Source organism: Vibrio sp. ECSMB14106 (assembly GCF_000972265.1).
Classification (GTDB): Bacteria; Pseudomonadota; Gammaproteobacteria; order Enterobacterales; family Vibrionaceae; genus Vibrio; species Vibrio kanaloae.
On sequence record NZ_LAUM01000027.1, the window covers coordinates 1 to 57671 of the forward strand.

Annotated in this window: 52 protein-coding genes, 2 pseudogenes and 1 riboswitch (1 of these 55 running past the window's edge); of the genes and pseudogenes, 39 read left to right on the forward strand and 15 right to left on the reverse strand. The window is 43.0% G+C overall.

Annotated elements, in window-relative coordinates; genetic code table 11:
* Positions 1-328: 328 nt before the first annotated feature.
* The 17 genes and pseudogenes from WR49_RS21725 (at position 329) to WR49_RS16525 (ending at position 19082) form a co-directional block, all read left to right on the forward strand.
* Positions 329-463 (forward strand): hypothetical protein, encoded by a 135-nt coding sequence (locus tag WR49_RS21725; RefSeq protein ID WP_269429479.1) that lies wholly within the window; start codon positions 329-331, stop codon positions 461-463.
* A 293-nt stretch (positions 464-756) separates the two neighbouring features.
* Entirely contained in the window at positions 757-939 is a 183-nt protein-coding gene (locus WR49_RS16445) for a hypothetical protein (protein WP_046224716.1), read from the forward strand.
* Positions 939-1538: a hypothetical protein gene (locus WR49_RS16450; RefSeq protein WP_046224717.1), complete on the forward strand. Its 600-nt coding sequence runs from the start codon at positions 939-941 to the stop codon at positions 1536-1538. Before WR49_RS16445 ends, WR49_RS16450 begins: the two co-directional genes overlap by 1 nt.
* Before the next feature lie 841 nt (positions 1539-2379).
* Positions 2380-3558 (forward strand): site-specific integrase, encoded by a 1179-nt coding sequence (locus tag WR49_RS16455; protein WP_046224718.1) that lies wholly within the window; start codon positions 2380-2382, stop codon positions 3556-3558.
* 76 nt (positions 3559-3634) lie between these two features.
* Positions 3635-4126: a hypothetical protein gene (locus WR49_RS16460; RefSeq protein ID WP_046224719.1), complete on the forward strand. Its 492-nt coding sequence runs from the start codon at positions 3635-3637 to the stop codon at positions 4124-4126.
* 192 nt (positions 4127-4318) lie between these two features.
* Positions 4319-4588 (forward strand): hypothetical protein, encoded by a 270-nt coding sequence (locus tag WR49_RS16465; RefSeq protein ID WP_156155682.1) that lies wholly within the window; start codon positions 4319-4321, stop codon positions 4586-4588.
* An 88-nt stretch (positions 4589-4676) separates the two neighbouring features.
* Entirely contained in the window at positions 4677-4919 is a 243-nt protein-coding gene (locus tag WR49_RS16470; protein ID WP_046224721.1) for a helix-turn-helix transcriptional regulator, read from the forward strand.
* Positions 4912-6153: a VapE domain-containing protein gene (locus WR49_RS16475; protein ID WP_046224722.1), complete on the forward strand. Its 1242-nt coding sequence runs from the start codon at positions 4912-4914 to the stop codon at positions 6151-6153. Before WR49_RS16470 ends, WR49_RS16475 begins: the two co-directional genes overlap by 8 nt.
* A 724-nt stretch (positions 6154-6877) precedes the next feature.
* Positions 6878-8350 (forward strand): group II intron reverse transcriptase/maturase, encoded by a 1473-nt coding sequence (gene ltrA, locus WR49_RS16480; RefSeq protein WP_102360759.1) that lies wholly within the window; start codon positions 6878-6880, stop codon positions 8348-8350.
* 347 nt (positions 8351-8697) lie between these two features.
* Positions 8698-10854 carry an NACHT domain-containing protein gene (locus WR49_RS16485; protein ID WP_046224724.1) on the forward strand — a complete coding sequence of 719 codons (2157 nt, stop codon included), beginning with the start codon at positions 8698-8700 and terminating at the stop codon, positions 10852-10854.
* Complete coding sequence (locus tag WR49_RS16490) at positions 10854-11720, forward strand: RelA/SpoT domain-containing protein (RefSeq protein WP_046224725.1); 867 nt, start codon at positions 10854-10856, stop codon at positions 11718-11720. The genes WR49_RS16485 and WR49_RS16490 overlap by 1 nt, the downstream gene beginning before the upstream one ends.
* 251 nt (positions 11721-11971) lie before the next feature.
* Positions 11972-12610: a hypothetical protein gene (locus tag WR49_RS16495; protein WP_046224726.1), complete on the forward strand. Its 639-nt coding sequence runs from the start codon at positions 11972-11974 to the stop codon at positions 12608-12610.
* A gap of 156 nt (positions 12611-12766) precedes the next feature.
* On the forward strand, positions 12767-13363 hold the full coding sequence (locus WR49_RS16500) for a hypothetical protein (RefSeq protein ID WP_046224727.1): 597 nt from the start codon (positions 12767-12769) through the stop codon (positions 13361-13363).
* Positions 13364-14025: 662 nt separating this feature from the next.
* Positions 14026-14478, forward strand: coding sequence for a hypothetical protein (locus WR49_RS16505; RefSeq protein WP_046224728.1), 453 nt, complete (start codon positions 14026-14028; stop codon positions 14476-14478).
* A gap of 71 nt (positions 14479-14549) precedes the next feature.
* Positions 14550-15729 (forward strand): annotated as a pseudogene (locus tag WR49_RS21120) (IS3-like element ISVisp1 family transposase).
* 1219 nt (positions 15730-16948) lie between these two features.
* Positions 16949-17716 (forward strand): RES family NAD+ phosphorylase, encoded by a 768-nt coding sequence (locus WR49_RS16520; protein ID WP_046224729.1) that lies wholly within the window; start codon positions 16949-16951, stop codon positions 17714-17716.
* Positions 17717-17891: 175 nt separating this feature from the next.
* Positions 17892-19082 (forward strand): HEPN-associated N-terminal domain-containing protein, encoded by a 1191-nt coding sequence (locus WR49_RS16525; RefSeq protein WP_046224730.1) that lies wholly within the window; start codon positions 17892-17894, stop codon positions 19080-19082.
* Between the two features lie 535 nt (positions 19083-19617).
* Here WR49_RS16525 and WR49_RS21515 read toward each other — a convergent pair.
* Positions 19618-20574, reverse strand: a complete 957-nt coding sequence (locus tag WR49_RS21515; RefSeq protein WP_017064050.1) for an IS110 family transposase — start codon at positions 20572-20574, stop codon at positions 19618-19620.
* 340 nt (positions 20575-20914) lie between these two features.
* Between WR49_RS21515 and WR49_RS16540 the strand changes: the two genes are divergently transcribed.
* From WR49_RS16540 to WR49_RS16550, 3 genes are all read left to right on the forward strand, one after another.
* Entirely contained in the window at positions 20915-21217 is a 303-nt protein-coding gene (locus tag WR49_RS16540; protein ID WP_046224732.1) for a hypothetical protein, read from the forward strand.
* 113 nt (positions 21218-21330) lie between these two features.
* Positions 21331-21582, forward strand: a complete 252-nt coding sequence (locus tag WR49_RS16545; protein ID WP_046224733.1) for a TIGR03643 family protein — start codon at positions 21331-21333, stop codon at positions 21580-21582.
* 147 nt (positions 21583-21729) lie between these two features.
* The gene (locus WR49_RS16550; RefSeq protein ID WP_017058475.1) at positions 21730-22071 is read left to right on the forward strand and encodes an SH3 domain-containing protein; all 342 of its coding nucleotides are present in this window, start codon (positions 21730-21732) and stop codon (positions 22069-22071) included.
* Positions 22072-22157: 86 nt separating this feature from the next.
* On the opposite strand, the gene WR49_RS16555 is transcribed toward WR49_RS16550, so the two are convergent.
* Entirely contained in the window at positions 22158-22646 is a 489-nt protein-coding gene (locus tag WR49_RS16555) for an Sbal_3080 family lipoprotein (protein WP_017058474.1), read from the reverse strand.
* 187 nt (positions 22647-22833) lie between these two features.
* Between WR49_RS16555 and WR49_RS16560 the strand changes: the two genes are divergently transcribed.
* Positions 22834-23121, forward strand: a complete 288-nt coding sequence (locus WR49_RS16560) for a hypothetical protein (protein WP_017058473.1) — start codon at positions 22834-22836, stop codon at positions 23119-23121.
* Between the two features lie 198 nt (positions 23122-23319).
* Here the strand turns inward: WR49_RS16560 and WR49_RS16565 are convergent, their stop codons facing one another.
* From WR49_RS16565 to WR49_RS16595, 7 genes are all read right to left on the reverse strand, one after another.
* The gene (locus WR49_RS16565) at positions 23320-24321 is read right to left on the reverse strand and encodes a substrate-binding domain-containing protein (RefSeq protein WP_046224734.1); all 1002 of its coding nucleotides are present in this window, start codon (positions 24319-24321) and stop codon (positions 23320-23322) included.
* A 152-nt stretch (positions 24322-24473) separates the two neighbouring features.
* A complete protein-coding gene (rbsK, locus tag WR49_RS16570; RefSeq protein ID WP_046224735.1) occupies positions 24474-25418 on the reverse strand; it encodes a ribokinase in 945 nt (314 codons plus the stop codon).
* Positions 25419-25614: 196 nt separating this feature from the next.
* On the reverse strand, positions 25615-26493 hold the full coding sequence (gene rbsB, locus WR49_RS16575; protein WP_017058470.1) for a ribose ABC transporter substrate-binding protein RbsB: 879 nt from the start codon (positions 26491-26493) through the stop codon (positions 25615-25617).
* Between the two features lie 159 nt (positions 26494-26652).
* Positions 26653-27645, reverse strand: coding sequence for a ribose ABC transporter permease (gene rbsC, locus WR49_RS16580; RefSeq protein ID WP_046224736.1), 993 nt, complete (start codon positions 27643-27645; stop codon positions 26653-26655).
* A complete protein-coding gene (gene rbsA / locus WR49_RS16585; RefSeq protein WP_046224737.1) occupies positions 27642-29147 on the reverse strand; it encodes a ribose ABC transporter ATP-binding protein RbsA in 1506 nt (501 codons plus the stop codon). Before rbsA ends, rbsC begins: the two co-directional genes overlap by 4 nt.
* A gap of 99 nt (positions 29148-29246) precedes the next feature.
* Positions 29247-29666, reverse strand: a complete 420-nt coding sequence (gene rbsD / locus WR49_RS16590) for a D-ribose pyranase (protein WP_017060853.1) — start codon at positions 29664-29666, stop codon at positions 29247-29249.
* Positions 29667-29880: 214 nt separating this feature from the next.
* Positions 29881-30924: an endonuclease/exonuclease/phosphatase family protein gene (locus WR49_RS16595; RefSeq protein WP_046224738.1), complete on the reverse strand. Its 1044-nt coding sequence runs from the start codon at positions 30922-30924 to the stop codon at positions 29881-29883.
* A 192-nt stretch (positions 30925-31116) separates the two neighbouring features.
* Between WR49_RS16595 and bla the strand changes: the two genes are divergently transcribed.
* From bla to WR49_RS16625, 6 genes are all read left to right on the forward strand, one after another.
* The gene (gene bla / locus WR49_RS16600) at positions 31117-31980 is read left to right on the forward strand and encodes a class A beta-lactamase (RefSeq protein WP_046224739.1); all 864 of its coding nucleotides are present in this window, start codon (positions 31117-31119) and stop codon (positions 31978-31980) included.
* A gap of 234 nt (positions 31981-32214) precedes the next feature.
* Positions 32215-34110, forward strand: coding sequence for an extracellular solute-binding protein (locus tag WR49_RS16605; protein WP_046224740.1), 1896 nt, complete (start codon positions 32215-32217; stop codon positions 34108-34110).
* Between the two features lie 12 nt (positions 34111-34122).
* Entirely contained in the window at positions 34123-35211 is a 1089-nt protein-coding gene (locus WR49_RS16610) for a microcin C ABC transporter permease YejB (RefSeq protein WP_046224741.1), read from the forward strand.
* A gap of 31 nt (positions 35212-35242) precedes the next feature.
* The gene (locus tag WR49_RS16615; RefSeq protein WP_046224742.1) at positions 35243-36265 is read left to right on the forward strand and encodes an ABC transporter permease; all 1023 of its coding nucleotides are present in this window, start codon (positions 35243-35245) and stop codon (positions 36263-36265) included.
* A gap of 9 nt (positions 36266-36274) precedes the next feature.
* Positions 36275-37897, forward strand: a complete 1623-nt coding sequence (gene yejF / locus WR49_RS16620; protein WP_046224743.1) for a microcin C ABC transporter ATP-binding protein YejF — start codon at positions 36275-36277, stop codon at positions 37895-37897.
* Positions 37898-38014: 117 nt separating this feature from the next.
* Entirely contained in the window at positions 38015-38563 is a 549-nt protein-coding gene (locus tag WR49_RS16625; protein WP_046224744.1) for an RNA-binding S4 domain-containing protein, read from the forward strand.
* 231 nt (positions 38564-38794) lie between these two features.
* Here WR49_RS16625 and WR49_RS16630 read toward each other — a convergent pair whose 3' ends face one another.
* The gene (locus tag WR49_RS16630; protein WP_017058460.1) at positions 38795-39685 is read right to left on the reverse strand and encodes a LysR family transcriptional regulator; all 891 of its coding nucleotides are present in this window, start codon (positions 39683-39685) and stop codon (positions 38795-38797) included.
* A 158-nt stretch (positions 39686-39843) separates the two neighbouring features.
* On the opposite strand from WR49_RS16630, the gene WR49_RS16635 reads away from it, so the two are divergent.
* The 7 genes and pseudogenes from WR49_RS16635 (at position 39844) to WR49_RS16665 (ending at position 49307) form a co-directional block, all read left to right on the forward strand.
* Entirely contained in the window at positions 39844-40242 is a 399-nt protein-coding gene (locus WR49_RS16635; RefSeq protein WP_004741170.1) for a RidA family protein, read from the forward strand.
* A gap of 198 nt (positions 40243-40440) precedes the next feature.
* Positions 40441-41901 carry an aldehyde dehydrogenase family protein gene (locus WR49_RS16640; protein ID WP_046224745.1) on the forward strand — a complete coding sequence of 487 codons (1461 nt, stop codon included), beginning with the start codon at positions 40441-40443 and terminating at the stop codon, positions 41899-41901.
* Between the two features lie 168 nt (positions 41902-42069).
* Positions 42070-43065: a membrane dipeptidase gene (locus WR49_RS16645; protein ID WP_046224746.1), complete on the forward strand. Its 996-nt coding sequence runs from the start codon at positions 42070-42072 to the stop codon at positions 43063-43065.
* A 229-nt stretch (positions 43066-43294) separates the two neighbouring features.
* A complete protein-coding gene (locus WR49_RS16650; RefSeq protein ID WP_046224747.1) occupies positions 43295-44902 on the forward strand; it encodes a BCCT family transporter in 1608 nt (535 codons plus the stop codon).
* Between the two features lie 233 nt (positions 44903-45135).
* A pseudogene (locus WR49_RS16655) lies at positions 45136-46940 on the forward strand (hypothetical protein).
* On the forward strand, positions 46937-47674 hold the full coding sequence (locus tag WR49_RS16660; RefSeq protein ID WP_046224749.1) for a DUF3726 domain-containing protein: 738 nt from the start codon (positions 46937-46939) through the stop codon (positions 47672-47674). The pseudogene WR49_RS16655 and the gene WR49_RS16660 overlap by 4 nt, the downstream one beginning before the upstream one ends.
* 340 nt (positions 47675-48014) lie before the next feature.
* A complete protein-coding gene (locus WR49_RS16665) occupies positions 48015-49307 on the forward strand; it encodes an alpha/beta fold hydrolase (protein WP_046224750.1) in 1293 nt (430 codons plus the stop codon).
* Between the two features lie 105 nt (positions 49308-49412).
* Here the strand turns inward: WR49_RS16665 and WR49_RS16670 are convergent, their stop codons facing one another.
* Together WR49_RS16670 and WR49_RS16675 are read right to left on the reverse strand one after the other, a co-directional pair.
* Positions 49413-49595, reverse strand: coding sequence for a hypothetical protein (locus WR49_RS16670; protein WP_017058452.1), 183 nt, complete (start codon positions 49593-49595; stop codon positions 49413-49415).
* A gap of 294 nt (positions 49596-49889) precedes the next feature.
* Complete coding sequence (locus WR49_RS16675; protein WP_017058451.1) at positions 49890-50114, reverse strand: PAS factor family protein; 225 nt, start codon at positions 50112-50114, stop codon at positions 49890-49892.
* Between the two features lie 273 nt (positions 50115-50387).
* On the opposite strand from WR49_RS16675, the gene WR49_RS16680 reads away from it, so the two are divergent.
* From WR49_RS16680 to WR49_RS16690, 3 genes are all read left to right on the forward strand, one after another.
* Positions 50388-51188: a PhzF family phenazine biosynthesis protein gene (locus WR49_RS16680; protein WP_046224751.1), complete on the forward strand. Its 801-nt coding sequence runs from the start codon at positions 50388-50390 to the stop codon at positions 51186-51188.
* 148 nt (positions 51189-51336) lie between these two features.
* A complete protein-coding gene (locus WR49_RS16685) occupies positions 51337-51840 on the forward strand; it encodes a YgjV family protein (protein ID WP_017058449.1) in 504 nt (167 codons plus the stop codon).
* 12 nt (positions 51841-51852) lie between these two features.
* Entirely contained in the window at positions 51853-52317 is a 465-nt protein-coding gene (locus tag WR49_RS16690; protein ID WP_046224752.1) for a GNAT family N-acetyltransferase, read from the forward strand.
* Between the two features lie 254 nt (positions 52318-52571).
* On the opposite strand, the gene WR49_RS16695 is transcribed toward WR49_RS16690, so the two are convergent.
* Positions 52572-53069, reverse strand: coding sequence for a fasciclin domain-containing protein (locus WR49_RS16695; RefSeq protein ID WP_046224753.1), 498 nt, complete (start codon positions 53067-53069; stop codon positions 52572-52574).
* A 511-nt stretch (positions 53070-53580) separates the two neighbouring features.
* Here WR49_RS16695 and WR49_RS16700 point away from each other — a divergent pair.
* Positions 53581-54075 carry a GNAT family N-acetyltransferase gene (locus WR49_RS16700; protein WP_017058446.1) on the forward strand — a complete coding sequence of 165 codons (495 nt, stop codon included), beginning with the start codon at positions 53581-53583 and terminating at the stop codon, positions 54073-54075.
* A gap of 212 nt (positions 54076-54287) precedes the next feature.
* Positions 54288-54387, forward strand: a riboswitch (purine riboswitch).
* A gap of 89 nt (positions 54388-54476) precedes the next feature.
* Positions 54477-55475 (forward strand): adenosine deaminase, encoded by a 999-nt coding sequence (locus WR49_RS16705; protein ID WP_046224754.1) that lies wholly within the window; start codon positions 54477-54479, stop codon positions 55473-55475.
* Positions 55476-55555: 80 nt separating this feature from the next.
* Here WR49_RS16705 and WR49_RS16710 read toward each other — a convergent pair whose 3' ends face one another.
* A complete protein-coding gene (locus WR49_RS16710) occupies positions 55556-56200 on the reverse strand; it encodes a DUF2057 family protein (protein ID WP_082082791.1) in 645 nt (214 codons plus the stop codon).
* A 180-nt stretch (positions 56201-56380) separates the two neighbouring features.
* A protein-coding gene (locus WR49_RS16715; RefSeq protein WP_046224756.1) for an ATP-binding protein crosses the window boundary here: on the reverse strand, positions 56381-57671 show its 3' portion. The gene runs 1130 nt beyond the window's last position; the window shows 1291 of its 2421 coding nt (coding positions 1131-2421); the start codon falls outside the window, past its right edge; it ends in the stop codon at positions 56381-56383.

The following is a 57671-nucleotide window of genomic DNA, read 5'->3' on the forward strand; positions in this document are numbered from 1 at the left end:
AAGTCTGGGTCTCACCTTACCCGATTGGAGTGCTTATTATCCATACAAATCGTTTAAGAGTGACTCCCAAACGCGTGGCATTTTTCGCTTCGCTCAAGTATGGCACACGTTTGTCGCACCTTAACGAGGCGTTAGTTTGCAAAGGGCAGAAAAGCGTTTGTGGTCTAAAAACGTTGTTCTACGCTCTAGCTATTCACCTGTCCGTTTTTTAATCTCACGAACTTTCCGGTGGCACTATGTTGGAAGCGTTTGCGGCGAGTGAGTCACTTACTGGCTCTAACATTGTTGCTAGTTTCTCTGATGCGTTTTCTTTGTCTTGGTGGCTGAGGTGCTTGTAAATAGCTTGGTCGCACTTGGTTGTCAGGTTAGTCGAATGAATCCTTTGCCAGTTAAAGTGCTTCAAACCGTCGTTGTTTGTCGTATGTCGCTTCTTAGCCAAGTGCGTTTTGTTGGTTGGGTTTAAATTCTAAGCTGCTCGTTTTACTTTTGTGTTCAAAGTCAGTAGTTTCAACGCTAATTCAACATCTTGGCGCTAAACCTCTAGTTTCATCGCGGTGGCAAACTAACAAAGCGCTTAAGGCAGATTCGCAACGCGTGGCACTTTTAGTATGCGTTGATTTATGTGTTTAAGGTGTTGTGCGGTGACTTCGTATTACGCTGCTCACTACTTAGCTTAGCGTTAGGTGTACGAAAGTGGCTAAAAATTAGCAATGAAGCTACAATGTACATAAGAAAGTAAAGTATGGAGCCTTTTCTATGTCTATCAAAGAGTTAACAAAAAAAGTTAGGTCAGCCTCGCCGAAGCGAAGCCATGCCGCACGGGTAAGCATGCTTAAAAAAGCTCAGATTATTGATAAGAATGGGTACTACTCTGAACGTTACTTTTCTGAAGAAACTGTAGAAAAGGATAAAGAAGCAGGCAAGGCGATTACGGCGTAATGTACAATAACAAAACCTCATTTGTTTATGGCTTTCATGGAATTGACAAGGGAGCCGCAACCAAAATCTTGCAGCATGAGGATGAATTTAAACACAGTAATAACGATTATGATTGGCTCGGTCAGGGTACTTACTTTTGGGAAAATAACTTTGAGCGAGCGAATCAATACGCTGTAGAAGATAGCCAGCGTAAACATTCCAAAATCAAAGAGCCGTTCGTCCTTGGTACTGTCATTGATTTAGGCAACTGTCTCGACTTACTCGATCAAGAACACTTAGACTTCTTGAAAGTCGCATATGAAGATCTCAAAGAGACTTTAGAAAAAGAAGGTAAGTCACTACCAGTAAACCAAGGGTTTGGTCCCAATGATTTTGATTTCCGCAAGAGAGAGCTTGATTGTGCAGTAATTCGCTGGGCTCACGAGCTGGCAAGAGAGCAAGGCACTCATTTTGACACTGTTAGGGCAGCTTTTTGGGAAGGAAATGAGCTCTACCCTAACGCAGGCTTTAGACAGCAAAATCATATTCAAATTGCAGTTTTAAACCCTAATTGCATTAAAGGTATTTTCATTCCTAGAAATAAAATCGACTATCCCTAGTAAACATAAAACACCTAACAATCTGTTTAAGAGTGATTCGCAACGCTTGGCATTTTTGCTATGCGTTGCGTTTTGTGTTTAAGGTGGTATGCGGAAACATCGGTATTGCGTTGCTCACACCTTAACAGGGCGTTAGTACGGGATTGGAATCAAAGGTAAAAAGTTTCAGTGTTTATTGGTTCCCTTTCCAAGTTTTACACCTGAACTGGCGTGCCTTTCACGTTCTTTCCGGTGGCACTATATGCGGAGTGTTCGCTTTGGCTTCACCGTTTACGGTTTCTAACTTTTTGGCTATTTCTCTGGCGCGGCTTCTTTTGTGTGGTTAGTTTTTTAATCTTAAATTCAATACGTTGGTTTTGTTGTCAAAGTTCGGTGACCGAATCCTTTGCTAATTTGAAATTGGTAAAAAATGGGTAATTTGGCGTATTTTTCTTCTAGCCAGCTTACGTTTTGAGATTGAGTTCTAGTTTGGTAATTGTCCGTTTGGCTTCAGCGTTTTAAGCCAACAGTTTCGTGCTATATTTCAGTATCTTGGTGCAAACCAAAAGGTTTTGAAACAGCGTACTAACAAACAATTTAAGAGTGATTCGGCACGCGTGGCATTTTTACCATGCGTTGGTTTTAATGGTTAAGGTGGTATGCGGAAGCATTGGTATTGCGTGCCTCACACCTTAATTGTGCGATTTGGTAATGTAACGCAATGAACGGCTATGAACTAAAATGATAAATTAACCGAATAAATACAGTAAGATAGATATTATTGGTTGGTTCATGGTTGTTCTCTATAATGCCTCAAGTTACAATTTTTCTGCTACATATTTGCTACACTAAGGATTGTGTCATGGCATTAAAGCAGAAGATCACCAACAGCTCTATCAAGAACCTCACCATTGAAGATAAGCGCCTGAACGATACCGAAGTCAGCGGTTTTCATGCGCGAATCTCCCCAAAAGGAGCGGTGAAGTATTACCTGTACTATCGAATTAACGGTAAGCAGAGAAACTATTTCTTAGGTGCGGCTAATTCATTAACGCCTGCTCAAGCTAGAGATTTAGCCAAAAAGAAATCTGGACAGGTCGCCAGTGGGGAAGACGTACAAGAAAGCCGTCATGAAGCTAAGAAATTAGAAGCACGTGAAGGGCTGACGTTAACCCGTTTTCTTGACGAACATTACCAAGACTATTTGATGGCTTTAAATCCTCGAACGGCTAACCAGTCGTTTAATTCAATTAAGAATACGTTTGCTCACCTAGGAGAAAAACGCCTCACCGATATTACCGCTCGTGACATTCAAGAGTGGTACACCCTCAAACGTAAGCAAGGTCGAGCGCCCGCCACCATGAGCCGTACTTTCATGTCGTTCAAAGCGGCACTCACCAGAGCGGTAGAGTGGGAGTTGTTAGATTCTCACTCTCTCGATAAAGTGAAACTGGTCACTGAGGATAATACTCGCGTTCGTTATCTTTCCAGTGAAGAAGAAAGCGCCTTACTTATTGCCCTTGATGAACGTAACGACAGGCTAAGAGCGTCTGGCAGTGAAAAGCTGTATTCAGACTTTGTTAAGCCGCTAGTTATCACCGCAATGAACACTGGCGGGCGTAAAAGTGAGTTACTGAGCTTATCTTGGGAAGATGTGTCGTTTGAGAATCGTTATCTGACCGTTAAAGCCGAAAATGCTAAGTCAAAGAAGACAAGACGTATCCCGCTCAATGACACCGTATTTAACCTTCTTAGTCAGTGGCGAGCACAAAACCCCAATCAAATTTACGTGTTTACCCCTAATCACCGAGACTCTGCACCTCTGATTCAATACCCTTGGCAGTGCCTACTGAAAGCGGCGGATATCTCTAATTTCCGGTTTCACGATTTGCGCCACCACTTTGCGAGTAAGCTTGTGACGAATGGCGTGGATTTGAATACAGTTCGTGAGCTGCTAGGGCATTCTGATTTGAAGATGACCCTTAGATACGCGCACCTAGCGCCAGAGCATAAAGCCGCAGCTGTGAACCTCATCGGATAGTGAGTGCGTTTTACTATGTCGCCAGCATCAAATCAGTAAGCTAACGATTTACTAGGTTACGAGTACTGATTTATAGATGGACGATAACAGGGATTACATACACTTAAACGAACTGGAAAAGTTAACGTTACTCACAAAGGAACAAGTGTTTGATGCGGTTGAACGTGGGGTGTTTAGGCTTCACGCTAACATTGACTGTCCAGACGCGGCGGCAGTCGATAGCCATAACGTATTGCTCTATAGCTTGCATGTACGGGGCTTTATTGAGTTAACCCAAAAGCAATCTCTGCAAGTCTTAGTGGGTAAATGCCAGTTAACGCGGTTTGAAGCCCTACCAACACTGGCTTACGCTAAACCGAGACTCATTAAACAGGCTTTCCCGAATGCGGTTAAAGGTCAGTTTAATGGCATCCACGAACAGCGTTTAAGCTCCAAGAATATAGCTTTCATCGTGCCAAAACTGGCAGCGGTGTTTCCAGAGCAAGAAAGCATGATGCAGATTGCCAAAGACAAAACCAGTCAGGGGCAGGTATCAAGCCTCGGTGGGCTATTGTCGGCATTCACTTAAATCATCAGTGAAAGTACCAAGCAATTATCGTCCATACCTATAGGCTTACAAGCCAGTGATATCAGGCTTTGCACAAATAATTTAAGCCAGAGCTTTAACCGAACATGGCAAGAGTTAAGCCGTCACGATAGCCGGCTACCTAACCACATTAAGCCAGTAACCAATCCTTCGCCAAGCCAATCAGGGCAGGGCTTGAAGCCACAAATAGAAACCAACCCCGTTAAAATGATTCAGCATCGAATACTCACTCTTTATCCTCAAGCCAAAGCAAGAGAGGTTTGGAACCTGATCCGTGAAGACGTTCGAACGGAGACGTATCAGTTTGATGTGGATGTGATTGTTGATGGGATAGACAACGAAAGGCTATACATCAGTAAACAAATGAACAATGCTAATGAGGGTATGACCTTTAAACGCTTCCAAAATATGCTGTCAGAGGTAAGGAAGGGTATACGAGAATAAATGCTCCCGCCAATCCTCCCGTTTTTCTTCCCGTGAATGATTCTAAGGTTTTCATAGTACCTCCACGAACAATGAAGGTACTTAGAGTATGGAAAACCAAGAACAAAACAAACGCGCTTACACAGAGCAAGAAACTTCGACTTACATCGGCATGAGCCGTTCATTTTTACGTCAAGCTCGCATGGAAGGGCAACGCAAAAACAGAACAGACGCACCACCTTTTATAAAGATTGGTCGCGCGGTTCGTTACCTTAAAGAAGATTTAGACCGTTGGCTCGATAACCACACTAAGCGAGACCACTTATCACAGGAGGAGTGCTTCCATGCTTAAAGAGCCAGAGTTTCCTCATGTGAAATACACCGAATCCGGTAAAACCATTGTGCTGAATACGGCTGATAACTTAAAGGCGTTACTCAAGAGTTCAGGCTATGAAGCCAAACTCAATAAGATGACCCTAGAGCCTGATATTTTCAAAGGTAAGGAGTGCATGGGCTCACCCGATACGGTGAGAAGTGAACTGATTTCAGTGGCGTCTATCCATTCATTACCTAAACCCGCCATTGATGACCATTTTAACGCTGTCGCTCTCGAAAATAGCTATCATCCTATTAAGGGTTGGTTATCCGGTGAGTGGGACGGACAACCAAGAGTGGACGCGGTGTTAGACTGTTTAGGGGCTAAGAATCCACAGCTGGCTAGAATCGTATTGCTACACTGGTTAGTGGGCTGTGTAGCATGTTTGCTTGTGCCTAATTTCAAATCAAAACTTGTTCCTGTGCTGCAAGGCGAACAGTCGTTTAAGAAGACGGCTTTTGTTGAGCGTATTGCTAACGTGATGCCAAGTGCCTTCCTAGAGGGGGCAGAGTTAAACCCCGATAACAAAGACAGCGTCTTATCGGTGATTCGTTCTTGGATAGTTGAATTAGGGGAGCTAGAGCGTTCTACTAAAAACTGCCAAGGCGCACTCAAAGCGTTCGTTACACGCGCTCAAGATACGGTGCGTCCTCCTTATGCGAGAAGTGATATCAAGAAGTCACGACAAACCAACCTGATAGCGACGGTAAACGGCACAGACTTCTTAAAAGATGAAACAGGCAATTCACGTTACGCGGTCATTGAGTTAATAGCTGAAACCAACATGGACAAGCTTAATGAGTTGCTAGGGTGGAATTATCAAGTGACGGGTGAGCTGACACTGGCAAAGCCGGAGAAACTGCGCCAATTCTGGTTAGAAGTGAAACACCAATTCTTAGTACAAAAGCACCCTTGGATGCTTTCACCTGACTCTCAAGCCTTGGTATCAAAAGAATCGGCTAAGTACGTGGATAAAGGCACTTGGTACAACATGCTCAACGACCAACTAGAAACTTGTCATGGCAAAGCTAGGGAGTGGCTCACGACTAAGCAAATCTGTGACTTATTCAAAGTTGATGCATCTAAAGGTAACGTGGTTGGCAAAGCCTTAAACCAACTACACAAAGAAGAAAAACTAGATAAGAAAATGCTCAATGGTTCAAATCAATACTGCTTTCCTACCGTCACTCCCCACACTTCATTTCTGTAAGTTGCTTTTTCTACTCCACTTACTCCACTTGAATCTCAATTAGGTGGGGTAAGTGGGGTAACTATTTGAACATTCATCAATTTGAATACTTGGGATAACTAGTACTAACTGGATTATGAATGTAATGGTTTAACTCGAAAGTGCCCGTGCGACCTGAAGTCGTATGAAGCGTTGTTCACCGCGATAAGAGTGAACCGTCTGTATCACCAGACGCCCCTAGGATCCTGAATAAAGCAGCGGATCTGACAATGTAACGAAACTTGGCCGTCAGGCTTAGTGGGAACAGAATCGTAAGAGGATGCTCCTCCTGAAAACCACAATTCGGGTAAGTGCTAGGGAGTCAATATGATGAACGTATGTGAATCCATTAAAGGTGCGTTATACGATGAAGCAGCGGAAGTGGTTAATACGCTGTGGCCAAAATGGCAATGAGAGTCGGAAAGGAGTTGGGCATTGGCCTTTCGTGATCAGAGTACTCTCCGCACTAGAGTGGGCATCTAAGTTGACATTTTACGTAACATACGGAACAGGGTAAGCCTGTATCACTCCCGATGGGAAAGCCTTTGTGGCCGATAGTGATGCAGGTACAGGAGGTTGGAAAAAGCGAAGGCTGCATTGTAACGATGCAGATACAGACTTGTGTCTGGTCACGAAAGTGAGCCCACTTTCGACTGGTCTCCCGTTGCGAGAGAATTTGAAGAACTTTATTCAAGGAGAAACGCAAATGATGATTTCAAAAGAGATTAGTGCCTCTCCTGACAGCGCTCAATGGCAGCCAATCGACTGGAAAACCGTTGAAGCGCATGTATTAAAGCTCCAGATGCGTATCGCAAAGGCAACTCAAGAAGGTAAACACGGCAAAGTGAAAGCTTTGCAATGGATACTGACTCACTCGCGTTCAGCAAAACTTCTTGCTGTTAAGCGAGTATCTCAAAACAAAGGCAGTAAAACGCCTGGAATAGATGGTGTCATCTGGAATACAGATACACGCTGCATGAAAGCAGTGAATCAATTGAGTCGAAAAGCTTATCAAGCTAGACCGCTCAAGCGTATCTATATCCCCAAAAAGAACGGCAAACTTCGACCTCTGGGTATCCCATGCATGATAGACAGAGCGCAACAAGCGCTTCACCTATTAGCGTTAGAGCCCGTATCGGAATGCCTTGCAGACCCTAACAGTTATGGTTTTCGACCAAAACGTAGTACGACTGATGCTATCGGGCAGTGTTTTATCTGCCTGAGTCAAAAGCGTTCAGCGCAATGGGTTCTTGAAGGGGACATCAAAGCCTGTTTCGACAAAATCGGGCATCAATGGCTGATGGATAATGTTGCCGTTGATAAGCGTATGTTGGGACAATGGCTAAAGTCTGGCTTTATAGACAAAGGGCTGTTCTATGACACCAATGAAGGCACGCCTCAAGGTGGGATTATATCCCCAACCTTGATGTTAATGACGCTCTCTGGTCTCGAACAGCAAATTAAGTCTACCGCTCTCAAAAAGGGAGCAAGAGCCAACTTTATTGGATACGCCGACGATTTCGTCGTCACTTGCGCTTCAAAGGAAGTGCTTGAGAACGATATCAAACCGTTGATTGCTGACTTCTTAGCTGAACGAGGCTTAACACTCTCCGAAGAGAAAACGCACATAACTCACATCAACGATGGCTTTGATTTCCTAGGTTTTAATCATAGGAAGTACAAAGGAAAATTGCTCATTAAGCCGAGTAAGTCCAATACGTTGATGTTCTTAAGTAATCTGCGTGAACTCATCAAAAAGCACGTAACCCTTCCAGTGAATGATCTTATCAAACTGATAAATCCAAAACTCAGGGGATGGTCGAACTATTATCGACACTGCGTGGCTAAACAGGTATTCGGATATGTAGGTCATAAGCTATTCCATACGTTATGGCACTGGGCTAAAAGGCGCCACCCAACAAAGTCTAAAACTTGGATCGCCCTAAAATACTTCATCAACCGAAAAGGCCAGTGGCAGTTTCACGGTTGGCAGAAGATCATGGATATGGATTGCCAGTTTAATCTCTTCCAAATAGCCAAAGTGCCAATAGAAAGGCATGTAAAAATCCGAAGTGCAGCGATACCATTTGACCCTCAATACCAAGAATACTTGGCAAAGAGAAAGCCCAAAAGGTCAGCACGTAACTCTTGGATCGAACCTGCTCCGACTGCTTTATAAGTTGCTGGGTATCAAACGATGCCTTCGTGGAGGCTTGAGCCTAGTGCAGTGAAAGTTGCACGCTGGGTTCTTAGAGGGGCGGCACTTGGTAACAGGTGTCGTCTACTCGACCAAAGTTTGTTTGGGACAACCAACTTTAGGGTATTTATGTCACGCCTTTCAATGTGTTACTTATCTGGAAAACTATCATTAAGGTTTCCAGACCTTATCTCGTGATAAATAAACTTAGTGAGTTCAATTGGGTATGCCTTAGAGACAGTTAGCAATTTTGTACTTAGGCACTCTAATTAGTAAACGAAAATCTGATAGTATTAATCTAACTAAAACTAATAAAAAGAGTTGGTTAGATGGAACTATGCGCTAGTCAGGTTATTGAAAAGTATAGAAAGTATGGCTTTGAGTACAAGAAGCAGTACTCAAATCGCTCATATCTTACATTCACATTTAGGTCAGGTTTCTTTCACAATGCAGAAGTTGTAAAGATCTCGAACGATGTAGAAGATAAAAAGCAGATTGAAAAGAAAATTAAGAGCCTTAATGATCTAGGCATTTCTGCGAAGATTACCGAATACTCCACACTAGATAAGATTGAAGAAGGTCTATTTGCAGGCTTTTTTGACGTTGACTCTTGGCGTAAACGTATAAGAAGTGAATATAAAGAATATGTCGAGTCAGTAATGCTTGCCTATCCTGATCAAGAAAGCGACCTATCTTACGATTATATAAATGCCCCATATACCGTAGTAAATTCCAATGCGGAACCTTCGCCTAAGATTATTGATGATATCGTATCTCGCTTAAGCAATGACACGGCTCAATTGATACTCATAGAGGCACCTGCTGGATTTGGTAAAACATGCACATCATATGAGCTTATAAATACTCTAATTTCAGATAATAGCAACCCTATTCCTTTCTTTACGGAATTTTCACGAGACAGACAAGCTAGAATTTTCAGCCATGTTTTTGTAAGGGAGGTTGATAGAGCATTTAATCAAGTGAATTCAGATATCGTCGAATACGAGCTTAAGAATGGCCGAATTGTAATGGTTTTAGATGGATTTGATGAATTATTGTCTGACACTCAAAAATCTGAATCCACTGAAGATTATGAGAATGCAGAGCCTATGCTCGAAACCATAAGTGAACTGCTAGAAGGGAAGTCTAAAATCGTTATCACATCTAGGAAGTCAGCCATATTTGATGGCGCGACTTTTAGTGAGTGGGTTGAGAGGTTCGACGATAAGTTCAGCTTTGTGCGATATAGAATTGAGCGACCTGATGTTGGTGATTGGCTAGGGGCGGTAAGACAAAGCAAAGTTGAAAACGTAGGATTGAATCTCAAGGAGGTGTCAAATCCAGTTTTATTATCCTACCTTCGGTTCGTAAATGATCACAAATTCCAGGAGTTATGTGACTCACCAGATGAATTGGTGACTAAATACTTCAACAGTATGCTAGAGCGTGAGCAAGAGCGTCAAAATTTACATATTACACCAGAGGGGCAAAGTGCGCTTCTTACGTTGCTGGCAGAGGATATGTGTGAGCGAGACTACACATCAGAGTCGAAAGAAAAGTTAATTGAGTTCTTTAAATCAGAAAAGTGTTCTGGAATTTTGGAGCTTGCAAGAAAATCTTATAAGGCTAGTGAGCGTCCTTCAATTGATTCTCTTAGCAACACTTTGTCTAATCACGCTTTCTTTGACCGCAGTAATCAAGGAGAAGGACGTATTGAGTTCGTCAATGAATTTGTCTTTGGAAACTTTATAGCTGAGAGCGTATTAAAGTGTGATGGTGATTGGATGGCAAGTGACGAAAGATTTGTTGAGCCAGCGGTACTTTCGTATGTTCCAAGGCACACGGATGAGCGACAAAAGCTTTGGTATTTATTAAAGCCTATGAGTGAATTTTTGTCGGCATCTGATAGGTTTAACTATGAGCTGGACATGCTGGATGAGATTAAAGATGGAGATTACGACCAATGCTCACTAATGTCTTTGAACATTCAACAGTACAGACTGTTCAACAATTGCGCTGTAAAGGAAGTATCATTTAGTGACTGTGTTTTCACTGACATCGATTTTGTAGCTGCGAATATGCAAGACGTAACGTTTATTAACTGTAAGTTTTATGGCTGCGAAATTAGCGGGGATCTTCTAAATACAGAGTCTTTTTTATTCTTGAATTGCATTGACAATAATGGGTTTATCAATGATGTCGAAGGATACAAACCAGAAGAAGATGTGGATGAGATTGATGAGTTAACAAGACTAATTCTCGAACGGTATTGGCGTGTAGGCTCTGCACAAATTGATAGATTGCATATTCCTTTGGCAAGTATTTATAAGGTGTGTCAACAACAGGGTTACTCAAAACGCCAAATTACATTGGAAATCAAGCGCATGAAATCCCGAAAAATCCTTGGGGATGCGAATGATGGAGAATATATCGCAATTAATAGGGATAGCATTGTTACTATCAAAGAGATGTTAGGGAGAGTGTGATGAAAACTAAACTCCCGTCTTTAGTCGAAAAAGCTATTGTAGAAGATATAACCCGTACTCTTAATAAGGTTGGGATTATGTATCGTATATTCTCAAGGGCAAAAGATCTCCGCTCACTAACAAGAAAAATAAATTCTAAACCTAAGTATCTGGAGAGGCGCTCCAAAATACAAGATATGATTGGTATTCGTATAGTTTTGTATTTTCCTGATGATATTGAATTAGTCCACAATGCAATGAGTGCTACATATGCTGAAAGACGAAAGGATGCCAGTATAGATGACCTTGACGACAACACATTTAAGCCTGTGCGTTACAACTTAGTGTACGAACTACCGAGTAAGTGCAGCTATGACTTGGACTTTGAAAACTCAGAATGTGTAGATGATACGTTTGAACTTCAAATTAGAACTGTTTTATCTGAGGGGTGGCATGAAGTAGAACATGACTTACGATACAAATATCAAGATGATTGGAATGAGAGTGCTACAGAGTCACGAAAGTTAAACGGTGTGTATGCTTCTTTAGAAACGAATGAATGGACAATGATTCGAATACTTGAAGGTGTAGCATATAAACACTACAAGCAACAGAATTGGGAAGCGATGCTTAGGCAAAAACTTAGGCTAAGAATTCAAGATTTTGAACTAGGTGAAGACATAAATCTGCTCTTTAATACAGATATCGAACTCGCGAAAAAATTCTTCCGTGTCGATAGGGAAGATTTTATCTATCAACTGTACAATAAAGGTTTTGACTATCCGTTGACGTTGAGAAATTTGGTTTGGTTTGCCAATACAGTTTTTATACAAAACGAGAAAATACTTGCAAATACGCCGCCAGAATTTGTCGAGGAGTTCTCTTAAGTACGAATCAGTGATAGAGGTCAATACGACCTCTTTTTATTTTGTTGTGGAGTTGTTCCTAACTCAGAATTGTCCAGATATGTGTTAGAAAGGGCTTGTTTTTGGTTGAAAGAACGTAGAATTTAAAAGCTACATATTTGCTACACCGCTTATGCATTTAAATTTTATTTAATAGTTAAGTTATTGAAATTGTTATCTTTGATTTTATTTTTGATTCGCCTTAATTGGGCGTTATAAAACAAGAGAGATTTATGGAAAAGTCAGATTCGTTTATTGTTGATTTTTGGGCATTTGTATTCAAAATGCTTGGAAAAATTTCATTTTTCAACTTGGTCAGAAGGCTATGCCCTAAAGCTAGAACTGGTCGTTTTTCTGAAATATGGGCTTTAAGTCATGTGTTTTTATCTATAGCGTCTGTGCCTGCTGTTTTATACATCAATAATCAATATATCGGCTTTGCTATAGCTTCTTATGCATTATTAAGGGTTTATGAGGTTGTGATTTATCAAACAAATGTACTTTTGTTTGATGAATATCGAGCGATCAAAGCTGGTAAAGAATACAAGCTGCATGGTTACAGACGAATTGTAATTTTATTGATGCAGAACTATTTCGAGATTATTTTTTGGTTTGCAGCGCAATATATTTTCTTTCAAAACATGTTCGCATTCGCAGTTGATGGATCTCACGAAAGTGTTTTAGGAGCGGTTTACACGAGTTTTGTTGTAATGACTAGCTTCGGATTTTACAACGTGACACCGTTAGGGGTTTTAGCTTACTCACTAGTTATTGGGCAAGCAATGATAGGTTTGTTCATGACATTGTTGAGTTTAGCGCGATTTATTGGTGTTATACCGACACCCAAGTCTATGGATGTTACGGAGCAGTAAATTGTTTTATAACAAAGCATTTAAGACGGATTCTCAACGCTTGGCAATTTCGGTTTAGGTCGGCTTCAGTGCTATATGTGGCAAGGTTTAGGCTTAGGTGGTCGCGTTGTTCACCACTTAATGCGGCGTTAAGTTTTTAAGAGGTAGTATTCAGTAATGCAATTAGATTTCATGTTTTCATTGGAGATGCAACTTATATTCGGGGTTATGTTTCTTTTTTTAGCTATGGGTATTGCATCATTGGTTTCAGGTGAAAACCCATATGCTCTGACAGTATTTTTGGTTGGCTTAGTACTTATTGTTTTGTCTGCTGGTGCTGTCATGTACATAGAAAATATAAAATCGATAGCGGGGGGGTGGGTGGAATCTCAACGAATGTCTAAAGAAGTGTTTGACGACTTTGACCAGAAAAGTACTCTCTTTTTATTCATATTTCCTTTTGTTACAGCGGCTATAGGTACTAACCTTTTAACAGAAGTGATAACGAGAAATTTCAAGTTTGATCAAAGGTTAACTTTAGGCAAGGTACTGTTGGGTTTTGGGGACGGGATTAAGTTTATATTCGGGCTTGCTATTTTACCGATTACAATACCTCTGGTAATTGTTGTTGCAATACTATTTAGTGTCACCGCCACATCAAGGCGTTGGTATCCAAGGTTTGTTAGTATCGTCGGTAAAATCAGTCGTAGAACCGAATTAATTGTGCTGAAAGCGGATATCATCCTGCGCAGCATTTCTAAAGCCAAAACTTAACAAAGCATTTAAGACGGATTCTCAACGCTTGGCGCTTTCAGACTAGGTCAGCTTAAGTGCTAAATGTGGCAAGGTTTAGGCTTGGGGGGTCGCGTTGCTCACCACTTAATGCGGCGTTAGTTTGCAAGGATCAGAAAAGCGTTTGTGGTCTAAAAGCTTTGTTCTGCGTTCTAGCTATTCACCTGTTATTTCCCAAAGACTTTTCATCGAAATAGGCATCTCGCGTAGCCAGTTTTTCGGTTAATAGGCTTTCGTGTTATTCAATTCTTTCGTGTTAGTAAGGTTCACTTCTCAACGTTCTTGCGCGCTGCTTCTTTGGTTTTGAAAGTTAAGCGGGAACATTGAAAGATGGTATTTGTGGTTGTCGGCATCTACGAAAGTCTTCTTAGCCAAGTGCGTTTTGTTAGTTGGGTTTAAATTCTGAGCTGCCCGTTTTACTTTTGCGTTCAAAGCTATTAGTTTTATAGCTAATTCAGAACCTTGGCGCTAAATCTCTGGTTTCATCGCGGTGGCAAACTAACAAAGCGCTTAAGGCAGACTCGCAACGTGTGGCATTTTTAGTATGCGTTGATTTATGTGTTTAAGGTGTTATGCGGTGGCTTCGTATTGCGTTGCTCACTACTTAGCTTAGCGTTATATTTTATTGAAGGACTTAGCTCTAAATGAAAAGTGTGAGTAAATACATTATTCCCATTCTGCTAGGTTGCATGTGCTTTAGTACATTTGCCGAGACTACAAAAAGAGATTTTGAGCAGTTTTTGGAACAAGAGATTTCACTTAGTGCCCTAAAGATAGTTGGTTACAAAGCTGGAGATATGTGGGCAATGATGTTGCAAGCTCATAGAGGTGAAATATCATTAAGTAAAACTGAGGCAGAGGTTCTATTCGCCAAGCTGATTGACCTACATATGTGTTTCCAAAAAATTTATGAAAAACATCCCAACGAGCCAGATGTGGAATCGGCTTATTTCCCCACGTTAGATGATTCAATTTTATTTCGGCAAGCGGGAAACAGTTTATCGAAGATCATCGGTGACGATGACTCTGGTGCTTTGAAATTAGTTCCTGATATTGTCTGTAGTCAGTATCTGTCGCCTGAGGAACTTAAAATATAACAAACGCTTCAAGAGGGACAGTGTAGTTGACCCGATCTAGTGGACACCTTCAATAGTAATTGGAGGTGTTTATGCCAGCTTATAAATCAGGTAAAAAAACTCAACAATATCTTACGGAATTTAAGGTAACTGCTGTCCGACTTTCGCTTCGAGAAGGAGTACAGTTAAAAGCGTGGCGCTATCATTAGATATCCACCCTTATATGCTTTCTAAATGGCGAAAGGACTATAGAGAAGGGGTTATTATGGAAGATAAACGTAAGAAAAGGACTCAGATCCCGAGCCAGAAAACTGAGTCTAGTCGGATTGCAGAGCTCGAACGTCAGAATGAACAACTTAAGCTCGAGAATGACTTGCTAAAAAAGTGGCAACGATTCGTTGCCCAAGAAAATCGACAAAATTCCGATTCATAGCCCATTACAAAACGCGTTATTCCATTGTATTGATGTGCCGTTTTCTATCTGTTTCTAAGTCGGGTTACTACGCATGGCTTGATAGAGAACCAAGCCGCTACGATCAAGAAGAGCAGGCTTTGAAGAAGCGTATAATTAAAGTGTTTACCCAGAGTCGAGAGACTTACGGCAGCCCACGAGTTCATGCAGAACTGAGGCGCCAAGGCGTTTTGGTTAGCCGCAAGCGTGTGGCTCGGATCATGAGAGAGCAAGGGCTAAGAGCACGAAGTTATCGCATTTACATGAAAATGGCCAAGCTACATCGGTTCTATCAATCGATTAAGAATATTAAAAAAGACACACCAAAACCAACGGCAGTTAATCAACAATGGTCTGGAGATCTAACGTATATAAAGCAAGGTAAACGTTGGATGTATCTAGCCGTCGTTATCGACCTTTACTCACGTAAAATCGTCGGTTGGTCGCTTGGTAGTAAGAAGAGTACACGGCTAACGATGAGTTCGTTGAGAATGGCCATTAGAAATCGAAAGCCACAAGAGCGCTTATTGTTTCATACCGACAGAGGCTCTGAGTATCGAGCCCATGAAGTTCAAGCTTTATTATCAAAAAATGGAATTGTCCCAAGTATGAATCGTCCAGGTCATTGCACTGATAATGCGGAGGTGGAGTCATTCTTCCATACGCTCAAAGGCGACATAATTAGGAAAAATAGTTTTAAAAGTGAGAAGCAGCTTAGAGATAAACTTGCCGGTTATATCCAGCATTTTTATAACCGTTATAGACTGCACTCAAGTCTCGGATATCGAACCCCACATGAGTATGAAGTCGTGACGGGTTAAAGAGAATAGGGTGTCCATTTTATCGGGTGAAGATCACTCCCAACGCATGGCATTTTTAGTATGCGTTGATTTATGTGTTTAAGGTGTTATGCGGTGGCTTCGTATTGCGTTGCTCACTACTTAGCTTAGCGTTAGTTTGCAAAGGGCAGAAAAGCGTTTGTGGTCTAAAAGCTTTGTTCTGCGCTCTAGCTATTCACCTGTTATTTCCCAAAGATTTATCATCGAAATAGGCATCTCGCGTAGCCCGTTTTTCGGTTAATTGGCTTCCATGTTACTCATCTCTTTCGTGTTAGTAAGGTTCATTTCTCAATATTCTTGCACGCTGCTTCTTTGGCTTTGAAAGTTAAGGGTGAACATTGAAAGGTGGTATTTGTGGCTGTCGGCATCTACGAAAGTCTTCTTAGCCAAATTTGTTTTGTTGGTTGAGTTTAAATTCTGAGCTGTCCGTTTTACTTTTGTGTTCAAAGCCAGTAGTTTCATAGTCAATTCAACACCTTGGCGCTAAATATCGGGTTTCATCGCGGTGGCAAGCTAACAAAGCGCTTAAGGCAGATTCGCAACGCGTGGCACTTTTAGTATGCGTTGATTTATGTGTTTAAGGTGTTGTGCGGTGACTTCGTATTACGCTGCTCACTACTTAGCTTAGCGTTAGCACTGGGTTGGCATCAAAGACTAAAAGTTTCTGTTTTTATTGGTTTCTTTTCCTCGCTTTACACCTGATCAAATGTGCCTTTCACGTTCGCTCCGGTGGCACTAGATGTGACGTTTTCGCTTTGCTTTCACCGTTTACGGTTTCTAACTTTCGGGCTATTTCTTTGGTGTGGTTTCTTTAGTTTTGGGAAATTATCACCCAAAATGCGTTTCTTTGGCGCGGTAGTTCAATTCTGAAGCCCGTATCCTTTGCTAATTTGAAAGCGGTGAAAAAGGGCAGTTGAGCATGTTTTTCTTCTAGCCAACTTACGTCTTGACGTTTGTTTTTAGTTTGGCAGCTGTCCATTTGGTTTTGGTGTTTTAAACCATAAGTTTCGTGCTATATTTCAATATCTTGGCGTGTGTCAAAGGCTTCGAGGGCAGCGTGCTAACAAACAGTTCAAGTGGGATTCAGCAAGCGTGGCATTTTTGGTATGCGGTAGTTTTGGTGTTGAAGTGCCATGCAGCAGCTTTGGTATTGCGTGCTTCACCCCTTAACTGGGCGTTATGTGTAACTAAAGGATATACAATGAGTTTTGATTCTTGGCGAAGTTTTTTTACATTTAGTTGGGCGGTTAATCGGAAGCAGAGATATATTCTTGACGAAGAATCTCAACGTTTTCTCAATGCAATTATCGAAACGTGCAAAGAGAGAGAATTATCGATACCCAAAGGTGCTACGGTTTGGCGTGCGCAAAATGGACATGCATGGAGACCAATGTATCAAACTGACCCAGAAACTGACGAACAAGTGCACGTGGATAATGTACCTATTCCTTTCCCTCCTTCAAGAATGAAACCCTTAGAGGATAGTGCTTCAGAAGGACGAGCGAACTCTAAAGGAATACCTTACCTTTACGTGGCCACTGATAAAGAAACGGCTATGTCAGAAATAAGGCCTTGGCTCGGTGCTATAGTTTCGCTGGGAGTATTTAAAACAACAAAAGATTTAAAAATATTAGACTTTTCCGTTGAACATGGCGTTAGCAATACTAATTTTCTTTTTTACTTCAATGAGCCGAGCGAAGAAGAGAAGAAAAAAGCAGTTTGGTCGGATATTGATAATGCATTTTCTAAACCGGTAAGAAATTCAGATTCCACATCAGATTATGCAGCAACACAAATCATATCAGAGTTTGTAAAATCTAAGGGTTATGATGGTATTGCATATAAAAGCTCGTTAGCTGATGGGCATAATATCGTTCTCTTTGATCTCGCTTCAGCAGAGGTTTTAGGGTGTCAAATCCATGAGGTATCTAAAGTTCAGTTTGAATTTAAAAGAATAGAAGAACACTAAGAACATAACTTGAGTATTGTTACACATAACAAACGCTTTAAGACGGATTCGCAACGCTCGGCGGTTTTGGTTTGATTTAGCTTTTGTGTTTACGGTGCAATGGTTGAGTATTGTGGTGCGTTGCTCACCACTTAAGCGGGCGTTATACCTATTGGCACATGGGGAGCGAGTAAATATGGGTAGAGCTAAAGAGTTCATGCTGGAACAAGAAGAAAGAGGGTACTACTCTGTGGGTGACAAGTTCTTATGTTCTAGATGCATTGGTGAAGAAGACTTAGGAAGATATGTGCGTGCTCAAGGGGAGCGAGGGGAATGCACATATTGTGGAAATAAAAGACTAAGAATCATTCACTTTGACATGCTTATGGAATTCTTAGTGGATTGTATCAGCGAGGAATATGGTGAGCCTAACAACGTTGGTGTTGCATGGGATAGGGGGTGGTGTGGAGATGTAATGGATTCATACGATCTGTTAGGAGAGCTAAGTATTCCAATAGAAAATATGGATCTTCAAGATGACATTATGTCTTCTTTAAATGTCCAACAATGGTGTAAGAGAGATTTTTACAATTTATCTCCCTCGGAGGCATATTTGCATGGATGGAAATCGTTTGTACATCTAGTGAAGCACAAATCTCGATACTTATTTTACCGTGCTGAAGATGAGAGAGAATTTAATAGTTTCGACGAAATTCCACCTAAATATTTCATGGATTCTTTGAGCAATGTCGTAGACAGCCTAAACTTATATAGGAACATTAAGGTCGGCGAAAAAGTACTTCGTGTAAGAGTTCATGATAAAAAAACCAAACTTAAGTCAGCTAATGATATTGGTTCTCCCCCAGTAGAGCTTGCAGTATATCCCAATAGAATGAGTCCATCCGGAATATCAATGTTCTATGGGGCTTTCGACCGACGCACTGCAATCGCTGAAACCTTTGAGGGACCAAATCAAGCTAAGGTTGCGAGTGTTGGGACTTTTGAAGTTGCTCGAGAGCTTGTCGTGATTGACTTTAGTAAACTACCTCCATACGAAGGGTTGCTGTCAGGATGTGAACGAGATTATCGTCATCAACTATCTTTTGTGTACGATTTTCTATCGGATTTTACAGCTCCAGTGAGAAAAGATGGTCTTGAGCATATTGATTATGTTCCAACACAAGTAGTCAGCGAACATTTTCGATTTATCCATAAGACCAAAGGAGGTAAGAAAGTTGACGGTATTATTTATCCTAGCTCAAAGCATCATAAAAGAAATGCAATAGTTCTATTTTGTGACGACAAAGAATGCGTGGAGCATGATGCAAAGGATGGTCTTTTGAGACTTATAAGTCTCAAAAGAATTAATCCCAATAAATACATATAGGTATAACAATCTGTTTAAGAGTGATTCGCAACGCGTGGCATTTTCATTATGCGTTGGTTTAAGTGATTAAGGTGGTATGCGGGAGCTCCGGTATTGCGTTGTTCACACCTTAACAGGGCGTTATAACTCATGAGCTCGCTCGAAAGTCTAACAAGTGTATTTGATGTTTCTTTAATCGGGTTGTTTCATATGAGCTTGGTTTATCTTTACGAGGCAGTTATGAAGTCTAGACAATGTCCCAAGTGTCGGAAAAATGTTGCATTTAGCTGGTTTTTCTTTAGTTCTCATTGGACGAAGTATCGTTGTATTGAATGTGGGTCGCTGATGAAATGGAGTAGGAGGCGAGCTTATCTAGGAGCAATATCCGGTGGTTTCGCTGGCCCATTTGTCATTTCTACACAATCTCTCATTCCATCTGCGTTTCTTAGAGTCTCTATTGCTATTATTTTCGCAATAGTTTTGGCAGTTTCTGTGAATAAGCAGATTGAGTACATCGACGAAACTGAGTTATAACAAACGACTATGGCGTCAATGATTAATTTTTGGCAGTGTTTTCATCCCACATGGCGCCATCTCTCAGCATAGAGTTAAGAGTCACAACCATCTTTCGAACACACGCGATTATTGCGACTTTCTTAGGCTTTCCGGCAGCTACAAGTCGAGCATAAGTTGCTTTGAATACGGGGTTACATTGCATGGCTGACATCATTGCCATATATAACACTGTGCGTACTTGCGCTCGACCGCCTTGGATCACGCGCTTACCTTTGTAGCGCCCACTTTCGCGTGTTATTGGAGCGACACCAATTAGTGATGCCGCTTGTTTATTTGTGATGTAGCCAAGTTCTGGTACGTTGCTAATTATTGATGCAGCGGCAATGTTTCCTATTCCAGGGACGCTCTGCAATATTGTGTTTTTAGCCTGATATTCAGGGCTATCTTCAATGAGTTTAACGAGCTTTTCTTCTAACTTGGTGATTTGATTTTTTATCGTGGTTAGCATCGGTTTGATAGTCGGATGGAGAGAAGCGGGAAGTATCTGGATTCGGTTCTTTTCCATGGTTTGCATGGATAACAACTGGTTTCGGCGAATGACTAAGTCACTCATTAGGCGTATGTTTTTTGGCTTTATGACAGTAAGAGCTGGTTTGATTGCTTCTCCATAGTGAGCAATCAATTCTGCATCTAAACGATCATTTTTGGCTCTGCGGCCAATAGCACCAGCGAACCGTTTTATGTGGACAGGGTTTGCTCTGACAATAGGTAATTGAGCCTCTGCACATGCAAGAACAAAAGGCATTTCTAATCGGCCTGTTGCTTCAATAACGATTCGTTCAGGACTGTGACTCTTAATCGTTTTGAGTGCTTTTTTGATGCCTTTATCATTGTTCTCTACTGAGAAAAATAGGTCTAGTGGCCTGATGTGGATGTCTAATTGTGTTTTGCCGGTATCAACTCCAACGTTGATGCTTTGATTGATTTTGGTATTCATAATAAGCTAACTCATGCTTGCGTAATGCGGGTTCGAGACCCAGTCGACTATTCGAGGTTTATGCTTGAAGTCCTATGTAGCGTTCATGTTTGTTATCGGTCTCTCGATAGAGGAGCCAGCGTTTAAACGAACTACTACATAGAAAGCTTTAGTTGCAGCTAAAGCCTGGGTCTCACATTACCCGATTGGAGTGCTTATTATCCATACAAGCGTTTAAGACAGATTCGCAACGCTCGGAATTTTCAGCTCAAGTTGAATTTTGTGTTTACGGTGCAATGGGTTAGGCTGGGTGGCAGGCGTCGCTCACTACTTAACGCGGCGTTATGTTTTCGGAGGGAATATGAGTAGTTATAAGAAGCTATTCGAGTGTGTGAGACCTGACTTTATTTGTAATCTCACAGCGACTCGGACCGAAGAACAAGGAGTTCTGAAGCTTACTCTTCGAAGAGAACACGAAAATATTGAACTCTATGGGTTTGAAGGTTTGGCTGATTCAGTTAGTGATTTATTATCGTCTGAACGTATAACAATCTCAGAAGAACTAGGTACTTATAAAGAGTTTGGCACAATACGAATTGAGTGTTGGGTAAAAGAAAGTTACTCAGAGTATTGGTGTGATCGCGCGCATGTAGAACAAGCTTAGTATCAAGTTTGAAGTGCGACTCCTTACCGTTTGGAAGGTTAAGCTATATATTTTGTGAACCATAAGCTAGAAATTAACGTACAAAATGCGACTTTTTAACTTAGGAATACAAAATGACTCTACAAGAAGAAAGAGCATCTAGAATTATTGAAATGGCATGGGAAGATAGAACTCAGTTTGAGGCGATAGAATTACAATTCGGCTTGAATGAAGCTGAGGTTATTCGCTTCATGCGTAGTAAACTGAGAAGCGGCAGTTTTAAATTGTGGCGCTCTCGAGTTTCGGGACGCTTAACCAAACACCAAAAACTGCGAAGCTTTGATATTACAAGATCTTATTGCCCAACTCAGTACAAGCATCGTTAAACTTACACCATACAAAACATTTAAGGCAGACTCCCAACGCTTGGCATTTTCGGTTTGCCTTGAATTTAGTGTTTACGGCACAATGGTTTAGGTTTGGTGGTTGGCGTTGCTCACTACTTAATACAACGTTGATACTTTGGAGGATATATGGAAGTAGTTACTACTCAACAGCATGTCTCAGAATACCCAAATCCGTTTTATTTGAAGCGAGGCGATAAAATAACGCTGGGTGAAATAGATGACGAATTTCCCAATTGGATTTTTATAACCAATGATACTGGTGAGCAAGGCTGGGCCCCAATTCAATATATAGAAAAGGTCGAAAGCAGCTCCTTAGGGGTAATGCTTGAAGATTATGACAATGTTGAGATCGATACCGTCATCGGTGAAAAGCTGACAGTGCTGCATGAACTCAATGAGTGGTATCGAGTTTCGAGATCAACATGCGAAATTGGCTGGGTACCAGTGCGCTCTGTACAACGTATTTAAACGCAAGTCACATAACAATAAATCAATATGACAGGGTTTATATATCAAAATATAAGTAGGCCTCATTTTTATGAGGCCTTCGAATATTACTGGTTTGGCTGGCCGCCAAGACAGATTAACTCGTTTGCTTCTTCTTCAGTTAAATTACTTAATAGCAGATCTAGAGTAATTTCTGTGCGGCGTTGAGCTGAACCAAACTTGTCAAATCCACCACATTTTACCGTGTCAATTTTCACAAGTGCTACGGTTTGCTTGTTGTCTTTTATTTCAACATTTAGAAAGCGCATGTAACTAGCCATATCCCACCACCAATTTGCAGAGTAGGTCAGTTTTGGGTTATCAGTAGTGCTAGAATTAGATTGAGAAATATCGACGACTTCATATTGGAAACCGTACTCATCTAATTTACTTGCAATGATATGTTTAATTGACTCTTTAGTGCGTCCATCATCAATGATCTGGATACTTTTATTTTCTATTTTAGTTGAATCAAGCTGCTGAAGTTCAAGGATGGCATTATTTGCACAGCCAGATATGAGTAGTATTGAAAAAATCAGGACGATTTTATTAAGCATTATAATGGTTCTTAATTATTATTCATATTAACTAAATGTTACCATATGGTATGGTGTTCATAAAATAGTTTTGTTCGTCTTAGAATTAAAATCCATTGCTCGCCCAAGGTTTCTTAAGCTAGCCCATGATACTGGAGCCTAGTACCTTTCTTGGGGGCATTATGTCTATGTACTATGAGGAATAGTTATGATAGTTAGCGAATATGTAGTGAAAAAACCTAATGATAAGGCGCTAAATTTGATTATTGAGCTAGGTTTGCCTGAGCCAGGTTCAACGGGTGACTATCGTTGTAAATTTAGTGTTCTGGCATTGGGTATTGACGAGTATATTTATGGTGTAGATGCCATGCAGTCATATTGTATGGCTCTAAAGCGCTTTAATTTTCTGATAAATGACCTCATCTCGGAAGGTTATAAGTTCTACTATCCTGGCTTTCTTGATATGGAACTAGATATTCTTTCAACGTACTTTTAGGTACAAACATAACAAGAGACCATAGCATCAATAGCTAATTTTTGGCGTTATTCTTATCCTACATTAGACCGTCTTTAAGCATTACACCTTGTGTCATGACCATCTTTCGCATGTAGGTAACTTCAAGACAGCTGGGATACTTACATATCAGCCCGTTGTGAGTCTGTTGATATGCCTTGTTATTTTTTAGCAGGCGAACTAGATTGTTTTTACGCTGCTTCGTTCGACTAATGTTGGTTCGAGTTCCACAACCTGTGGGTAAGCATCAGGAGTTTGTAGTCTGCTTAAAAGGGTATCTACTGCAACTTTGCCTAAACGGTGCTTTGGCTGGTGGATTGTGCTTAACGCGGGTGTCATGTACTTCGACAGGTGGATGTCATCGTAGCCAATGATAGACAGATCATTCGGAATCGATGTGCCATCTTGCGCCGCAGCGTGAATCACGCCCATCGCCATCATATCGTTACTGACGAACAAGGCAGACGGCATTTCGCCACGAGTTTTCAATGTCTGATAAGAGTCAAAACCACCGTCACATTCAAAGTTGGATTCAACAATCCACTTAGGGTTGATCTCTAAATTCGCTTCTTCCATCGCTTGCTTGAAGCCTTGATAACGAGACGAAGCTTGATTGCGGTGCAGTGGACCAGTGATACAACCAATTTGAGAATGGCCGTTATCAATCAGGTGCTTAGTTGCCATGTAGCCACCTTGGTGCGAGTTGTCTTGGATCTTATCGCTCGCAAACAGCATCGGGCCCCAATCCATTACCACAACAGGCAGTTCTGGATAGCGCTCGAATACATCGATATGTTCGCCTTCAAGGGTAGAACACATCAGCATCAAGCCATCGACACGCTTTTGCAGCAAGGTATCGATAGAGGATTTCATGCGTTCGCTATCGCCTTCGGTGTTACACAAGATAAGATTGTAGCCTTTTTCATAGCAACGACGTTCCACACCTTTTACTACTTCACCAAAAAAGGGGTTGGTGGATGTGGTCACTAGCATTCCCAAGGTTTTGGTTTGCTTCATTTTCAAGCTGCGAGCCAATGCAGAAGGCGCATAGTTGAGTTCTTTAGCCGCACTGTTAACACGCTCAGCAATCTCTTCACTGACAAAGCGTGATTTGTTGATCACGTGGCTCACGGTAGAAGTCGAAACCTTTGCGAGCCGTGCGATGTCTTTCATTGTTGCCATAAAAAATCCTTGTGGGAATAACCTTCCACGTTGGGCGATATTCTGCCTGAAAACAGGGGCTTATGCTTGTTATTTGTTGTTACCGAATTTGAAGGCTAACATCCGTTAACCACGGTTTAGCTCAGGAGTTAGGCCTTCAAATAGGTATCAAACTAAGCAGACAGTTGCTCTGCCAAAAACGCATCGGTTTCAGCACGGCTTGGGATAGAGGTTTGAGCACCAAAGCGTGTCACAGAGATAGCAGCTGCAGCGTGGGCAAATTTAATCGCACGCTCAAGTGGCATATCTTCAAGCAAGCCTGTGACTAATGCGCCATTGAAAGTGTCACCAGCGGCAGTTGTGTCTGTTGCTTCAACACGAAAGCCTGCGATTAATTCACCTTCGCTAGCTTTATTGCCTTGACCGCGATGACTCACCCACACGCCTTTCGCGCCTAGCGTGATCATTACCGTTTCAATGCCTTTAGTATGCAGAGCCAACGCAGCTTGATGAGCAGATGCATTGTCTGTCACGGTAATGCCAGTTAGCACTTCAGCTTCGGTTTCGTTTGGTGTAATCACGTCAACACAAGCAAGCAGCGAATCCGATAATGGACGAGCAGGAGCTGGGTTAAGAATCACTTTAGTTCCACTCTCTTTTGCTACTTTTGCTGCGTATTCAATGCCTTCAATTGGCGTTTCAAGCTGAGTCAGTAGGTATTTAGCGCCGCGGATCTTCTCGAGGTGCGGTTCGATTTGATCGCAAGTCAGCTTGTCGTTGGCTTCCGCAGAAAGACAAATGCTGTTTTCACCGGTTGCTGATACTTGGATCATCGCGATGCCTGTCGGCGTGTTGTCTGCAACGATCACGCCGTCGATGTTGATACCATCTTTAGCAAAATCTTGACGAATGTTGATGCCAAATGGGTCGTCACCAACACAGGCGATGAAGCCAATGTCTGCGTTTAATCTTGCTGCTGCTACGGCTTGGTTTGCGCCTTTACCGCCAGGAATGACCTGATAGTTACCGCCAATCAAGGTTTCACCCGGACGAGGGAACGAAGGAACTTGCAGTACGTGGTCAGCGTTAACGCTACCTAAAACAATCAGTTGAGTCATGATACGAGCCTTATGATATATCGTATTTGAAAATGCATAGGTCTTTCTCATGGTGTTCATTGCTAGCCTTGTTAGCGGCTTATGAGAAACAGCGATGCACTATCGGGTTTTGCTTTTGTCTTGAGCCAGTGCGCTAATGAGTTAAGCAAAGCAGGGGATAGGGGACCCTGCTTTATATTGCGTTATCTAGTAACGATTACTTAGCGATGATTTTTAGAGGTACTGGAACGTACTCGTCTACTGTTTCGCCTTTCAGTACTTTGTCTGCCATTTCGATACCTAGAGAACCGATTAAGTCAGGCTGTTGTGCAACCGTTGCGCCAAGTAGGCCGCGGTTAACTGCTGCGATGCCGTCTTCTGTGCCATCAAAGCCAACGATCATCACTTCTTTACCTGAAGCTTGAACGGCGCGAAGTGCACCTAATGCCATTTCATCATTCTGAGCAAATACGGCTTGTACGTCTGGGTTTGCAGCAAGCAAGTTTTCCATTACGTTCAGACCTTTAGTACGGTCGAAATCAGCAGGTTGGCTTGCTAGAAGCTCAAGGTCACTGCCGTTTACTGCGTTCATAAAGCCTTCACCACGTTCACGAGCAGCAGAAGTACCAGCGATACCTTCAAGTTGGATTACCTTTGCTTTTTCGCCCACTTTTTCCATGATGAAGTGGCCTGCCATTTCACCGCCGATTACGTTATCAGAAGCGATGTGGCTCACTACGTCACCACGGCTTGCGCCACGGTCTAGCGTTAGTACAGGGATGTCTGAGCGGTTAGCAATACGAATCGCGTTAGACACAGCGTCTGAATCTGTTGGGTTGATCAGGATTGCCTTAACACCACGAATGGTTAGATCTTCAATGTTCGACAGCTCTTTGCTTGGGTCGTTTTGAGAATCAAGAACGATAAGCTTGTAGCCTAGCTCTTCAGCTTTCGCTTCTGCGCCATCTTTCATGGTTACAAAGAATGGGTTGTTCAATGTAGACAGAACGATTGCCATTGTATCTTGCGCCTGTGCAGACACAGATACTGTTGTAGAAAGAAGAGCAGCAGAAATAAGAGTCGCTAATTTTTTCATGGTGTAAGTCCTTTATGTAGGGTGAGCTAGGAGGTGAGGCCTAGCTCGTTGTTACATTATTTATAGATTTAATGTTTATAGGTTTATTACTGATAGATCTTTTATAACGATGCTTTTTTGTAAATAAAGCAGGGTGTTGCATTGACTCAAACTAGAGTCTTATTTGTTTTTGTTGTCGACCAATACTGCCAGAAGGATAACCACTGCTTTTGCAATCATCTGGTAGTAAGAAGATACGTCTAACAGGTTTAGGGCGTTGTTAAGGAAACCGATAATCAATGCACCAATTAATGTGCCCATGATGCGGCCACGACCGCCGGCTAAGCTTGTGCCGCCAAGAACTACGGCTGCGATGGCGTCTAATTCATAACCCATACCTGCGGTTGGTTGAGCTGATGACAGTCGAGATGCCACGATGATGCCTGCCACTGCTGCTAACAGACCACAGATTGCGTAAACGCCGATTTTTACTTTATCTACGTCGATGCCTGATAGGCGAGTGGCTGATTCGTTGCCACCCAGTGCGTAAACGTAACGACCAAAGCGTGTGTGGTTAAGTAGGTACCACACTGCTGCGAATACCACGACCATGATCCATACTGGAACTGGGATGCCCATTGCGTAGCCTGTACCGAACCAAGCGAATGCGTCCGCTGTGTCAGTGAAGCCCGTTGAAATAGGGCGACCATCTGTGTAAACCATGGTTACGCCGCGCAATAGAGTCATGGTGACTAGTGTTGCGATGAAGGCTTGAACCTTACCCTTGGCGATAATCACACCACTGATAGCACCTAATGCAGCACCTGCGACTAGAGCGGTTGGCACTGCGATCATCACTGGGATTTCCATACCAATCATGCTGGCTGCGAATGCACCACAAAGTGCCAGTACCGAACCAACACTCAAGTCGATACCTGCGGTTAAGATAACCAGCGTCATACCCACTGCGATAATGGCGTTGATAGAGGTTTGGCGCAGAATGTTTAGGATGTTGTCGACAGTAAAGAAATTCGGATTTAGAAAAGAAACGACAACAATCAGGAAGATCAAAGCAATTAATGACTTTTGATCAATCAGCCACTCTTTACTGATTAACGGTTTCTTCTTTGGCGCTTCAGTTTCAGTTGTTTTGCTTATGGTTTTAGTACTCATGCTGCGTCCTCGTTGAGCTTTTTACCGACCGCACACGCCAGTAATAATTCTTGGTTTGCTTCTTTAGCATCAAATTCACCGCTTACACGGCCTTCATGCATCACCATGATGCGGTCACTCATTCCTAATACTTCTGGCATTTCAGATGAGACTAAGATGATGCTCATGCCGTCGGCTTTAAATTTATTAATGAGTTGGTAAATCTCTTTCTTAGCACCGACATCGACACCACGAGTTGGTTCATCGAGAATCAATACTTTTGGTTTAGTCATCAACCCTTTAGCGATAGCCACTTTCTGTTGGTTGCCACCAGAAAGGTTACCAATAATTTGCTCGCGAGTTGGTGTTTTGATGTTGAATAGCTTGATGAAATCATCAACCGCCATCACTTCGTCTTGGTGTTGAATTTGACCACTCTTAGTCAGTAGATCCAGTGAACATAGCGACATGTTCTCTTTCACTGAAAGCCCAAGCACTAAACCATCGCCTTTACGGTCTTCAGAGATGTAAGCAATACCATTGGTAAGACCATCTTTTGGACTCACAGGATTAATGGTTTTGTTTTCCAGGTTGATGACGCCGCGTTCACTTGGAAGGGCACCGTAAATCACTTTCATCAGTTCGGTACGACCCGCACCCATTAGACCAGATACACCCAGGATTTCACCGCGTTTTAGCGTAAAGCTCACGTCGTGAACACCAGAACCCGTCAGGCCAATCACTTCAAGACAGGTTTCACCGTGGCTCTGGCGGATACGTGGATATTGCTCGTCTAGCTTACGGCCAACCATCATTTCGATTAGGCCATCTTCGTCGGTGTCATTTACTTCACACTGACCAATGAACTTACCGTCACGAAGCACTGTGATGTCATCACAAATCTCGAAGATCTCTTTCAAACGGTGAGAGATGTAAACAATGCCACAGCCTTCATCGCGCAGTTCGTTAATCACCTTAAACAGAGACTCAGTTTCAGTATCGGTTAGCGCATCAGTCGGCTCATCCATAATGATGACCTTAGATTCAAACGATAGGGCTTTCGCGATCTCTACCATTTGCTGCTCACCAAGACTTAGCTGGCCTAAAGGTGTTTTTGAGCTGTGTTTTACGTTAAGGCGTTTAAGTAACTTGTCCGCTTCTTGGTACATCTCGTTCCACAAGATGCGACCCATGGTGCCCGTGATTTCACGACCTAAGAAGATGTTCTCGGCAATGGTCAACTCAGGAATTAGATTCAGTTCTTGGTGAATGATGCTAATGCCTGCTTGTTGAGAATCACGCGGCCCTTTAAATGCGGCAGGCTTTCCTTGGTAGGCGATAGTGCCGCCATCCAAGTGATAGATACCCGTCAACACTTTCATGAGTGTTGATTTACCCGCACCGTTTTCACCCATTAACGCCATTACGCGTCCTGGGTAAACGTTGAGGCTTGCCTTATCCAGTGCTTTAACACCAGGGAAAGCTTTCTCAATTGAGCTAAGTTCTAAAATGGCTTGAGTCATGTCGGTTCCTTTACTCGGGGCCAGTTGTATTTGATTGTTCTGTCTATGTATTCTTTTGGTTCAGTGATGACACTGAGCTGTCATTGCGTTTTGCTTGAGCTAAAAGGTTACGCCAGCTTGGAAAATAACATTTGCGTATGGTGTGCATTCACCAGTGCGAATCACCGCGCGGCTTTCATGCGTTCGCTGTTTAAATTCTTCATGAGTGATATAAGTAATCGAAAGCGATTTGCCACAACGTGCTTCTTCTGTCTTGATTAAATCAATCAGCGCTGCGTGGTGCTCTGGGCTTACTTTCGCAAACTCTTCTGCAATCACAACGCCTTCGATTTGAGATTCATCCAGCATGGTTTTTACCGTTTGCTGAAAGCTTGGGACACCGTGAGTCAAAGCAAGATCAATACGAGTTACGTGGTCTGGAATCGGTAAGCCCGCGTCACAAATCGTGATTTCATCTGTGTGGCCAAGAGTCGCCACTAAGTAAGAGAGTTCAGAATTAATTAGAGTACTTTTTTTCATATCACGACCTATCGAAAAATAACGTTTGATGGGTTGAGGACAACTCAAGAAAAGCCATCGAAACGTTTCGATAGTGATAATAATGTGTGATTTATCATTTGCACGTCTGATTGTTTTAGAGTGTGATAACGATCATCGAAACGTTTCGATGGGGCGTCTTTTGGTGATCGTAATCACTATTTATTTGCAGGGTGAATGTGTTGATTTACTTATTTTACGCTTCTCGTGTATGAGCTGTTACAGCAACGATGGCATGGTCCGTACTGAATTGGTCATGCTCGAAGCTTGGATTAATTAGGTGATGGTCTAACACTGTATAGCTAGAGATCTCCATCAAACTCGAGGAGTTCTGACAGTCAAACTCGTTCGACATCAAAATGTAGTCCAGTACAGACCCAGAAGCGCCGTAGTAATGGGTTGGTTTACGCTGTTCAAGCAAGTCTTGTTCATGCAATTGATGATAAATATCCCAGCTGTCTTTTAAGCGGAAGTGGGAAAGCCAATGCTTGCTGTTTTCGTCTCGGTTTATTGCGTAACTCAACAGCCCTTTAAACTCATCGTGGAATAATGGTTTATTAAAGTCACCCATCAACACCACAGGCTGATCGGTTTGGTAGCGATGATTGGTGATGTATTGATGCAGCATCTGAGCTTCAAGGCCGCGTTGAACACTCGATAACCAAGAGCCAAGTTGTTCTTGGTGGAAGTGAGTGAGCGTCTCACTTTGTGGCTTTGCGCCTTGCTGAGCGTTATCCGAATCGACAGGTTCAGTTCTTGGCTCCGTCGGACGCTGTGATTTGAAATGCACAACATAACAGTCGGTTGAACCTAAATGAGGCAACGTAATAGTGGCATGAACAGGTGTTCGGTTGAATGAGAAGTTGTCACTAAGGTTGAACGCTTTCAGTAACTTCGAATCTGGCGTAACAGGCTGCACGTTTTCAATCGGGTAACGGGAAGCGATACCAACGACAGGTGAGGTATATAGGTAATCATCTTCAACGTGTGCGCTATCGACTACTGCAAAGTAAGGGTAGCCAAGTTCATTCATTAACTGCTCTAAAGACTGCGGGCTAAATATCTCTTGAAAGCCAATCACATCACAATCTAATGAACGAATCGTTTCAGCCATCCAGTGCTGTTTCTTCTTCCATTCATCGAAGCTGTAGATGTTCTCAAAATCATAGTAAGCATTCGGTGGTTCGAGGTAGTTCAAAAGATTGAACGTTGCGAATGTTATGTGGTTTGGTTTGTTCAAGGTTGAATCCTATTGAAATCACTCCTTTAAGGATATCTAAAATACGAAGATATTGTTCGGGTTTAGCCACTTATTTTCATTGGCTCTAGATTAGAGAGTCGTTTTCTGCTTAGATTCTCTCCACTCGACGCTTTTAAGGCGTCGCATTTATTTTTATCTGCGATCAATCGATCGTTTTGTAATGGTTAAAGAATGAAAAAATATACTTCCCTTACTCTTATGTCATTGAGTGCTCTCTTCTCTACATCGTCATTGAGTCATTCCCTTGAGGCTTATTCTATTGCGAAAATCGAATCTCGTATCTCGGCGCGCATTGGTGTCGCAGTTTACGATTCCGCGACGGAGCAAATATGGAATTATAAGGGCGACGAACGCTTTCCAATGATGAGTACCTTTAAAACTTTAACGTGTGCGAATCTTCTCTATGACCATGAAAGTGAAGGATTAGATTTAGAGTCAAAAGTTGGGATAGAACCTGATGAGCTTATTGCTTGGTCTCCGATTACTAAATCGTTTGTCGGTAAAGAGATCTCACTCAGAAGCGCATGTGCCGCAACCATGGAAATGAGCGACAACACGGCCGCTAATATAGTGTTACGCAGCACAGGTGGGCCTAACGGGTTAACTGAGTTTTTGCGTTTCATGGGAGACAGAAAAACGCGTCTTGACCATATCGAACCCGATTTGAATCATGCTCGTCCGGGCGATGAGCGTGACACCACGACACCAAACACTATGGTAAAAACGTTAAACGAATTGGTGTATGGCAACGTGCTATCAGAAGAATCTAAAGCTCAGCTAAAGACTTGGATGATGGATAATAAAGTCTCCGATGGGATGATTCGTTCGATTCTGCCTGATGGTTGGAGGATTGCCGATAGGTCAGGGGCGGGTGCTTATGGTTCACGTGCTATTACCGCAATTGTGTGGAGTGAAACTCATGCTCCTTTGATCATTAGTATCTCTCTGACGGAAACCGAATTAACCATTCCAGAGCGTGACACTGTGATCAATGAAATTGGTGAACTTGTTTTTGATGAGTACGGCGTTCAATAGTTAATACCAACAACACTTCGCGCTAGTCACTGATACAGCTTCGGTTCTAGCGCGTTTTATTTCTTTAGACCGGACCAAGTAATTTATAAATAAACGGTAATAGATGGAGTGCTGATGGTTTTATTAGTTATTACATGATGTTAGATTTGAACCTATACTTGCTTTAACGGTGTGCATTTAAAGCCGGTCAATCAAGTTGGATATAGAATTTATAACATTTGAAGGGAGAATCAAATGGGAACAAATTTTCGAAGTAAAGCCTCGCAGCGCACTCAGTTTTTCAGGTTTAATTTGCCGTCATATGCAGTCATACTGCCGCTTATTGTTTTACAACCCTCCGTTACTTACGCTTCTGATACCCAATCAACACCTGCTGTCACCGTTATTGAAACCACACAACTGGTTGGTTTTGGTGAAGCAAAATATTCAGCCGATTTCACTCACTTTGATTACGTTAATCCCGATGCGCCAAAGCAAGGCAAGGTGACTTATGGCAGCATTGGCACTTATGATAGCTTTAATCGATTTGGTTCCCGCGGCGTTCCTGCAAGCTACACGGGTGAAATTTACGATACCTTGATGTTCTCTCCGAGTGACGAGATTGATGCCTACTATCCATTGATTGCTTCAAAGGTTCGCTACGCCAGTGATTTCACTTGGATGGAAGTTGATATAAACCCGAATGCTAAATTCCAAGATGGAAAACCCATTACGGCGCATGACGTTGCCTTCACTTTTGAGAAATTCTCAACAGAAGGTGTGCCTCAATATCGCGTGTATTACAAAGAAATTGAATCAGTAACGGCTGTTTCTGATTCGGTTGTTCGTATTGAGATGAACCAGCCAAACCGCGAGAAGTTGTTTAGCTTTGCCCAAAGCACTCGTGTATTGCCAGAGCATTATTGGAAAGACAAGAAGCTGTCTGAACCTTTAAGTGAGCCGCCTGTAGGGAGTGGCCCTTATAAGATCATCAGCTACAAATCAGGCCAAAGTGTTACCTATGGTTTAGATGAAAACTACTGGGCCGCAGACCTACCAGTTAACGTTGGCCGTAATAACTTCAAGCAGGTGCAATACGATTACTACCGTGACGACACGGTAATGTTGGAAGCGTTCAAAGCAGGGGAGTTCGATCTTCGAACCGAGAACTCGGCTAAGTTCTGGGCCAACTCTTATACGGGCGCGAACTTCGATAAAGGCTACATCATTAAAGAAGAGATCAACCACGAGAAGCCTGAAACGACTCAAGGTTTTGTCTTCAATATTCAATCTCCAGTGTTCTCAGATCCTAAAGTTCGAGAAGCGTTAACCTACGCGATGGACTTTGAATGGATGAACAAGAACATGTTTTATGGTCAGTACAAACGGACTCGTAGTTACTTCCAAAACACTGACTATGAAGCGAAAGGTTTACCAAGCGAAGCTGAAGTCGAGTTGTTGTCTCAATACAAAGATCAGATTCCACCGCGAGTTTTCACCGAAGAATTCCAACCACCCGTCACCGATGGCAGCGGCCGTATTCGTAGCCAAATGCGTACTGCTTTCAAATTGTTGAAAGAAGCAGGTTGGGTACTGAAAGACAAAGTAATGACTAACGCAAAGAGTGGTAAGCCAATGTCTTTTGAGTTATTGATTTACAGCCCGACCACGGAGCGAATTGCAACACCAGTTCAAAAGAATCTCAAGCGCATGGGTATCGAGATGAAGATCCGCACCATAGATACCACTCAGTATATCAAGCGCTTGCGCGATCGTGACTTCGACATGGTGTCTTCATCGTTTTCTGCAAACCCTTACCCTAGCCCAAACTTAATGATCGTTTGGAACTCTAACTACATTGATTCTACTTACAATACTGCAGGTGTGATGGATCCGGTGGTTGACGCGTTAACAGAAAAAATTGCGCGTAACCAACAGCATCCTGAAAAACTTCTTACACTAGGTCGCTCACTTGACCGTGTATTGCAGTGGAATTTCTACAACATCCCGCAATGGCACGTTGGTGAGTACCGCGTAGCAATGTGGGATAAGTTTGAGCGTCCAGATGTATTGCCTAAATACGATTTAGGTATTGATACATGGTGGATTTCAGAAGAGAAGGCGGCTTTGCTTCCTGAAAAACGTCGCTAGGAGTTAGTTAGCATGGCCGCGTATATATTTCGGCGTTTACTGTTGGTGATCCCCACGCTGTGGGCGATCATCACCATCAACTTTTTCATTATCCAGATTGCGCCCGGAGGTCCGGTAGAGCAAGCTGTTGCTCAATTAGAAGGGCATAACTCCGGCATCATGGAGCGCTTTTCTGGTGGTGGACAAGAAGTTGATTTAAGCGAAAGTGACCAAGCGTCTGCCAGTGGCTATAAAGGTTCTCGTGGGCTTGATCCGGAAGTGGTTGAAGAAATCAAAAAGCAGTTTGGTTTTGATAAGCCGATTCATGTTCGCTACTTTGAAATGTTGAAAAATTACGCGAGCTTTAACTTTGGTGAAAGCTTGTTTAAGGGCGGCAACGTTATTGATTTGATCATCGAGCGACTGCCTGTTTCCATCTCCTTAGGGTTATGGAGTACCTTAATCATTTATGTGATTTCGATACCTTTAGGCATCATGAAGGCGATACATCACGGTTCTCGGTTTGATATTTGGTCGAGTGCGGTGGTGATTGTCGGCTATGCTGTTCCGGGCTTCTTGTTTGCGATTATCCTGATTATTTTGTTCGCGAGTGGTAACTACTTCAGTTGGTTCCCATTGCGTGGACTCGTGTCGAGTAACTTCGACCAGCTCAATTGGTATCAGCAAATTGGCGACTACTTCTGGCACTTGGCGTTGCCTATTTTTGCAATGGTCATTGGCGGCTTTGCCACGCTCAGCATGCTGACCAAAAACTCTTTCCTTGATGAAATCAACAAGCAATATGTGGTGACAGCGCGAGCAAAAGGTTTGGACGAGAGCAGTATTCTCTACAAGCACGTGTTCCGTAACGCTATGTTGATCATTATTGCGGGTTTCCCTAGCGCATTTATTAGTATTTTCTTCACGGGTTCTATGTTGATTGAAGTGATGTTTTCACTTGAAGGTATCGGTCTGCTTGGCTTTGAGTCGACCATTCAGCGAGATTACCCAGTGGTGTTCAGCTCTCTCTATATCATGACCTTGCTCGGCTTGGTACTGAGCATTATCTCCGACCTGACGTATACCTGGGTTGATCCTCGAATTGATTTTGAAGCGCGTTAATGGCGAATGAATAAAAAGGTATTGATAATAAATGTTTAACAACCCTTTAGCTGAAGCTCGTTGGTTGCGTTTTAAAGCAAACAAGCGTGGTTTTATCTCCCTTTGGATATTTACCATTCTGTTTGGACTGAGTCTGTTCGCAGAGATCATCGCCAACGACAAGCCACTCTTGGTTTCTTATGATAATCAGTGGTTTGTGCCTGTCATTAATGAATATGCCGAGACCGAATTTGGTGGCGAGTTTGAAACCGAAGCGGATTACAAAGACCCGTATGTTATTGAGCTCATTGAAGACAGCGGCTACATCGTGTGGCCAATCATTCCTTTTAGCTACGATACGATAAACTTCGATATTTCAGGCGCGGTGCCATCGGAGCCAGATTCAGTGAACTGGCTAGGAACCGATGATAAAGGGCGCGATGTGCTAGCTCGCATCATTTATGGGTTCCGTATTTCCGTTCTATTTGGTTTTATTCTGACGATCGTATCGAGTGTGGTCGGCGTCGTAGTCGGGGCGACACAAGGTTATTACGGTGGCTGGGTCGACTTGTTTGGGCAGCGCTTCATTGAAGTGTGGTCTGGTATGCCGACCCTGTTCTTGTTGATCATTTTGTCGAGTTTTATAGAGCCGAACTTCTGGTGGCTGCTCGGAATTATGGTGCTATTCAGTTGGATGAGCTTGGTTGGGATTGTTCGAGCTGAATTCTTACGTTGCCGAAACTTTGATTACGTAAGAGCCGCGCAGGCCATGGGCGTGGGTGACAAACGCATTATGCTTCGTCACATGCTACCCAATGCGATGGTGGCGTCGTTAACCATGATGCCGTTTATCCTCTCAGGCTCGGTCACTACGTTAACCTCATTAGATTTCTTAGGCTTTGGTCTTCCTGCGGGCTCGCCTTCGTTAGGTGAGCTATTGGCGCAAGGTAAAGCTAACTTACAAGCGCCTTGGCTTGGCATTTCTGCTTTCGTCGTGCTTTCACTGATGCTGACGCTACTGGTCTTCGTTGGTGAAGCGGTGCGTGATGCTTTCGACCCACATCAACAGAAGTAAGGATAGGTTATGACTTCAAATACAACGCCTGCTTCTCCAGTTTTGACCATCGACAAATTGTCGGTCGGTTTCGGGCGAAAAGATTCGATAGAACAAGTAACTCATGATGTCTCGTTGGAGATATACAAAGGTGAAACACTTGCTCTGGTAGGAGAGAGTGGTTCTGGCAAATCAGTTACGGCTAATTCAGTGTTAAAACTGCTGCCTAAAGGCTCATCGCACTACTTAAACGGTAAGATTAATTTCTCAGGTACCGATATCCTGAGTTGCTCTGAAAGGCAATTGCGCGGGATTCGTGGTGGTCGCATCGGCATGATCTTCCAAGAGCCTATGGTGTCGTTGAACCCACTTCATCGAGTCGGTAAGCAGCTGGTTGAAACTCTTTCTATTCACCGAGGAATGCGAACCAATAAAGCGCAAGCCTTGGCGATAGAGTGGCTTTCAAAGGTGGGTATTCGTTACCCAGAGCAGAAGATATCCGCGTATCCGCACGAGCTGTCAGGTGGAGAGCGTCAGCGTGTGATGATTGCGATGGCACTGATCAACGAACCAGAACTGCTTATTGCTGATGAGCCGACAACGGCTTTGGATGTATCAGTACAAGCGCAGATTCTCGACCTGTTAAAAGATCTGCAACAAGAGCTGGGTATGGCGATGCTCTTTATCACACATGATTTGAGTATCGTTCGTAAAATTGCCGACAGAGTGGCGGTAATGAAAGATGGTCGCTTGGTTGAAAGCAACGACTGCCAAACACTCTTTAATGCACCAGCTCACCCTTACACACAAAAGCTTATCAACTCTGACCCGAAAGGTTTGCCCGTTCCAGTGTCTCCGGAAAGTGAACCTCTGCTCGATGTTAATCAACTTCGTGTTTGGTTCCCGATTACGGGCGGTTTATTCAAGCGTACCATTTCTCATGTCAAAGCCGTAACAGACATGGAGTTTACTTTAAAGAAAGGGCACTCAATCGGTTTAGTTGGCGAAAGTGGCTCTGGTAAATCGACAACCGGTATGGCGATACTCAAATTGGTGCAAAGTGAAGGTTCAATTACCTACGCTGATGAGCAAATTCAAGGCTTAAACCGCCAACAAATGCTTCCGTTTAGAAGCCGCATGCAAGTGGTCTTTCAAGACCCGTTTTCTGCATTGAATCCAAGAATGTCGGTTGCGCAAGTGATTGGTGAAGGTCTATTGGTTCATCAACAACTGGATGACACTGAACTCGACCAACGTATCTGTGACGTAATGAAAGAGGTCGACTTAGACCCAGAAACTCGTCACCGCTACCCCAACGAATTTTCTGGCGGACAAAGGCAGCGTATCGCCATTGCACGAGCTCTTATTCTTAAGCCAGAGTTTATCTTGCTCGATGAACCAACATCGTCATTAGACAGAACGGTACAAGCGCAAGTGTTAGATCTACTCAAGTCACTTCAAGAAAAGTACGGTCTGACCTATTTGTTTATCAGTCATGATTTGAATGTCGTGAAATCCTTGTGTCATTACACCATTGTAATGAAAGCTGGCGAGGTAATAGAGAAGGGCGACACTGAGACTTTGTTCGGAAATCCGCAACATGAATACACCAAGCAGCTTGTGAGTCTTTCAAATGTTGGTGGGACGTTATAACGGAGGTGACAGCATTAAAACAAATAATGACCTGATCAATTCAACATGGTCATTTCGTTGTTTTAAGATTACACTGCGCCCAATATTTCAGAAGTACATATTTAGGTAGAGGTCACCATGGACCAAGAACATTACGAAGACGCTGATTACGAAGGTTACGATCACGGTGAAGAAGGCGAAGAGATTGAAATCGAAGCCATTGGTATCGATGTTTCTTTTCAGCCAATCGAGCTCTACAAAGCGTTTAAGATCGCTAACCTAGTAAGCGGTGGCGGTGAGGCTAAACACATCATTTCTGAAGGCTACGTAGCGGTAAATGGTGAGCTAGAAACGCGTAAGCGTCGTAAAATGTACGATGGCGACTTCTTTGAATTCAATCAAGAATACTATGTAGTGGTGTGTGATCAGCCAGTACAAGAAGAATCAGAAAAACCGAAAAAGAAAGAAGCGCCGCAACAAAACAACAAGACGAAGAAAGGTCAGTCTAAAAAGGGTTCAAGCAAGAAAGAATCGCAGCGGAGCACTGCAGATACGCTAAGTGCTAAAGCTGAACCTAAGAAAGAGAAAAAAGAGAAGAAGAAAGAAAACAGACCGAAAAAGAAAGCGGACACGCTAAAGCCACAACGTGATGATAAAAGCGGCCGTAATTCGATTGAATTCTTCTAAGTTATAGTTCTAAACTGCTACTCTTTTTAAACCTAAGCAAGGTTTGACCTAGGTTTTACTTAAGCAGATATCAAAAGGCTCGCTATTTAGTGAGCTTTTTTTGATCCACTAAACTTAACCTATGGCCTGGGGTTAAGGCTTGCTTGAAAAAAGCTATGTGTATGTCTAGCACCAACGAGCCGTTGAACTGCGTGAAAGTTTCTAATTCTGACCAATCATGTATTTAATGAGTTACGCTTTGTTGTCTTCATAGCTGAGGTATTGGATACACAGATCATGAAAGGCCTGAGCTTGCGGTGAGATCGTACGGTCGGCCAATCTAAATATGCCGATTTGTCGTTGCAAGGGCGGGTCAATCAACGGAATCCAGATTAATCGGGTCTCATTGGTTGGGAAGGCCAGCTTTGGCAGCGTGGTTAAGCCTATCCCAAGTTCTAATACAGAAAACAGCGAAGTGATGTTCTCCACGGAATAGAGCGCTTGTTCACTGAGCATTCGTGCGGGTGTTGGGTCAAGTAGGGTACATGTCCCGTTGCGAATGAACGGTTGTTTTAACAAAGTTTGCCATTCTATTCCCTCGAACTGAGAGGCGATAGGGTTGTCTCTGAGGCAGACCACACCAATAGGATCGGAGAGCAATGGCGTGAAATCGATGCTCTCTTCTTCTAAATGGGAGATATTTCCGAGGGCAACATCCACTTCCCCAGAGAGTAATCTTGCTTCCACACCAGCCGCATTGTCATCAATCAAGCTTACCTCAACATTCGGGTACTGTTCACAAAAAGCCCCTAAAACACTAGGGATTAATTTTGCCGCTACCGATGGCACGCTCGCTATTCGTACTCTTCCTTGTTGTCCTGCGGCGGCGGCACGTAAGTCATTGTCTAACGCATTGTAAACATTAAGAAACTGAATGACTTTTGGAAGGCATATTTCCCCGAAAGGAGTCAGTGTGGATTTGTTGCCTGTTTCAAACAGTGGTTGGCCGAGTATTTTTTCTAGCTCTTTTATTGATGTAGAAAGTGCCGCTTGCGATCGATTTGCTCGGTGAGATGCTGCTCGAAATCCGCCTTCTTCGACCACTAAAACAAAATGTTTTAACTGTTGTAGCTTAATACTCATGGCACTGATCCTTCTCTAGCCCTTGCTATACCTGACTTTTTTGGCAGGTGATAGGTTTTACTTATCAAATGCACAAAATTTACCGTTAGATTTATCATTCGTCAAGGTGCAGTATTTAACCATCTTGAAACATAGTTGTTACAAAGTTGGATGGAATCGTGAACGCACAAACTAAAAAACACCCAGTAAAAACCGCTCTTTTTGCTTCAAAAGCACCACTAGAGTGGGCGATCGTAAATAACGGTACTCTATACACCGCGCAGATTCCAATTGATGAAACGGGCGCAGTCGTAGAGGGCGGTATTGAAGCGCAAACGCGACAGACTTTTAACAACCTTGTTCATACGTTGGAGTGTGCAGGCGAATCTATGGATTCAGTGCTGCAAGTTCTGATTTACGTGACAGACCGTGAATACCTAAAAACGGTAAACAGCGTATACGGAGAATACTTCAATGCACCTTATCCAAACCGTGCTGCGGTCGTCGTTGCAGGGTTAGCAAGAGAAGAGATGCTGGTCGAGTTCGTGGTTTATGCATCGGCGTCTCAACCTGAATAATTCGACTGTGAACTAAGGCTATTTGCGGTTCAATACTCTTTGAATTAAAGCGGTTTATTGATACAAGCGAACGGGTTCACTTTAGATACAAAATATACGACTTATTTTAGCAATTAATTACCTGAATATTAACAGTTTATTAATTAACCAGATGGTTGCCAGGCTCAACCGCGACCAAACCGTTACAAGGACAGAATGATGACTCAATTACAGAATGTTCAAGCAGAAAACGCACTTTACATTGGCGGCGAATGGCAAGCGGGTGTAAGCACCGTTACGAACATTAACCCATCAGATATTTCTGAAAACATCGGTAACTTTGCACAAGCAAGTGCTGAACAAGTTCAACAAGCGATTTCAGCGGCAAAGCACGCTCAACCAGAGTGGGAAAAAACGCCAATTGAACGTAAGCAAGCAGTACTTCAAGCGATTGGTGATGAGCTGATTGCACGTTGCGATGAGCTAGGTACGTTGCTTTCTCGTGAAGAAGGCAAGCCTTTTGCTGAAGGTCGCGGCGAAATTTACCGTGCAGGTCAGTTTTTCCAATACTTCGCGGCTGAAGTGCTTCGCCAAATTGGCGACAACGCAGAATCAGTTCGCCCAGGCGTTTCTGTTGAAGTGACTCGTGAAGCTGTTGGTGTTATTGGCATCATCTCTCCTTGGAACTTCCCGACAGCAACAGCGGCTTGGAAAATCGCTCCTGCGCTTGCTTTCGGTAACAGCGTTATCTGGAAACCAGCAAACCTAACACCAGCAAGTGCGGTTGCGCTTACTGAAATTATCCACCGCCAAGGTATCCCAGCAGGCACGTTCAACCTTGTTCTGGGTAGCGGTTCAACAGTGGGTGATGCACTGATCAACTCTAAAGAAGTGAACGGTGTGAGCTTTACCGGTTCGGTTGATACGGGTCGTAAGGTTGCCGCTGCTACAGCGCCAAACTTCGTTCGTTGCCAACTAGAGATGGGCAGCAAGAACGCACTAGTGGTTGCAGACGATGCTGATATTCAAACAGCGGTTGATGCAACGATTGCAGGTTCGTTCTCTGGCGCAGGTCAAAAATGTACAGCATCTTCTCGTTTAGTGGTTATGGATGGCATTCACGACCAATACGTTGAAGCACTAATCAAACGTATGAGCGAGCTAAAAGTGGGTCACGCACTGGAAGAAGGCGTGTTCATGGGCCCGGTAGTTGATGGCAACCAACTTGAAGCAAACCTAGGTTGGGTTGAGAAAGCACGTCAAAGCGGCGGTGAGCTGGCATTCGGTGGCGAACGCTTGAGCATGAAACACGAAGGTTTCTACATGTCTCCAACGCTGTTCTTGAACACGAAGAACGATTGGGAAGTGAACCAAGAAGAAGTGTTTGCGCCAATGGCTAGCGTGATTCGTGTGGCTGACTTAGAAGAAGCGATTGCGACAACCAACGATACTCGCTTTGGTCTAACGGGCGGCATCATTACTCAAAGCCTACGTACGAGCGCAATGTTCAAGCAACAAGCGCAAACAGGTTGTGTGATGGTGAACCTACCAACAGCAGGCACTGATTACCACGTACCGTTTGGTGGCCGTAAAGAGTCTAGCTTCGGTCCTCGTGAGCAAGGTCAATACGCGAAAGAGTTCTACACAGTAGTGAAGACGGCTTACCAGCGTCCTTACTAGTCAGCTCTCTATTGATAAGAATTGGCCTGATTCATAGAGTCAGGCCAACACCCAAACCCAACACAGCAAATGAAATTAGAGACGTGATTTAACCCATTTTTGAAAACATGTTATTTGAGCGTGTTTTCAAAACCGAGCTAGAACACTGAGCTTTCAATAGGAGTGGTTATGTACCAGCAACGGATTGTTATAGATGGATTGCAATACTGCAATTGGAACAGAGAATACTTCCAAACACTAAAGGCGAGCGGCATTACAGCAGTTCACGCTACCGCGGTTTACCACGAGACAGCTCGTGAAACCTTATCTCGCTTTGCAGAGTGGAACTTAAGATTCGAGCAGAATGCAGACATTATCATGCCGATTCATTCAATGGCTGATGTTGAAACTGCAAAAGCGACCGGCAAAGTCGGCATTTTCCTTGGTGCTCAAAACTGTTCTCCAATCGATGATGAGATTGGTCTTATCGAAGTGATGCGCAAGCAAGGTCTTTTGATCATGCAGCTTACTTACAACAACCAGAGCTTATTGGCGACGGGTTGTTACGAGAAGAACGATACGGGTATTACTCGATTTGGTAAGCAAGCCATCGAAGAGATGAACCGAGTGGGCATGATCATCGATATGTCTCACAGTGCCGAACGCTCAACACTTGAAGCAATTGACCTGTCTTCTCGTCCTATTTGTATCAGCCATGCGAATCCGACGTTCGCTCATGATGCGCTACGAAACAAATCAAACGATGTGATTAAAGCCCTAACCGCACGCGGTGGTTTAATCGGATTCAGCTTATACCCATTCCACCTACCAAACGGCAGCCAATGTACGTTGGAAGACTTCTGCCAGATGGTCGCGACTACCGCTGACATGGTCGGCGTAGAACACCTAGGTATTGGTAGTGACCTATGCTTAAACCAACCTCAAGCTGTTCTTGAATGGATGAGAAATGGTCGTTGGTCTAAAGCAATGGACTACGGTGAAGGCTCTGCAAACAACTCAGGTTGGCCAGATGCGTTGCCTTGGTTCTGCGGTAGTGCGGGTATGGAAAATATATATAACGGATTGATGCGTCATGGTTTCAGCGAGTCTGAAGCTGGGCAAGTCTTGGGAGAAAACTGGTTTAACTTCTTGAAAGATAGCCTAGAGCCGCAAAGCAAGGCTTAAGCGTTTCTCGCTAGTCATCATCTAAAAGGCAGCCTTCTAACAAACGTTCAATGAGCAAGTGCTGCTTAACCAATTTCACTATTCAAAAGGAACAACGGTCTATTTCGCAACGCGGTAACCCAAACATGGATTAGCCTGCCCAACACAAAAAACAATAGGGCAGGTGTTAAATACACCCTTGTAGTCATCATTCAAATGACAGCTGCAAAGAAACCTCTGGAGTCAGAGTATGTCTGATTTAACCAATAGCGTGAAATCTTCAAGCTTAAATGCGGGTCAAGCACACACAGCAAGTAATACAAACAGCAACACAAACCAGTCTGAATCTACGTCAGACAAATTAGGGCTAACCAACCCAGCACTTTGGTACAGCGGCGGTTTTATCGCTCTGTTCGTGGCACTTGCTTTGTTTGATGAGGAGTTGTTATCAAGCCTAGTAAATACGGGCTTTGCATGGTCTGTAAAAGTGTTCGGTCCTTACTGGCAAATGCTTCTTCTTCTGACTTTTCTTATTGGTCTTGGCCTGGCGGCAGGGCGAACAGGCAAGGTTATCCTAGGTGGCATCGCTAAACCTGAAATGGACGGCTTCCGTTGGATGGCGATCATCTTCTGTACGCTACTGGCTGGTGGCGGTGTATTTTGGGCTGCAGCAGAGCCGATTGCACATTACGTTAGCCCACCACCATTGTATGGCGCGCAAGACAATGCACAGCAAGGCGCGGTGAATGCGTTATCACAATCGTTTATGCACTGGGGATTCTTAGCATGGGCCATTGTGGGTAGTTTGACCTCGATTGTGGTTATGCACCTTCACTACGACAAAGGCTTGCCGCTTAAACCTCGTATTCTGCTTTACCCTGTATTAGGCGAAAGAGCACTGCAAGGCCATACAGGCGCATTGATTGATGCATGTTGTATTGTCGCAGTAGCGGCGGGCACCATTGGTCCTATCGGGTTCTTGGGCTTGCAAGTGAGCTACGCACTGAACGAATTATTTGGTATTCCAGACGGTTTTACGACCCAACTGATCATCATCTTGTTTGCGATCGTTCTGTACACATTGTCGGCATTAAGTGGTCTTAACCGCGGAATGCAAATGCTAAGCCGTTACAACGTAATTTTGGCGATGGCATTGATGGTCTATATCCTGATTTTTGGTCCAACAAACTTCATCTTCAATGGCTATATTCAAGGTGTAGGCAGCATGATTGACAACTTCATTCCAATGGCAACATATCGTGGTGACGAAGGTTGGTTGAGCTGGTGGACCGTGTTCTTCTGGGGTTGGTTCTTAGGTTACGGCCCAATGATGGCAATCTTTATTGCTCGTATTTCTCGCGGTCGTAGTATTCGCCAATTAGTATCAACCATTAGTCTTATCGCACCGTTTGTTACTTGCTTTTGGTTCACGATTGTTGGCGGCTCTGGTCTTGCGTTCGAAATCGCAGATCCAGGCAGTGTAAGTAAAGCGTTTGAAGGCTTTAACTTACCAGGCGCGCTACTGGCGGTCACTCAGCAACTACCAATGCCAATGCTTATCTCAATTCTGTTCTTGATCTTAACCACGATCTTCATCGTAACGACCGGTGACTCAATGACTTACACCATCAGTGTAGTTATCAGTGGTGAGACAGAACCGAATGCAATTATTCGTACCTTCTGGGGTGTGATGATGGGGGTAACAGCGTTAATTCTTATTTCCCTAGGCTCTGGCGGTATTTCAGCGCTGCAATCCTTCATTGTTATCACTGCGGTACCGGTGTCCTTTATCTTATTACCATCGCTTTGGAATGCGCCTCAAATCGCAATCAAGATGGCGAAAGAACAAGGTTTATAAAAGAGAAGACGCTGTAAGAAATTGATGAAATAAGAACAAATCAGCCTTTGAAAGAAGGCTGACACAAGATTCCGAAAGGAAGAGGAAAACCGTACTGGTGAAGATACATCGGACGGCATTATTTAGGTGAAGAGGCTTAGTGAGAACAAATAATAATGGGCGAGTTCGCTTGCTTCAATAACTATCAAAAACGTGGAAGCTAACCAGCATACTGTTAATAACAAGTGCTTTAAATGACGGCAACGTCCAGTTCTGAATGGCTAGCAAGTCCCTTATAACTACAAAGGTGGTGAGCAAAATGGATGCACATCGTTCTACCTACACTGAATCAGCACTACGTGACGCAACCGTCGTCATGGCACCGGAAAGACTGGGTGCTATGCACCAAACACGTATCAGCTTCGTAAGAACTCTGATTCGTAAAATGGCGCAACAGCAATGGAAAGTGACTAAGCATGAGTGGCAATTAGACGCTCAAGGTTTTGGTCACGTTATCTATAAGCTAGCGACGCCAAATCATGTTTATCATTTGGTTGTTTTTTGTGATGAAATTGCAGACGACGAACGAAATGACCGCGTAATTGCTGAAAAGTGGGACGTAACGTTTGCGCTTGTTCTTGGTGATGTTGATGTCACCCTACTTGAAAGACTTCGTGCGAATGTACCGCTTCAAGAAGCAGGTCGTAACTCTAACAATGTGCTTGTTTTAGCGCGTGCCAACAAAAGTGTGCGTGTGTTTGAACATATTGTTAGTCATTTGGCTAAAGGTGTCCAGCCAACGCCGAAAGAGCTAGCTGAAGTGGGCTACATCCTACGAACGACTGCGGTATATGGTAATGGAAAATTTGGTATTGCTGATTTTAGAATATTGGAAAACAATCCAGATTTTAACCAGTCGTTCAGTGTTCAAATGTGTGCGGTTTATATGCTACGCGAGTTCAGCCTAGATTGGGTTCATTACCTAGCTGAGCAGCAAGGCGGCGGACAAGCAATTGCCTTGCATAGAGGGTTACAACGTTACCTTGGTGTTGGCAATGCGACAGGTTTAGGCATGGCGCCATACCTTATTAACCACCCAAGGATTGTCGATCAATGGATGACAACCCGTGAACAAGCATTGGCTGCAGTATTGGCGAGTCAGACTGATACGGCGTTGATCGAGCCACTACGTACCTTAGTTAAAAAAGCGATTTGTCATTTAGAGCAAGTCGTTACCATCAATGAAACACAGCAAGAGCTGAACAAAGCTGCTGTTGATGATTTGAAAGAAATAGAACAATCGCTAGAAACGTCTGTCAGTCTGTGTGAGACATGGGCGCAGCTAGTCGAGCAATCTAAGCGCATGAGTATGGAAGCCCAAGAAATCCTTATCTCATGCTTGATGGAATTGTACCCAGAATTAGTGGACGCCCATCAAGAGCAAATGAATTGTAGCGAAACATTGTCGCTTCCTAGTGGTAAAAAGATCCAAGACCTATTGGCTGTGTTAGAAGAAAAGTACCGTTGGGCGATCACCACCGACTTCACGAAAGCAGAGAACAACTACTGGTTCTGGTATCGCTCTCAAGACAAAGAAGAGCCAAGACTCGGTGTTCGAGGTGAAGAGCTGGGTGAAGAGCGTGAATTGCCGTTAGATATCGGCCGCCAAGCTTACCGTTTGTACCATGCTTTATTACAATTCGCGCCAGAGCTTTCATTGGCTGAGTTCCTGGTTAAGCAGCCGCAGCATCGTGCGATTGCGCGCCGTGTGTGGACGTTGGGTAACAAAGCGATGGGCGACATTCAAATGAATGTGCTTCATCAAGATTCGCCGCCAATGCACTTACTGCGTTGTAAGCTTGCGATGTTTGGTGCGACTAAGTTTGATCCTCGCTCAGATCGTTGGGTACGAGTGACGTTTTTCCAAGGAGCGCCATTGCTTGATGAAATTCATCAGGACGAATGGGTGTTCCCAGTCTTACCAAGTGAAGCAGAGCTCGCTGACTCACAAAAAGCTACTACACATATCAACGCTCAACATGGAGGTAAATCGTTATGATCGTTTCTCACAATGAACTGGTAGCGGCCGTCAATAAAGCCTTTTTAGGTATGCGTCGTACATGTGGTGAAGCTGATGTGATAGCGAACATGGTGGCAGATTTACAAGTGGTGGGTTTGGATGGTATTCGTCACTTTAACAATGCAAGCAACTTTATTGGTCTAGAAGACGATTGCCCCGTGGACATTCAAGTGCGTAGCGACAACACCGTTGAAGTGGACCTGCACAAAGCGAGTTTGGCGTGTCATCTTCCTGTGGTGATGGATTACGCGATTGAAAAAATGGTGGGCAAGAAGACGCTGAAAATTGAGCTAAACAACTGCCATAACCGCTGGTTAGCGTACAGTGAGCTTGTAAAACTCGCAGCGAAAGGCATCGCGTGTACCGCACGTTGGGAAAATGGCTCAAACCCTAAGAGCACCTTGTATGTGCTTAACCGTGGTTGTGTTGCTCCAGAACTGTTTTTATCAGATTCGCCACTGACATCGGACGAACATATCCACAATATGACCATCGAACTTTCCGTCCAGGATTTCGATATCGAACGTTTGTCAGTTGGCTACCAAACACACATTGAGTCGGAAGCGCTTTTTAAAACTCAAGAGAAAGCGTGGAACGATGGCATTGAAGTTGATGAGGCAGAGTGGGGCGCGTTAAAAGAAACCGCAACGGCCATTCTTGTCGAAAGCAGCCAACGTTCGATTCAAGGTGCAGGTGAGCTAACAACTTCATAATTTAGTGCTTAGTGCTTAGTGAATCGATAGCATTATTGATAACACACGCTATAACAGATAAAACCAAAGAGCTTAACGTATCCTCACCTCGTTAAGCTCTTTTTATTTGTCTCCCGTTTTCATTCTTCCTCTCAATTGAGCCCCCCTTAAACCTTCTGTTTTGAAACAAGTTGTTACGCGTATAAAGCTAATTTGGCGATTTAATGAAGTACCTTCACATTCAGGTTCAACAAACGGTTTCATTTACAAGCTAGTATGCGTATCTTGCTAAGAAAGGTGCCAAAGGGCGCCGGTTTTATTCGTACCGATGACTTTAGAATCAGATAAAAAGGAATGAAGCGTGCAAGCTAACTTTATTGATGGAACCACCCTGTATCGTCAGCACTCTTTTGAGTTGCCACTCGATTACCAAGCCAAAGATGGACAACAGATCCAAGTCTTCGCACGTGAGCTAGTTGATCTCGCTAAAGATTCGCAAGAACTGCCGTGGCTTATCTACTTTCAGGGCGGTCCAGGCTTTCCATCTCCACGAGTGAGCGGTCAATCAGGTTGGCTAAAGCGTGCATTACAAAACTATCGTGTTCTGCTTCTGGACCAACGTGGTACTGGCAACAGCACGGTTATTAGCCATGAAACCTTGGCGCATTTGTCTCCAGAACAACAAGCTGAATACTTAACGCATTTCAGAGCAGACAATATCATTCGAGACGCGGAAGCGATTCGTGAACAGTTCGGTATTAAACAATGGTCGACGATTGGTCAAAGCTTTGGTGGCTTCTGTACACTGAGCTATTTGTCACTGTTCCCTCAAAGCCTACAGCGCTGCTATGTGACGGGCGGCATTCCTTCTATTGAACGAGAAGCTGACGATGTTTATCGTGCGACTTATAAGCGTGTCGAAGACAAAAACAGAGCCTTCTTTGCTCAGTTCCCACAAGCGCAAGCGATGTGTCGTGAGATCTCTGATTACCTGCTTAACAACGATGTGAGACTGCCAAACGGTCAGGAGTTCACGGTTGAGCAATTCCAACTTATTGGCATTAACCTTGGTGGCGGTGAAGCGAACCTGCCGATGTATTTCACGCTAGAGAGTGCCTTTGTTGAAGTGAATGGTAACAAGCAGTTGAGCTACAGCTTCCTAAATCAAATGCAACAAGAGCAGGGTTATTTAACTAACCCAATTTACGCAATCTTACATGAATCGATTTACTGTCAAGGTACAGCGTCTAACTGGTCTGCACACCGAGTGCGAGAGCAGTATCCACACTTCAACTACCAATCGGGTAGTGAGTTCTGGTTTACTGGAGAAATGGTCTACCCGTGGATGTTTGACCAACTAGAAACGTTGAAGCCATTACGCGAAGCTGCCAATCTATTAGCTGAGAAATCGGATTGGGGTACTTTGTATAATGCAGAGCAGCTGAGCAAGAATACGGTTCCGATGGCGTGTGCGGTTTACGCAGATGACATGTACGTAGAACTGGATTACAGCCGCGAAACACTGGCTAATATTCCAAACTCGAAAGCGTGGGTTACCAACGAGTATGAGCACAATGGTTTGAGAGTGGATGGCGAACGAATTGTCGATAAGTTAATGACGATAGTTGATACATTAGAAAATTTGCCCAAATAATCAATTTTCCCGGCCAGAAACAAGAAAACGCTGCATCCATGCAGCGTTTTTATTAGGTCATCGAACTTAGATATTAAGAACTAGGAGGGGTAGCTTTTAAAACCATTAGGGCTGGATGACGATATCTTGAGTTTCGGTAGTCGTTAAGCTGGCGCGATTCTGTTCGATAAGTTGAGCCGCATAAGAGGGAGTCACAGCTTGAATTTCGCCCTTTGAACGAATGGTTAGTGCTTCCCACGCATGGTCTCTGTATTTGCCAGTTTGTGTATATTCAATAAGTACTCTCATGAGCCTTCCATCTAATGTGTGGTTAACGTGCTACTAACATTAGTCATTTAGATATGGTTACGCACCTGTTAAATATGAAACATAAGATTAACCAAATGTATCGGGCGATAACCTTGATAAATTTGTTATATACATTTGTAACAAGTAATTGTGGGAGGTCGGTACGGTGTGGAGAGGTCAAGGTTATTGTAAGTTTTGCTTAGGGTGAAAGATAGAATATGTTTTTATATAAAAAACGCTGCATATAAGCAGCGTCTTTAACGATGGTATCAAACGATCCGTATAACGGAGTGTTTACTTTTTCAGACCAAGGCTTTTACTTGCAGAAATAGCGGCACTTTCTAGGTCGGTAATACGCCCTGCACTGGCTGGACCTAGGACATTTGAATACAAGGCTAACTGTTTCTCAAATGATAAATCCAATTGGTTATAGAGGTTTTGGCGAATTTGAGCGTGCTGTTGCGGCTCAGCGTTCGATAACCCTTCCAATGTATCGTAGATGAGAGCTGTTGTATCCATAGATGGTCCTTAGTAAACCTTTACAAAATAAGGAGGATTATGCACTCAGTCTCATCTTTGTTCTGCGATATCGATCTCATTATGTGTGAATTGACTGTATTATGTAATCAGTTAGTTAAAACGTTTGGTGGCTGAAATGCCGAAACTGGTGTAATTAGGCTCTCTATAATCAACAAGACGTGGACAATAGTTTTTGTTAGCTACTTGTAGCAGAGAGTATTTGTGCTTATTGTGATAAACAATATTTAACCTATGCCCTCACTAGGAGTCATTGTGGAGTTAGAGATACATCAGGTTGATTCGTTCACAGCCCAAGCTTTTAAAGGAAACCCTGCAGGGGTTTGTATTTCACAGGAGTCCTTGGATGAGTCATTAATGTTTTCAATAGCAGAAGAGATGGCGGTGTCAGAAACAGCTTTTCTGGCACTTAACACCATGACGCTTAGATGGTTCACGCCTGAAGTTGAAGTGAAACTATGCGGACACGGCACTTTGGCTACAGTCCACGTATTGAAAGAACAACGATTTGTGAAAACAGGTGACCGAGTCGTGTTTAATACTTTGTCTGGAGAGTTAGCTGCCACCGTTTGTGAGTCTTCTATCGAGCTTGATTTCCCTAGTACTGATTTATCATCGAGTTCTGATCCCGACGGAGCGTTGCTTGAACATTTGGGCTTAGTACGGAATCAAGTTGTATCATTCAGGGAGTTTGATTCAAAGCAGTTAATAGAAGTCGTCGATGAGCATGTACTATTGAATTTGTCACCTAACTTTGATGCCTTGAAAGGCATTAAGGGGCGAGGAGTTGTTGTGACGGCATTATCGTCAAACCCTGAGCTCGACTTTGTTTCTCGTTACTTTGCTCCATGGGTGGGGGTTAATGAAGACCCTGTAACCGGATCGGCACATTGCGCTCTGACTCAATACTGGTCAGAGAAGTTGAATAAACGCAGTTTTGACGCTTATCAAGCATCGTATCGTGGTGGTTATATTTCTACGAAGTTACAAACGAACGGACGGATTAAGCTGATAGGTACTGCAACCACCGTGATCAGTGGAATGTTGAGGTTGTAGTTTCTAAACAAGTTGTCTTATGAGCTTGTATTTTCTAACTTGCTCTTATTTTCAATGTCTGTTTTTATTAGTCGGGCTTATTCTTCAGTCATGCCTATTTGATTGACTAAATAGCTAAAGTGTCATTGTCATTATTTAAGGAATCGCCGTGTCAGCCTTCTACCTTTCACAAGTGCTCGTCGCCATCGCTATATGTTTCGACTTGTTGTCTTTTCAGTTCAAAGAAAGGAAGAAAATCGTTACGTGTTTGTTTTTCGCTGGTGTTCTTATTTCGAGTCATTTCATTCTTCTTGAGCAATGGACAGCGGCGAGTTTGATGATTATCGCGACTGTACGTTATTTGACGAGTGTGTTCTCGACATCACCTAAATTAAAATACTTCTTTTGTTCTATGTCATTAGTGGCAACAGTTTTTACTTATTCTGGGGTTGTGAGCGTATTAAGTTGTTTGGCTTCAGTTTTTCAAACTTTAGCGGCGTTCAATAAAGACGATCGTCGCTTGAGAGAGTTGATGATAATAGGAACCAGCTTTTGGCTAATTCATAACTATTTGGTTGGTTCTCCAACCGCAGTGGTAATGGAAGTCTTGTTTATATGCAGTAATTTAGTGGGTTATTACCGTTTTTATTTCAAAAAAAGTGCAGTGGTATAAAAGGAGTATGTCGTGGTTAAGATTCGAAACTATCAAGCGAGTGACGCCAAAGCGCTGTGGGACATTTACTTTAATACCGTTCGTAATATTAACGTTCGTGATTACTCTCAAGAACAAGTCGAGGCTTGGGCACCAAGTTATTTTGACTCCGAACTTTGGCAAAAGTGTTTGCACCGTATACAACCCTTCGTGGCCGAGTTAGAGGGAGTTGTGGTTGGTTATAGCGACCTTCAACCGAATGGGTTGATTGATCATTTTTTCTGTCATCATGAATACCAGGGCAAAGGTGTAGGAAGAGCTTTAATGGAACATGTGTTTTTTATTGGTGCAGATCTCGGAGTGACTCGGTTTTTCTCTGAGGTGAGTATTACCGCCAAGCCTTTCTATGAGCACTTTGGTTTTACGGTGGTGAATGAGCAGGAGGTCGACATGCGTGGAGTTAAGCTGACAAATTACGTAATGGAGAAAGTGACCTAATAGCCTAATCTGATTTTAGTTTGGTTATCGCCAATGCTATTTCATATTAAGAGATGAAGAGTGTCGAAAAGTTCAAGCTATGAGCGCCTGTTTGCTTGATACAGACCTTTATTTGAAAGTGTTACTTATTTCGTTGCAAAAGCATCCTTTGTAGTGAGAGTAAAGTTTGTAGCGAAAAAACAATCTGTAGTAAAGGATGAAAGGGCGTGATCCAATCACACCCTCTAAGAATTGTTCGTGTTTATCTCTTTTGCTTACTTTGGCAGTAACACTTTATCGATCACGTGGATTACGCCATTGCTTGCTTCAACGTCTGGCATTGCGACTTTAGCTTTATTAATCATTACGTTACCATTGTCAATTGCTATCATTACAGCTTCCCCTTGCACCGTTTCAGCACTATTAAGCTTCATGACTTCTGTTGCCATTATTTTTCCTGGCACCACATGATATGTGAGCACGGCGACTAACTTGTCCTTATTTTCAGGTTTCAACAACATATCAACCGTACCTTCTGGCAGTGCCGCGAATGCTTCATCGGTTGGTGCAAACACCGTGAAAGGGCCATCGCCTTTCAATGTCTCGACTAAACCTGCCGCTTTCACTGCTGCTACTAAGGTGGTGAAAGAACCATTTTCAGCCGCCACATCAACGATATCTCTCTTCATTTCATGATGGTTAGCTTGAGCAAAAGCGGTTAAAAGAAGTGTTACAAATAGTACTGACAGAGTCTTACTTAAGTTATTAAACATATTGTCGTCCTTTGAGTTTGTCTGTATTTCCGACAATCATTACGAAAGTTTAAACTTAATAGATCAACTTATTGAACCTTCGATCAACATCCTTTTATAGCCAACGTCATCATACGAATAAAAATACACTGCTAAATCATTGTTATAATTTCACTTATCTACGTATAGCTGAAAGTAATTACTCAATTAATGGATGTGAATATGATTTTTTACCTGTTTTACTGTCGGGATTTGCGTCAATGTGGACGCGAAAGGTGGTTTGATAGGTTATCAAGATTGGTCCTAATATCGATTTTTATAACTCCGAGTAAGTGTTAGCAGCTGTTGGTGTCGACTATAAATTCTAACTACACTCAGATTCCAAACTGTGATTTTCATTATTCGCTTAGCTTTCTCTTCATTATTTGTTCAAGTATTTTTAGTTCTTACCACTTTTAAGGTTGTAGGTGCTCGTTGCTATCCGTAATATGAAAAATAGGTTACAGGTAGGAAGAATTAATAAGGAAGTGCTTTGGAAATACAAATTAGACACCTTGAACTCACGGACAATTCAGATATTTTCGATATTTATCGTTATCCATCAGTATCTGAAAATACTTCACAAAAGCCTTTCCTTAGTTCAGACCAAGTTGAAAGGTTGTTTGGACATTCTGACCATTTTTCTTTGGTGGCTGAAGTCTCGGGTAAAGTCGTGGGACATATGACCTTATTCATGACTACGAAGGTCAGAGACAGACACTGCGCAGGGCTTGGTATCGCGATTCATCCTGATGCCCACGGCAAAGGGGTCGGTAAGGCATTAATGCAAGAAGCGATCAATCAGGCGGATAACTGGCTTAATCTAGTGCGCCTTGAACTTGAGGTTCATGCTGATAACCACGCCGCAATTGCTTTGTATGAAGGTGTCGGTTTTCAATTTGAAGGCACTAAAAGGCTCAGTACATTCAAAGCCGGGAAATATATCGATATGTTATTAATGTCGAGAATTCGACCGGATTACCTCTAATATCTCGCTATTTGTTTACCTTTAGTGGACGGATCCTATAGTGATAACTGACAGCCCAAACCGTTTGTTGTTTGGGGATTTTATATAGAATGAACGGTTTATTTATTATTTATCCCAAACCATAGCGCAGCGAAAACTGGATTAATTCAGTATGGTTGTCGAGTTCACAATCTTACTGAGTAATTGGTTAGTGAAATTCCCATCTAATTCTGTATAGTTACAACAGTTTGCTTCGTATAACCCCAATGATATGGTTTGGGGGTCTCTACCAGCTCCCGCAAAGTGCTGATTACGAAGGGTTTAGATCACAATAGTGTTCTTACTCTTTGTAATGGCGTTCAAAAAACATCTTGTCTATTATTCAGAGTAAGTACACACCTAAAATCCATAGTAGGTGAAATATGAACGCATTTATTCAAGGGCTTCCAAAAGTAGAGTTGCATTTACATATTGAAGGTTCATTAGAACCAGAGTTACTTTTCCAACTGGCTCAACGCAATGGCATCGACCTGCCTTATTCATCTCCAGAGCAATTAAGAGCTGCTTATGAATTTGATGATCTGCAGTCATTTCTTGATATTTATTATCAGGGCGCTAATGCTCTGCGTACAGAACAAGATTTTTACGATCTAACATGGGCATACTTAGAGCGCTGCCAAGCTGACAACGTTATCCACACTGAAATTTTCTTTGATCCTCAAACACATACTGATCGTGGCATTGCATTCGATACCGTGATTAACGGCATTCACCGTGCGCTTGAATACGGTCAAAAAGAACTAGGAATTACCTCTCAAATCATTGCCTGCTTCTTGCGTCACCTGTCTGAAGAGAACGCCATTCAAACGTTCGCTGATATTCTCAAGCATCAAGATAAAATCATTGGTGTTGGATTAGATTCTTCTGAATTAGGGCATCCACCCGAGAAATTTAAGCGAGTATTTCAGAAAGCCAAACAAGCGGGTTTCCTAACGGTAGCTCATGCGGGAGAAGAAGGGCCAGCTCAAAATATTGTTGATGCGATTGAAATGCTCGGTGTTAGCCGAGTAGACCATGGTGTGCAATGCATGACTGACGAGGCCTTGGTAGAGGAATTGATTGAAACCAAGATGCCACTGACTGTATGTCCACTGTCTAACACTAAATTACGCGTTTTCGATGCGATGGAAGACCACAACATAGTCGAGTTGTTAAGAAAGGGCGTAGCTGTCACCATTAACTCTGATGATCCTGCGTACTTCGGTGGTTATATGTCGGATAACTTTAATGCTGTGAACCAAGCTCATGACATGACGCAGCAAGAACTGGCGCAGTTTAGCTTGAATGCTATTGAAGCGAGCTTTATTGGAGAGTCATTAAAGCAGAAATATAGAGAAGTTGTGTTGGCTTATATCGCATAGCTTTCTGCAATATATGAAGGTAAAGAAGCTGGCTATAATATCGTGCCAGCTTCTTTAGTTTGAACGAGAGATAAGCCGATCTACTTGTTCACGTAATCTTTGAATTTTTGTTTGGTTTCAGAGTCAGCTTTTTCGTACCAGAAATAGAGCATCTCCTCGGCTGTGTTCGCAGCGTTAGTATCTATCTTATCTGGCAGAGTAACTGGTTGAGCAGCAACGGACGTAGTCATGCCAATGGCTAGTGCCGCAATGCCACCTTTCTTGTTGTATTCTTTAGCTTCTTGAGGGAACTTACGACCAATTTGCATGCCGTCTTTAATTAACTTGTCTTGCTTAACACTGATAACGTTTTGGTTCTCATCAACCAATTTCCAGTCTAGGTTCTCAAAGCCTTTCTTCGCTTCACGGGTATTATGGTATTTAGGCATATCGAACATCAATGCAGCGTCGGTAGCACTGAAGGTTGCAATAATAGCATCGCTATCAACAAACTCACGGTCGTTACCTTTGTCAAAAGCAAGCTGATATTGGAATACGATCTGGTTTTTACCGTCTGGAACGGTGAGCGTTTTATGAGAAGAGAATAAGCTGCCATCTAGATCTGGCTTAGCTTCGTTGACCGCTAGAATATCAACACTTGATGGAACTTGAATTTCAACGTCAGCTAATACTGCAGGTGTTGCAACGATAGCTGTAAGTAGGGCAATGCTTTGGATTGTCTTCATAATCATACAGTTGTTTATAGTTAGATAAATCACATTCTCATGCAGAGCGAAGTATTTCAAGTTACCTTGTCTCTATTTGATAAAATTCACCGAAACTTAACGTAAGGATAAAACTTGAAAGCATAAACCGTGCTTAATAACGCGATATACAATGTCGCTAATCGTTATCGCCCCCCCGTATTATTTCGATGCCTCATTTCCCGTTGTATTAGCTTGCTGATTGAGTTTTTGTATTAAGCGTGTGGCTTGGTGGCTGTTAACCATCAATCGATTGATCAGTTGCTGAAGTAATTCGGCCTCAGGCATTGTGTGATGCTCGGCTACCTGTTCTGCGGAAACTGCAAGCTCAAGTACCTCTGTCATCTCAAACCTTGATGCAATCGCTCTGACTGCGTTTAAGGTTCTACAGAGATCATCCGGTCTGGCGCTAGAAAATAACTCTATCAATTCGTCAATTTCGTTCTCTAACTCCTCGACGAGAGAGGTCAAGCATTCGAGTTTCTCACCTGTTTCCATCTTACCGCTAGTCAGCAATAGACTGCGCGAAACCTCTTCTTCTGTGAGTGGTAACTTGTTCTTCGGCAGACGTGTCAATATGGTGATATTGCTTTCATCTTTGTTTGGACGGTTGTGTACATTAGCCGAGTTATGTCGGTTAACCTCAAATTGGTGATGAAACTCATTAATGGCGTTTTGTAAGCTGTTTTTCTGCAATGGTTTGGTGAGTACGAAATCAGCCCCTGACAGAATAAATTCATCGTGCGCTTCTTTAAACACATCGGCTGTACACGCGAAAACCACGGTAGTTAGCTTGAGTTCGTTGCGGATTTTTTGAATCGCCTCAATACCGCTCATGTTCGGCATGTGGTTGTCCATGATGATTAAGTCATATTGGTTTGAGGCTAGTTTATCTAAAGCCTGTAAACCATCGTAAGCGTTCTCAACCGTTAAGTTGATAGATTCACAGAATTTCCTGATCACCATCGCGTTGATCTTGTTGTCTTCGACTAATAATACTGAGAAGTTATCGAGAGTCTGATGGGTTCGGATTGGTGTTTGAACGACGATTTTCTCTTCTAGCTCGTGCATTTCTAACGGCAAAGAGATAGCGAATTGAGTACCGGAATTCAGTTGACTAGTGACTCTAATACTTCCGCCCATCAGTTCGACTAATTGTTTCACAATCGACAGTCCTAACCCTGTTCCGCCAAATTTACGTGTCGTTGAAAGCTCGGCTTGTTCAAAGGCTGTGAATATATGGTCGATCTTGTCTTCTGCAATGCCAATACCAGTGTCAGTCACCAATATATTCACGCTTGGCGGGGTTGTCGGTGCAATCAAAAACTCCACTTCGACCTTGCCTGATTCAGTAAATTTGACTGCATTACCTGCCAAATTAAATAAAATCTGACGGGTACGTGCGGGGTCTCCCACCAACTGAACATTGGCAGGGATGCTGTCCTTGATGATA

What these genes read in the sequence shown, in the direction of transcription:
- rbsA (WP_046224737.1), bottom strand. Translation starts at nt 29,147, where the DNA reads ATGACTCAAGCCATTTTAGAACTTAGCTCAATTGAGAAAGCTTTCCCT.
- WR49_RS16605 (WP_046224740.1), top strand. Translation starts at nt 32,215, where the DNA reads ATGGGAACAAATTTTCGAAGTAAAGCCTCGCAGCGCACTCAGTTTTTC.
- WR49_RS16450 (WP_046224717.1), top strand. Translation starts at nt 939, where the DNA reads ATGTACAATAACAAAACCTCATTTGTTTATGGCTTTCATGGAATTGAC.
- WR49_RS16705 (WP_046224754.1), top strand. Translation starts at nt 54,477, where the DNA reads ATGAACGCATTTATTCAAGGGCTTCCAAAAGTAGAGTTGCATTTACAT.
- ltrA (WP_102360759.1), top strand. Translation starts at nt 6,878, where the DNA reads ATGATGATTTCAAAAGAGATTAGTGCCTCTCCTGACAGCGCTCAATGG.
- WR49_RS21515 (WP_017064050.1), bottom strand. Translation starts at nt 20,574, where the DNA reads ATGAATACCAAAATCAATCAAAGCATCAACGTTGGAGTTGATACCGGC.
- WR49_RS16545 (WP_046224733.1), top strand. Translation starts at nt 21,331, where the DNA reads ATGACTCTACAAGAAGAAAGAGCATCTAGAATTATTGAAATGGCATGG.
- WR49_RS16485 (WP_046224724.1), top strand. Translation starts at nt 8,698, where the DNA reads ATGGAACTATGCGCTAGTCAGGTTATTGAAAAGTATAGAAAGTATGGC.
- WR49_RS16645 (WP_046224746.1), top strand. Translation starts at nt 42,070, where the DNA reads ATGTACCAGCAACGGATTGTTATAGATGGATTGCAATACTGCAATTGG.
- yejF (WP_046224743.1), top strand. Translation starts at nt 36,275, where the DNA reads ATGACTTCAAATACAACGCCTGCTTCTCCAGTTTTGACCATCGACAAA.
- WR49_RS16500 (WP_046224727.1), top strand. Translation starts at nt 12,767, where the DNA reads ATGCAATTAGATTTCATGTTTTCATTGGAGATGCAACTTATATTCGGG.
- WR49_RS16540 (WP_046224732.1), top strand. Translation starts at nt 20,915, where the DNA reads ATGAGTAGTTATAAGAAGCTATTCGAGTGTGTGAGACCTGACTTTATT.
- WR49_RS16640 (WP_046224745.1), top strand. Translation starts at nt 40,441, where the DNA reads ATGACTCAATTACAGAATGTTCAAGCAGAAAACGCACTTTACATTGGC.
- WR49_RS16660 (WP_046224749.1), top strand. Translation starts at nt 46,937, where the DNA reads ATGATCGTTTCTCACAATGAACTGGTAGCGGCCGTCAATAAAGCCTTT.
- rbsK (WP_046224735.1), bottom strand. Translation starts at nt 25,418, where the DNA reads ATGACTCAACTGATTGTTTTAGGTAGCGTTAACGCTGACCACGTACTG.
- WR49_RS16670 (WP_017058452.1), bottom strand. Translation starts at nt 49,595, where the DNA reads ATGAGAGTACTTATTGAATATACACAAACTGGCAAATACAGAGACCAT.
- rbsD (WP_017060853.1), bottom strand. Translation starts at nt 29,666, where the DNA reads ATGAAAAAAAGTACTCTAATTAATTCTGAACTCTCTTACTTAGTGGCG.
- rbsB (WP_017058470.1), bottom strand. Translation starts at nt 26,493, where the DNA reads ATGAAAAAATTAGCGACTCTTATTTCTGCTGCTCTTCTTTCTACAACA.
- rbsC (WP_046224736.1), bottom strand. Translation starts at nt 27,645, where the DNA reads ATGAGTACTAAAACCATAAGCAAAACAACTGAAACTGAAGCGCCAAAG.
- WR49_RS16555 (WP_017058474.1), bottom strand. Translation starts at nt 22,646, where the DNA reads ATGCTTAATAAAATCGTCCTGATTTTTTCAATACTACTCATATCTGGC.
- bla (WP_046224739.1), top strand. Translation starts at nt 31,117, where the DNA reads ATGAAAAAATATACTTCCCTTACTCTTATGTCATTGAGTGCTCTCTTC.
- WR49_RS16475 (WP_046224722.1), top strand. Translation starts at nt 4,912, where the DNA reads ATGCTTAAAGAGCCAGAGTTTCCTCATGTGAAATACACCGAATCCGGT.
- WR49_RS16675 (WP_017058451.1), bottom strand. Translation starts at nt 50,114, where the DNA reads ATGGATACAACAGCTCTCATCTACGATACATTGGAAGGGTTATCGAAC.
- WR49_RS16520 (WP_046224729.1), top strand. Translation starts at nt 16,949, where the DNA reads ATGAGTTTTGATTCTTGGCGAAGTTTTTTTACATTTAGTTGGGCGGTT.
- WR49_RS16470 (WP_046224721.1), top strand. Translation starts at nt 4,677, where the DNA reads ATGGAAAACCAAGAACAAAACAAACGCGCTTACACAGAGCAAGAAACT.
- WR49_RS16650 (WP_046224747.1), top strand. Translation starts at nt 43,295, where the DNA reads ATGTCTGATTTAACCAATAGCGTGAAATCTTCAAGCTTAAATGCGGGT.
- WR49_RS16565 (WP_046224734.1), bottom strand. Translation starts at nt 24,321, where the DNA reads ATGGCAACAATGAAAGACATCGCACGGCTCGCAAAGGTTTCGACTTCT.
- WR49_RS16710 (WP_082082791.1), bottom strand. Translation starts at nt 56,200, where the DNA reads ATGAAGACAATCCAAAGCATTGCCCTACTTACAGCTATCGTTGCAACA.
- WR49_RS16695 (WP_046224753.1), bottom strand. Translation starts at nt 53,069, where the DNA reads ATGTTTAATAACTTAAGTAAGACTCTGTCAGTACTATTTGTAACACTT.
- WR49_RS16550 (WP_017058475.1), top strand. Translation starts at nt 21,730, where the DNA reads ATGGAAGTAGTTACTACTCAACAGCATGTCTCAGAATACCCAAATCCG.
- WR49_RS16625 (WP_046224744.1), top strand. Translation starts at nt 38,015, where the DNA reads ATGGACCAAGAACATTACGAAGACGCTGATTACGAAGGTTACGATCAC.
- WR49_RS16460 (WP_046224719.1), top strand. Translation starts at nt 3,635, where the DNA reads ATGGACGATAACAGGGATTACATACACTTAAACGAACTGGAAAAGTTA.
- WR49_RS16445 (WP_046224716.1), top strand. Translation starts at nt 757, where the DNA reads ATGTCTATCAAAGAGTTAACAAAAAAAGTTAGGTCAGCCTCGCCGAAG.
- WR49_RS16505 (WP_046224728.1), top strand. Translation starts at nt 14,026, where the DNA reads ATGAAAAGTGTGAGTAAATACATTATTCCCATTCTGCTAGGTTGCATG.
- WR49_RS16455 (WP_046224718.1), top strand. Translation starts at nt 2,380, where the DNA reads ATGGCATTAAAGCAGAAGATCACCAACAGCTCTATCAAGAACCTCACC.
- WR49_RS16525 (WP_046224730.1), top strand. Translation starts at nt 17,892, where the DNA reads ATGGGTAGAGCTAAAGAGTTCATGCTGGAACAAGAAGAAAGAGGGTAC.
- WR49_RS16495 (WP_046224726.1), top strand. Translation starts at nt 11,972, where the DNA reads ATGGAAAAGTCAGATTCGTTTATTGTTGATTTTTGGGCATTTGTATTC.
- WR49_RS16610 (WP_046224741.1), top strand. Translation starts at nt 34,123, where the DNA reads ATGGCCGCGTATATATTTCGGCGTTTACTGTTGGTGATCCCCACGCTG.
- WR49_RS16490 (WP_046224725.1), top strand. Translation starts at nt 10,854, where the DNA reads ATGAAAACTAAACTCCCGTCTTTAGTCGAAAAAGCTATTGTAGAAGAT.
- WR49_RS16560 (WP_017058473.1), top strand. Translation starts at nt 22,834, where the DNA reads ATGATAGTTAGCGAATATGTAGTGAAAAAACCTAATGATAAGGCGCTA.
- WR49_RS16615 (WP_046224742.1), top strand. Translation starts at nt 35,243, where the DNA reads ATGTTTAACAACCCTTTAGCTGAAGCTCGTTGGTTGCGTTTTAAAGCA.
- WR49_RS16630 (WP_017058460.1), bottom strand. Translation starts at nt 39,685, where the DNA reads ATGAGTATTAAGCTACAACAGTTAAAACATTTTGTTTTAGTGGTCGAA.